This window comes from Halomonas lysinitropha (assembly GCF_902500215.1).
In the GTDB taxonomy this organism is placed as follows: Bacteria; Pseudomonadota; Gammaproteobacteria; order Pseudomonadales; family Halomonadaceae; genus Halomonas; species Halomonas lysinitropha.
In genome coordinates this window covers 1-55,115 of record NZ_CABVOU010000042.1, presented here as the reverse complement: position 1 = coordinate 55,115, position 55,115 = coordinate 1, and the positions used below count along the sequence as shown (strand labels likewise).

At 65.0% G+C, this 55,115-nt stretch carries 55 protein-coding genes and 1 pseudogene (1 of these 56 running past the window's edge); 27 read left to right on the top strand and 29 right to left on the bottom strand.

What is annotated here, in order from left to right; translation table 11 throughout:
- Positions 1 to 537, top strand: the 3' end of a protein-coding gene (locus tag HALO32_RS14920; RefSeq protein WP_151444693.1) for an aminotransferase class I/II-fold pyridoxal phosphate-dependent enzyme. The gene continues 639 nt to the left of window position 1, outside the view; the window shows 537 of its 1,176 coding nt (coding positions 640-1,176); the start codon falls outside the window, past its left edge; the stop codon is at positions 535 to 537.
- Between the two features lie 290 nt (positions 538 to 827).
- Here HALO32_RS14920 and HALO32_RS14915 read toward each other — a convergent pair whose 3' ends face one another.
- The 5 genes from HALO32_RS14915 to deoC form a co-directional block, all read right to left on the bottom strand.
- Positions 828 to 1,568 (bottom strand): dienelactone hydrolase family protein, encoded by a 741-nt coding sequence (locus tag HALO32_RS14915; RefSeq protein WP_151444692.1) that lies wholly within the window; start codon positions 1,566 to 1,568, stop codon positions 828 to 830.
- Positions 1,569 to 1,619: 51 nt separating this feature from the next.
- Positions 1,620 to 2,042, bottom strand: coding sequence for a cytidine deaminase (gene cdd, locus HALO32_RS14910; RefSeq protein ID WP_151444691.1), 423 nt, complete (start codon positions 2,040 to 2,042; stop codon positions 1,620 to 1,622).
- On the bottom strand, positions 2,039 to 2,773 hold the full coding sequence (deoD, locus tag HALO32_RS14905) for a purine-nucleoside phosphorylase (protein ID WP_151444690.1): 735 nt from the start codon (positions 2,771 to 2,773) through the stop codon (positions 2,039 to 2,041). Before deoD ends, cdd begins: the two co-directional genes overlap by 4 nt.
- Before the next feature lie 91 nt (positions 2,774 to 2,864).
- Positions 2,865 to 4,205 (bottom strand): thymidine phosphorylase, encoded by a 1,341-nt coding sequence (deoA, locus tag HALO32_RS14900; protein WP_151444689.1) that lies wholly within the window; start codon positions 4,203 to 4,205, stop codon positions 2,865 to 2,867.
- The gene (gene deoC / locus HALO32_RS14895; RefSeq protein ID WP_151444688.1) at positions 4,205 to 4,981 is read right to left on the bottom strand and encodes a deoxyribose-phosphate aldolase; all 777 of its coding nucleotides are present in this window, start codon (positions 4,979 to 4,981) and stop codon (positions 4,205 to 4,207) included. The genes deoA and deoC overlap by 1 nt, the downstream gene beginning before the upstream one ends.
- On the opposite strand from deoC, the gene HALO32_RS14890 reads away from it, so the two are divergent.
- Positions 4,980 to 5,186 (top strand): hypothetical protein, encoded by a 207-nt coding sequence (locus HALO32_RS14890; RefSeq protein WP_151444687.1) that lies wholly within the window; start codon positions 4,980 to 4,982, stop codon positions 5,184 to 5,186. The genes deoC and HALO32_RS14890 overlap by 2 nt on opposite strands.
- A 55-nt stretch (positions 5,187 to 5,241) precedes the next feature.
- Complete coding sequence (locus tag HALO32_RS14885) at positions 5,242 to 5,925, top strand: CBS domain-containing protein (RefSeq protein ID WP_151444686.1); 684 nt, start codon at positions 5,242 to 5,244, stop codon at positions 5,923 to 5,925.
- 115 nt (positions 5,926 to 6,040) lie between these two features.
- Here HALO32_RS14885 and HALO32_RS14880 read toward each other — a convergent pair whose 3' ends face one another.
- From HALO32_RS14880 to pta, 3 genes are all read right to left on the bottom strand, one after another.
- On the bottom strand, positions 6,041 to 7,177 hold the full coding sequence (locus HALO32_RS14880; RefSeq protein ID WP_151444685.1) for an aminotransferase class V-fold PLP-dependent enzyme: 1,137 nt from the start codon (positions 7,175 to 7,177) through the stop codon (positions 6,041 to 6,043).
- 95 nt (positions 7,178 to 7,272) lie between these two features.
- The gene (locus tag HALO32_RS14875) at positions 7,273 to 7,875 is read right to left on the bottom strand and encodes a class I SAM-dependent methyltransferase (RefSeq protein ID WP_151444684.1); all 603 of its coding nucleotides are present in this window, start codon (positions 7,873 to 7,875) and stop codon (positions 7,273 to 7,275) included.
- A 112-nt stretch (positions 7,876 to 7,987) separates the two neighbouring features.
- Positions 7,988 to 10,165, bottom strand: coding sequence for a phosphate acetyltransferase (pta, locus tag HALO32_RS14870; RefSeq protein WP_151444683.1), 2,178 nt, complete (start codon positions 10,163 to 10,165; stop codon positions 7,988 to 7,990).
- A 206-nt stretch (positions 10,166 to 10,371) separates the two neighbouring features.
- Between pta and HALO32_RS14865 the strand changes: the two genes are divergently transcribed.
- Positions 10,372 to 11,304: a DMT family transporter gene (locus tag HALO32_RS14865; RefSeq protein WP_151444682.1), complete on the top strand. Its 933-nt coding sequence runs from the start codon at positions 10,372 to 10,374 to the stop codon at positions 11,302 to 11,304.
- A 111-nt stretch (positions 11,305 to 11,415) separates the two neighbouring features.
- Positions 11,416 to 11,919, top strand: coding sequence for a porin family protein (locus HALO32_RS14860; protein ID WP_151444681.1), 504 nt, complete (start codon positions 11,416 to 11,418; stop codon positions 11,917 to 11,919).
- A 90-nt stretch (positions 11,920 to 12,009) separates the two neighbouring features.
- Here the strand turns inward: HALO32_RS14860 and tenA are convergent, their stop codons facing one another.
- Genes tenA through HALO32_RS14845 form a run of 3 tightly spaced genes read right to left on the bottom strand, consistent with a single transcriptional unit; the run spans position 12,010 to position 14,023 of the window.
- Positions 12,010 to 12,678 carry a thiaminase II gene (tenA, locus tag HALO32_RS14855; RefSeq protein WP_151444680.1) on the bottom strand — a complete coding sequence of 223 codons (669 nt, stop codon included), beginning with the start codon at positions 12,676 to 12,678 and terminating at the stop codon, positions 12,010 to 12,012.
- A 37-nt stretch (positions 12,679 to 12,715) separates the two neighbouring features.
- Positions 12,716 to 13,336, bottom strand: coding sequence for a YceI family protein (locus HALO32_RS14850; RefSeq protein WP_151444679.1), 621 nt, complete (start codon positions 13,334 to 13,336; stop codon positions 12,716 to 12,718).
- Positions 13,337 to 13,354: 18 nt separating this feature from the next.
- A complete protein-coding gene (locus HALO32_RS14845; protein ID WP_225810071.1) occupies positions 13,355 to 14,023 on the bottom strand; it encodes a CDP-alcohol phosphatidyltransferase family protein in 669 nt (222 codons plus the stop codon).
- Between the two features lie 244 nt (positions 14,024 to 14,267).
- Between HALO32_RS14845 and HALO32_RS14840 the strand changes: the two genes are divergently transcribed.
- The 5 genes and pseudogenes from HALO32_RS14840 to HALO32_RS14820 form a co-directional block, all read left to right on the top strand.
- Positions 14,268 to 15,254, top strand: a complete 987-nt coding sequence (locus HALO32_RS14840) for a zinc-dependent alcohol dehydrogenase (protein ID WP_151444677.1) — start codon at positions 14,268 to 14,270, stop codon at positions 15,252 to 15,254.
- Between the two features lie 17 nt (positions 15,255 to 15,271).
- A complete protein-coding gene (locus tag HALO32_RS14835; protein ID WP_151444676.1) occupies positions 15,272 to 15,670 on the top strand; it encodes a 6-pyruvoyl trahydropterin synthase family protein in 399 nt (132 codons plus the stop codon).
- A complete protein-coding gene (locus HALO32_RS14830) occupies positions 15,670 to 16,794 on the top strand; it encodes a glycosyltransferase family 4 protein (RefSeq protein WP_225810069.1) in 1,125 nt (374 codons plus the stop codon). The genes HALO32_RS14835 and HALO32_RS14830 overlap by 1 nt, the downstream gene beginning before the upstream one ends.
- Entirely contained in the window at positions 16,791 to 17,663 is an 873-nt protein-coding gene (locus HALO32_RS14825) for a class I SAM-dependent methyltransferase (RefSeq protein ID WP_151444675.1), read from the top strand. Before HALO32_RS14830 ends, HALO32_RS14825 begins: the two co-directional genes overlap by 4 nt.
- 2 nt (positions 17,664 to 17,665) lie before the next feature.
- Positions 17,666 to 18,535: pseudogene (locus HALO32_RS14820) on the top strand (lysylphosphatidylglycerol synthase transmembrane domain-containing protein); the annotation flags it as partial.
- Between the two features lie 78 nt (positions 18,536 to 18,613).
- Here HALO32_RS14820 and HALO32_RS14815 read toward each other — a convergent pair.
- Positions 18,614 to 19,261: a RibD family protein gene (locus HALO32_RS14815; protein WP_225810073.1), complete on the bottom strand. Its 648-nt coding sequence runs from the start codon at positions 19,259 to 19,261 to the stop codon at positions 18,614 to 18,616.
- A gap of 271 nt (positions 19,262 to 19,532) precedes the next feature.
- Here HALO32_RS14815 and HALO32_RS14810 point away from each other — a divergent pair, with 271 nt between their 5' ends.
- Positions 19,533 to 20,675, top strand: coding sequence for a GTP cyclohydrolase II (locus tag HALO32_RS14810; RefSeq protein ID WP_151444674.1), 1,143 nt, complete (start codon positions 19,533 to 19,535; stop codon positions 20,673 to 20,675).
- 9 nt (positions 20,676 to 20,684) lie between these two features.
- Here HALO32_RS14810 and HALO32_RS14805 read toward each other — a convergent pair whose 3' ends face one another.
- The 4 genes from HALO32_RS14805 to HALO32_RS14790 are packed head-to-tail and all read right to left on the bottom strand — an operon-like array spanning position 20,685 to position 25,837.
- Positions 20,685 to 21,491: a creatininase family protein gene (locus HALO32_RS14805; protein WP_151444673.1), complete on the bottom strand. Its 807-nt coding sequence runs from the start codon at positions 21,489 to 21,491 to the stop codon at positions 20,685 to 20,687.
- Complete coding sequence (locus tag HALO32_RS14800; protein ID WP_151444672.1) at positions 21,488 to 22,312, bottom strand: FkbM family methyltransferase; 825 nt, start codon at positions 22,310 to 22,312, stop codon at positions 21,488 to 21,490. The genes HALO32_RS14805 and HALO32_RS14800 overlap by 4 nt, the downstream gene beginning before the upstream one ends.
- Complete coding sequence (gene mdoH, locus HALO32_RS14795) at positions 22,309 to 24,276, bottom strand: glucans biosynthesis glucosyltransferase MdoH (RefSeq protein ID WP_225810067.1); 1,968 nt, start codon at positions 24,274 to 24,276, stop codon at positions 22,309 to 22,311. The genes HALO32_RS14800 and mdoH overlap by 4 nt, the downstream gene beginning before the upstream one ends.
- A complete protein-coding gene (locus tag HALO32_RS14790; RefSeq protein ID WP_225810065.1) occupies positions 24,263 to 25,837 on the bottom strand; it encodes a glucan biosynthesis protein in 1,575 nt (524 codons plus the stop codon). Before HALO32_RS14790 ends, mdoH begins: the two co-directional genes overlap by 14 nt.
- A gap of 128 nt (positions 25,838 to 25,965) precedes the next feature.
- On the opposite strand from HALO32_RS14790, the gene HALO32_RS14785 reads away from it, so the two are divergent.
- Together HALO32_RS14785 and HALO32_RS14780 are read left to right on the top strand one after the other, a co-directional pair.
- Entirely contained in the window at positions 25,966 to 27,618 is a 1,653-nt protein-coding gene (locus HALO32_RS14785; protein ID WP_151444670.1) for an alkaline phosphatase family protein, read from the top strand.
- 29 nt (positions 27,619 to 27,647) lie between these two features.
- Complete coding sequence (locus tag HALO32_RS14780) at positions 27,648 to 28,247, top strand: YceI family protein (RefSeq protein ID WP_151444669.1); 600 nt, start codon at positions 27,648 to 27,650, stop codon at positions 28,245 to 28,247.
- 55 nt (positions 28,248 to 28,302) lie between these two features.
- Here the strand turns inward: HALO32_RS14780 and HALO32_RS14775 are convergent, their stop codons facing one another.
- From HALO32_RS14775 to HALO32_RS14745, 7 genes are all read right to left on the bottom strand, one after another.
- Entirely contained in the window at positions 28,303 to 28,665 is a 363-nt protein-coding gene (locus tag HALO32_RS14775; protein ID WP_151444668.1) for a RidA family protein, read from the bottom strand.
- Positions 28,666 to 28,692: 27 nt separating this feature from the next.
- Entirely contained in the window at positions 28,693 to 30,096 is a 1,404-nt protein-coding gene (locus HALO32_RS14770) for an FAD/NAD(P)-dependent oxidoreductase (protein ID WP_151444667.1), read from the bottom strand.
- Positions 30,093 to 30,425, bottom strand: coding sequence for a (2Fe-2S)-binding protein (locus tag HALO32_RS14765; RefSeq protein WP_151444666.1), 333 nt, complete (start codon positions 30,423 to 30,425; stop codon positions 30,093 to 30,095). The genes HALO32_RS14770 and HALO32_RS14765 overlap by 4 nt, the downstream gene beginning before the upstream one ends.
- Positions 30,403 to 31,527, bottom strand: coding sequence for an NAD(P)/FAD-dependent oxidoreductase (locus HALO32_RS14760; protein WP_151444665.1), 1,125 nt, complete (start codon positions 31,525 to 31,527; stop codon positions 30,403 to 30,405). Before HALO32_RS14760 ends, HALO32_RS14765 begins: the two co-directional genes overlap by 23 nt.
- Before the next feature lie 66 nt (positions 31,528 to 31,593).
- Complete coding sequence (gene dctP, locus HALO32_RS14755; protein WP_225810064.1) at positions 31,594 to 32,592, bottom strand: TRAP transporter substrate-binding protein DctP; 999 nt, start codon at positions 32,590 to 32,592, stop codon at positions 31,594 to 31,596.
- A 53-nt stretch (positions 32,593 to 32,645) separates the two neighbouring features.
- Entirely contained in the window at positions 32,646 to 33,944 is a 1,299-nt protein-coding gene (locus tag HALO32_RS14750; protein WP_151444664.1) for a TRAP transporter large permease, read from the bottom strand.
- Complete coding sequence (locus HALO32_RS14745) at positions 33,937 to 34,575, bottom strand: TRAP transporter small permease (protein ID WP_225810062.1); 639 nt, start codon at positions 34,573 to 34,575, stop codon at positions 33,937 to 33,939. The genes HALO32_RS14750 and HALO32_RS14745 overlap by 8 nt, the downstream gene beginning before the upstream one ends.
- Positions 34,576 to 34,644: 69 nt before the next feature.
- Between HALO32_RS14745 and HALO32_RS14740 the strand changes: the two genes are divergently transcribed.
- Positions 34,645 to 35,586: a LysR substrate-binding domain-containing protein gene (locus tag HALO32_RS14740; protein ID WP_151444663.1), complete on the top strand. Its 942-nt coding sequence runs from the start codon at positions 34,645 to 34,647 to the stop codon at positions 35,584 to 35,586.
- 44 nt (positions 35,587 to 35,630) lie between these two features.
- Here HALO32_RS14740 and HALO32_RS14735 read toward each other — a convergent pair whose 3' ends face one another.
- The 3 genes from HALO32_RS14735 to HALO32_RS14725 all read right to left on the bottom strand — a co-directional run bounded on the left by HALO32_RS14735 (position 35,631) and on the right by HALO32_RS14725 (position 37,409).
- Entirely contained in the window at positions 35,631 to 36,560 is a 930-nt protein-coding gene (locus HALO32_RS14735; RefSeq protein ID WP_151444662.1) for a lysophospholipid acyltransferase family protein, read from the bottom strand.
- A 3-nt stretch (positions 36,561 to 36,563) separates the two neighbouring features.
- Positions 36,564 to 36,947, bottom strand: coding sequence for a DUF4870 family protein (locus HALO32_RS14730; protein ID WP_151444661.1), 384 nt, complete (start codon positions 36,945 to 36,947; stop codon positions 36,564 to 36,566).
- Between the two features lie 69 nt (positions 36,948 to 37,016).
- Positions 37,017 to 37,409 (bottom strand): VOC family protein, encoded by a 393-nt coding sequence (locus HALO32_RS14725; protein ID WP_151444660.1) that lies wholly within the window; start codon positions 37,407 to 37,409, stop codon positions 37,017 to 37,019.
- A 72-nt stretch (positions 37,410 to 37,481) separates the two neighbouring features.
- Here HALO32_RS14725 and HALO32_RS14720 point away from each other — a divergent pair, with 72 nt between their 5' ends.
- The 6 genes from HALO32_RS14720 (at position 37,482) to HALO32_RS14695 (ending at position 45,348) form a co-directional block, all read left to right on the top strand.
- Entirely contained in the window at positions 37,482 to 38,120 is a 639-nt protein-coding gene (locus HALO32_RS14720) for a class I SAM-dependent methyltransferase (RefSeq protein WP_151444659.1), read from the top strand.
- 135 nt (positions 38,121 to 38,255) lie between these two features.
- Positions 38,256 to 39,656, top strand: coding sequence for an MFS transporter (locus tag HALO32_RS14715; protein ID WP_151444709.1), 1,401 nt, complete (start codon positions 38,256 to 38,258; stop codon positions 39,654 to 39,656).
- Positions 39,657 to 39,801: 145 nt separating this feature from the next.
- Positions 39,802 to 41,592, top strand: a complete 1,791-nt coding sequence (locus tag HALO32_RS14710) for an acyl-CoA dehydrogenase (protein WP_151444658.1) — start codon at positions 39,802 to 39,804, stop codon at positions 41,590 to 41,592.
- A 68-nt stretch (positions 41,593 to 41,660) separates the two neighbouring features.
- Positions 41,661 to 43,292, top strand: a complete 1,632-nt coding sequence (locus HALO32_RS14705; RefSeq protein WP_151444657.1) for an acyl-CoA synthetase — start codon at positions 41,661 to 41,663, stop codon at positions 43,290 to 43,292.
- A gap of 169 nt (positions 43,293 to 43,461) precedes the next feature.
- Positions 43,462 to 44,310 (top strand): 3-hydroxybutyryl-CoA dehydrogenase, encoded by an 849-nt coding sequence (locus HALO32_RS14700; protein ID WP_151444656.1) that lies wholly within the window; start codon positions 43,462 to 43,464, stop codon positions 44,308 to 44,310.
- Between the two features lie 264 nt (positions 44,311 to 44,574).
- Positions 44,575 to 45,348 (top strand): enoyl-CoA hydratase-related protein, encoded by a 774-nt coding sequence (locus HALO32_RS14695; protein WP_151444655.1) that lies wholly within the window; start codon positions 44,575 to 44,577, stop codon positions 45,346 to 45,348.
- 85 nt (positions 45,349 to 45,433) lie between these two features.
- Here HALO32_RS14695 and thpD read toward each other — a convergent pair whose 3' ends face one another.
- Together thpD and HALO32_RS14685 are read right to left on the bottom strand one after the other, a co-directional pair.
- Positions 45,434 to 46,384 carry an ectoine hydroxylase gene (thpD, locus tag HALO32_RS14690; RefSeq protein WP_151444654.1) on the bottom strand — a complete coding sequence of 317 codons (951 nt, stop codon included), beginning with the start codon at positions 46,382 to 46,384 and terminating at the stop codon, positions 45,434 to 45,436.
- Positions 46,385 to 46,596: 212 nt separating this feature from the next.
- Positions 46,597 to 47,337: a Mut7-C RNAse domain-containing protein gene (locus tag HALO32_RS14685; protein ID WP_151444653.1), complete on the bottom strand. Its 741-nt coding sequence runs from the start codon at positions 47,335 to 47,337 to the stop codon at positions 46,597 to 46,599.
- 240 nt (positions 47,338 to 47,577) lie between these two features.
- Here HALO32_RS14685 and HALO32_RS14680 point away from each other — a divergent pair, with 240 nt between their 5' ends.
- Entirely contained in the window at positions 47,578 to 49,008 is a 1,431-nt protein-coding gene (locus HALO32_RS14680) for an esterase/lipase family protein (protein WP_151444652.1), read from the top strand.
- Here the strand turns inward: HALO32_RS14680 and HALO32_RS14675 are convergent.
- A complete protein-coding gene (locus HALO32_RS14675; protein ID WP_151444651.1) occupies positions 49,005 to 49,898 on the bottom strand; it encodes a DMT family transporter in 894 nt (297 codons plus the stop codon). The genes HALO32_RS14680 and HALO32_RS14675 overlap by 4 nt on opposite strands.
- Positions 49,899 to 50,092: 194 nt before the next feature.
- Here HALO32_RS14675 and HALO32_RS14670 point away from each other — a divergent pair, with 194 nt between their 5' ends.
- The 6 genes from HALO32_RS14670 to HALO32_RS14645 all read left to right on the top strand — a co-directional run bounded on the left by HALO32_RS14670 (position 50,093) and on the right by HALO32_RS14645 (position 54,553).
- The gene (locus tag HALO32_RS14670) at positions 50,093 to 51,172 is read left to right on the top strand and encodes an NAD(P)-dependent alcohol dehydrogenase (protein ID WP_151444650.1); all 1,080 of its coding nucleotides are present in this window, start codon (positions 50,093 to 50,095) and stop codon (positions 51,170 to 51,172) included.
- A 148-nt stretch (positions 51,173 to 51,320) separates the two neighbouring features.
- Complete coding sequence (locus HALO32_RS14665; protein ID WP_151444649.1) at positions 51,321 to 51,707, top strand: hypothetical protein; 387 nt, start codon at positions 51,321 to 51,323, stop codon at positions 51,705 to 51,707.
- 224 nt (positions 51,708 to 51,931) lie between these two features.
- Positions 51,932 to 52,288 (top strand): hypothetical protein, encoded by a 357-nt coding sequence (locus tag HALO32_RS14660; protein ID WP_151444648.1) that lies wholly within the window; start codon positions 51,932 to 51,934, stop codon positions 52,286 to 52,288.
- Between the two features lie 74 nt (positions 52,289 to 52,362).
- On the top strand, positions 52,363 to 52,572 hold the full coding sequence (locus tag HALO32_RS14655) for a GDCCVxC domain-containing (seleno)protein (protein WP_151444647.1): 210 nt from the start codon (positions 52,363 to 52,365) through the stop codon (positions 52,570 to 52,572).
- A gap of 30 nt (positions 52,573 to 52,602) precedes the next feature.
- The gene (locus HALO32_RS14650; protein ID WP_151444646.1) at positions 52,603 to 53,484 is read left to right on the top strand and encodes an MOSC domain-containing protein; all 882 of its coding nucleotides are present in this window, start codon (positions 52,603 to 52,605) and stop codon (positions 53,482 to 53,484) included.
- Positions 53,485 to 53,905: 421 nt separating this feature from the next.
- A complete protein-coding gene (locus HALO32_RS14645; protein ID WP_151444645.1) occupies positions 53,906 to 54,553 on the top strand; it encodes a DUF4760 domain-containing protein in 648 nt (215 codons plus the stop codon).
- Positions 54,554 to 55,115 lie beyond the last annotated feature (562 nt).

The window sequence follows — 55,115 nt, the reverse complement described above, 5'->3', positions numbered from 1 at the left end:
CCCTACCGACGCATCCGTTTCAACCACACGCCCTTCGTGAGCCCGGCTGCGCTCTACCCATGGACGCTGATTGACTACAGCTACGGCAAGGTGCTCCTTGCTCCCGGCCAGCGGCTCGGATACCTGGCGATCTCACCCCGTCTCCCGGCAGAGCAGCGTGCGGAACTGCAGGGTGCGACTTTCTCTGTCCAGATGTCGATGGGTTGGACCTTCCCTAGCGCACTCATGCAGTACTCGGTAGCTTCCTTGGAGAATGTGTCGATCGATCTTGATGCCCTCGCCACGAAGCGGGATCTAATGCTCCACTCGCTCGAGCAGTGGGGCTATCAAATGGTTCACCCGGAAGGGACATTCTACCTGTGGGGAGAGGCTCCGGGGGGCGACGCGCTGCGCTTTATAGAAACCCTGGCCGCGCGATCCGTGTTCGTTTTGCCCGGTACTCTCTTCGAGCGGCGACGCCATTTTCGGATCAGCCTGACGGCCAACATCGAGATGATTGAGCGGGCTTTGCCGATATTTCGGGACGCCATAGGATAATAATCATGCCTGCCAAGCTTGCTGGAATACGAAACGGAGCCTGTCAATATAGCTGGCACATGAAATGACTCGGGCTCTTTCAAGCCTAGCCACCTTTTCACCCCGCCTCCCCCAGATACCCTGCGCCTCCGGCCAAGGGCCGCTTCCTTGTCGGGGACAAAGTCTGCTCCTGGCTGAAATGCGGCATTCACCTGATTGAAAAATGCCCCCCAGCTCCTCCTTCAGGGGTGTTTCCTGCCGTCCATTGCGGCGCGCCTTGATTGATTGCTGACGGCTCTGCAAGCGTCGTGCTACAGCGTCTCCTCAAGGAGCATGGCGAGTCGCTTGTGGTGCAGGGCATCGGCGGCCGCATCGTAGGAGGGGGCGTCCTTGGCGGTGAAGCCGTGGGCTGCACCCTTGAAGAGTTCCGTGGTGAAGTGCACGCCGGCCTGGGCCAGTGCCTCGTCCATGCGGGCGATCTGCTCGGGGGGCAGCAGCGCATCCTGGTCGGCATGGCCGAAATAGACCCGTGCCTCGATGGTATCGACCCCATGCACGGGACTGTCTGGATCGTCGGCCTCTGCCAGGCGAGCCGAGTGGAAGCCGGCCGCGGCGGCCACGCGGCCGGGGTGCTGTGCCGCCATGCGCAGTGCGAAGGCGCCGGTCATGCAGTAGCCGACCACGCCCACCTTGCCGGGCGCGAACTCGGCTTCGCTATCGAGGCAGCTCAGCAGGGCGGTGAAGTCTCGGGCCTGTGCCTCGGGGGTCAGGCGGGCGGCATACTCGAGCAGGGTCGGTCGCACGTCCGGGTCGCGAAAGGACTTGCCCTCCGGCACCACGGTCCCTGCCGCGTCGCGGTAGTAGAGGTTGGGCATCAGCAGGGCGTAGCCGTGGTCCGCGACCTGCTGGGCCTTCTCGTGATAGCAGGGGCGCAGGCCGCCGATATCGGTGAACAGCACCACGGCCGGCAGCGGGCCGGCGGCGTTATCGGGCGTGACGATATGGGCGTCGATGGTGCCGTCGGCGGCGGGAATGTCGATTGAACGAGACATGAACAGGCTCCGACGTTTCCAGAGTGAGTGACGAAAGTATAGCGACAGCCACTAGTCTTGCAGGGCCTCGGGGCTTAGGTTCTCGGGCCCGAAGGAGTCCGGCAGCAGTGCCTCCATGTCGTACGCCTTGAGCAGTCGGCCCTCGGTGTCCACCACCCGGATGCGGGTCTCGGGGGTGGCGAACTCGCGGATGCGCTGGCGGCAGTCGCCGCAGGGCGTGCAGAGGTGCCGGCCGGGACCGATCACCCAGACCTCCTGCAGCTGGCGTTCGCCGGCGCTGGCCATGGCGGCGATCGCCGAGGCCTCGGCGCAGATCCCCTTGTAGTGGGCGACCTCCACGTTGGCGCCGGCATAGCGGGCGCCGCTCTCGCTGACCACCAGGGCCCCCACCGGGTGATGGGAGTAGGGCGCATAGGCGCGGTCGCGCACCGCCAGCAGTGCCGCGACGATGGCAGGGTCGATGGAATCGTTCATGGCGTCGCCTCCCGGGCGGCATCATCGCGCAGCACACTCTCCAGGGCGATCTCCATCATCTCGGCGAAGGTACTCTGTCGCTCGGCGCTGGAAAGGGATTCCCCCCTGAGGATATGGTCCGAGACGGTGCAGACCGTGGCCGCGCGGGCGCCGAACTCGGCGGCCACCCCATAGAGGCCGGCGGCCTCCATCTCCACCCCGACGATGCCGTAGCGCCTCAGCAATTCGGCGGTCTCGGGACGCGGGTCGTAGAACAGATCCGCCGAGAAGAGGTTGCCGATCCTCGTCGTCACGCCGAGGTCAAGGGCGGCGTCGGCCAGGGCACGGGTCAGGGCGAAGTCGGCGATGGCAGAGAAGTCCATGCCGCCGAACCGCGTCCGATTGACCCCGGAGTCGGTGCAGGCGCCCAGGCCGATCACCAGGTCCCGCACCGCCACGTCGTCGCGAACCGCACCGCAGGAGCCGACGCGGATCAGCGTGCTGACATCGTATTCGGTGATCAGCTCCTTGGCATAGATGGAAACCGAGGGGATGCCCATGCCGTGCCCCATTACCGAGATCTCGCGGCCCTTGTAGGTGCCGGTATAGCCGGCCATGCTGCGCACCGTGTTGACCTGGCGGACCTCGTCGAGAAAGGTCTCGGCGATATACGTTGCGCGAAGCGGGTCGCCGGGCATCAGCACGGTATCGGCGAAGTCGCCGCACTCGGCATTGATATGAGGCGTTCCCATCAGTGGCCTCCCGTAGGGTTGGATAGCGGGGTGGAAGACAAGGCGGACGGAAGGAAACGGGGGCCGTCGTCCATGGTGGCGAAGCCCGGAGTCACGGGGCCTCCCGACGGATGATGTCGTGGATGAGGGGTGGCGCGGTGCCGGCACTTTCGCCCACCTTGATGGCGTCGCGTACCTGGCAGGCGGCCCGATCGGCGTCCGCGGTACTGGCGGCGTGGACCAGCGCTAGCGGGCGCTCGGCGTCCACCGCCTCGCCCAGGGAGGCGATGTGCGACAGCCCGACGGCGGGGTCGATGGCCGCCCCGGGCGTGCGACGGCCGCCGCCCAGGGCCACCACAGACAGGCCCAGGGCACGGGTGTCCATGGCCTGGACCCGGCCCGGGTACACGGCATGCACCGCGCGGGTCACCGGCGCCTCGGGCAGGTGGTGGCCGGGGCGTTCGAGCAGATCATTGGGGCCCCCGAGGCCCGCCACCATGCGGGAGAAGCGTTCGGCCACCTCGCCCGAGGCCAGTGTCTCGTCAAGACGTGCCTCTGCGGCCTCCCGGGAGTCGACCAGGCGCCCGGCCAGCAGCAGCTCGGCGGACAGCTCCCGGGTTACCCTCAGCAGGCGGCCATGGCGCTTCTCGCCGGTGAGGAGGCGGAGTGCCTCACGCACCTCTAGGGCATTGCCGGCGCAGGGGGCCAGCGGCTGGCTCATGTCGGTGACCAGGGCGGTGGTCGGCGTGCCGGCCTGGGTGGCGACGCTGGCGATCGAGTGAGCCAGTTCCAGAGAGGCGTCATGGGTGGGCATAAAGGCCCCGCTGCCGGTCTTGACGTCCATCACCAGGGCCTCCAGGCCACAGGCCAGCTTCTTGCCGAGGATCGAGCTGACGATCAGCGGAAGCGACTCCACGGTGGCGGTGACGTCGCGCACCGCATAGAGGCGCTTGTCGGCGGGAGCGAGGTCGGCGGTCTGACCGATGATCGCGACGCCTACCTCCTGGACCAGCCGGCGGAAGGTGGCGATGTCCGGGGTGACCGAGTAGCCGGGAATCGCCTCGAGCTTGTCCAGGGTGCCGCCGCTATGGCCCAGGCCGCGGCCGGAGACCATCGGCACGTGCCCGCCGCAGGCGGCAATCCTGGGGCCGAGCACCAGCGAGACGAGGTCACCCACGCCCCCGGTGGAATGCTTGTCGAGCACGGGGCCGGGCAGGTCGAGACCGGACCAATCGAGCACCTCGCCGGAGTCACGGATCGCCTCGGTCAGTGCCACCGTCTCCGTGGCGTCCATGCCTTGCAGGAAGACCGCCATGGCCAGGGCCCCCATCTGGGCATCCGAGAGGCTGCCATCACTGATGCCGGCGACCAGCTGCTGTATCGCGTCGCGGCCAAGCGCGCGCCCGTCGCGTTTGGCGCGGATCAGCTCCTGGGGAAGTGCCTGGGTGCCCATCAGTATCCCCCGGATGTCACGTTGCCTCCGTCCTCGGCACGCAGGGTTTCCAGCAGGTTGCCGAGCAGCCCCGAGGCACCGAAGCGGACATGGGCCGGTGTGATCCACGCCACGCCCATCAGGCGTTCGGCGAGTTGCAGGTAGGCCAGGGCGTCCTCGACGGTGCGCACGCCGCCGGCGGCCTTGAAGCCCACGTCGCGGCCGCTGTCACGGATGGCGGTCAACAGGATCTCGGACGCTTCCAGGGTGGCATTGATCGCCACCTTGCCGGTGGAGGTCTTGAGAAAATCGGCGCCACCCTCCAGGGCCAGCTCGCTGGCACGACGGATCAGGGCCGGATCCTTCAGTTCGCCGGTTTCCAGGATCACCTTGAGCAGGGCATCGCCGGCGGCCTGTTTACACGCCGCGACCAGTTCGCGGCCGGTATCCTCGTCACCGGCCATCAGGGCGCGCCAGGGGAAGACCACGTCCACCTCATCGGCGCCAGAGGCCGCTGCCGCTCGGGTCTCCCGGGCGGCCGCCATGATGTCGTCGCCGCCGTGGGGGAAGTTGGTCACCGTGGCCACCTTGACGATGCCCTCGAGGCCATGGGCCTTCAGCGCGCGGCATGCGGTGACCACGAAGGCCGGGTAGATGCACACCGCTGCCGGTGTGCCGGCAGGCGTCCTTGCCTGCTGGCAGAGGGCCTCGATGGTGGCATCGCTGTCGTCGTCGTTGAGGCTGGTGAGGTCCATCAGCGCCAGAGCCTGGCGCGCGGCCTGTTGCAGTTCGGTCATGGAATCGTCCCGTAACGGTATTGTCGGAGCCACGGTAGCCACCGTGGCGCGTGCCGGCCTCGAGGAGGTCGACGACGTCATCACCGGCGGCAACGTCGAGGCACTGCCCAGGGCGCGGACAGGGCCGCGCCGGATGCCCGGCCGGCCTGACGCGAGCTTCAGAAAGCTGTCCGGAATCAAGGCAGAGCGGGCAAAGAGTTGCTAACTTATAGGGCAAGAAAGACACCATATTGCCAGTTTATTGTCCGGAGACGCATCCCATGCAAGCTGCAGACGTCATGACCACCAACGTGATCACCGTTACCTCTGACGCTGAAGTCAGCGAGATCGCCAGCCTGTTGGTAGAACACGGTATCAGTGCCGTGCCGGTGATCGATGCCGACGACCAGGTACTGGGTATCGTCAGCGAGGGAGACCTGATGCGCCGGGTCGAGAATGACACGGACCAGCACAAGTCCTGGTGGCTGAAGCTCTTCGGCGGTGGCAGCAACGCCGTGGATTACGTCAAGAGCCATGGCCGCAAGGCCAGCGAGATCATGACGCCGACCCCGCTCACCGTTACCGAGGATGAGCCGTTACACCGTATTGCCTCGTTGCTCGAGAAGCGTCGGATCAAGCGTGTGCCGGTGGTGCGGAATGGCAAGCTGGTGGGCATCGTCAGCCGTTCCAACTTGCTTCGCGGCTTCTCGGTGAATCGCCAGCCGGCTGCTGGCGGTGATGACCGCGATATCCGCGATGCCATCCTCAAGGAGGTGGATGATAACACCGGGGTGATGGTCGACCGGCTCAACGTCATCGTGGCCGATGGCAAGGTACAGCTGTGGGGGCTGGTGGACAGCAAGGAGCAGCGACAGGCCGTGCAGGTCGCGGCGGAGAACATTGCCGGTGTCACGGAAGTGGAGAACAACCTGGGGTTCATGCCAAGGGGTATGGGCGGTTACTGAGGCCGCTCGGCCTTGACGCATCCCGACGCCTACCACAGCAAGCGGGGCGGCCATCTGGCCGCCCCGCTGTCATGAGAGGCACGATCTCCCGCCTTGAGGAAGGCGTCTCGACGTCCTATTCGTCGGCGCCCTGCACCTTGGCCAGGGCCGTTTCCAGGCTCTCGAGGGTCCGCTCCGGGTGGTGGAGCTTGTCGAGGCCGAACAGGCCGATGCGAAAGGCGCGATAGTCCTCGCCCTCGTCACACATCAAGGGGACTCCCGCCGCCACCTGGACACCGGCGGCGAGAAACTTGCCGACGATGCCTTCGTCCTCGGTGTAACAGACCACCACGCCAGGCGCCTGGAATCCCGGTGCTGCCACGCTGTGGAAACCGTGCTCGGCCAGCATGCCGCGCACCCGTTGCCCGACCTCCCACTGCTCGTCGCGCACCTTGTCGAAGCCGTACTGCCGCGTCTCGCGCATCACGTCGCGCAGTTGTCGCAGGCCGTCGGTGGGCAGGGTGGCGTGATAGGCGTGGCCACCGGCCTCGTAGGTTTCCATGATCGACAGCCACTTCTTCAGGTCGCAGGCGAAGCTGGTGCTGGTGGTCTCCTCGATGATCTCGCGCGCCTGGCGAGAGAGCATCACCATGCCGCAGCAGGGGCTGGCGCTCCAGCCCTTCTGCGGAGCACTGACCAGCACGTCGACGCCGATGTCCTGCATGTCGACCCAGAGAGTGCCGGAGGCAATACAGTCGAGCACGAAGAGCCCGCCCTGCTCATGGATGGCGTCGGCGATCTGGCGCAGATAGTCGTCTGGCAGCAGCATGCCCGAGGCGGTTTCCACATGGGGGGCGAAGACGATATCGGGCTGCTGGTCATGGATCGACTCGACCACCTCCTCGATGGAGGGCGGAGCGAAGGGCGAGGTCGGGTCATCCTCGTCGAGTCGACGCGCCTTGAGCAAGTGGACCTCGGCGGGGATCTTGCCCATCTCGAGGATCTGGCTCCAGCGATAGCTGAACCAGCCGTTGCGGATCACCAGGCAGTTGCGATCCTTGGCGAACTGGCGCGCCACGGCTTCCATGCCGAAGGTCCCGCTGCCGGGGACGATCACCGTCGAATGCGCGTTGTACACCTCCTTCAGGGTAGAGGAGACGTCGCGCATCACGCCTTGAAAGCTCTTCGACATGTGGTTCAGTGCGCGATCGGTGTAGACCACCGAATACTCGAGCAGCCCATCGGGGTCGACATCGGGTAGCAAGCCGGCCATTTCGTTCTCCGTGTTGGTGTTCAGGGCCTGTTGCGTTCAGGCCGTTTGTATCCAGAGGATATTCCGATTCCCTTCGTCGGGCCAGCCTGGGCGCTTCAGGGGTGGCAGTAGTAAAGTCGCGCCGGGAGCACGTTGAATGGCTCGAAATCGCACTCCACCCTGGAAAAGATGCGACGCAGGTCGGGTAATACTTTGGAGGAGAACTGGTAGATCAGCATGGCACCCCGTGGCGAGAGTGCCTCGAGGCTACGCATGAGGATGGACTCGCGGGTCATGGCGGGCATGGTGCTGAACGGGATGCCGGCCAGCACATAGTCGGCCGCGGGCAGGCCCAAGCGGTCCAGTTCGGCCTGGATCGTCTCGGCGGAACCCTTGACGACTTGCAGTCGAGGGTCGGGGAGCGACTGCTCGAGACAATCGACGAAGTCCTGGTTGGTCTCGAGCACTACCAGGGTCGATTCCGGCGGCATGCGCTGCAGGAGTTCCCGCGTGATGGTTCCGACCCCGGGCCCGTACTCGACGACGACCCGCGCTTGCTGCCAATCGACCCCGTCGAGCAGTCGCTTGACCAGAAACGAGGAGCTGGGAATGATCGAACCCAGCATCTGGGGGTGCTTGAAGAAATTTCTCGCGAACAGCGACAGCTGTGAATGTTGCGCGGGGCCAGCAGCGCCTTTCGGTCGATCATGTGCCGTCATCGGTTAGTCTCCTGTAGTTGGACGGAATATGCCTCGACTCTAGGCCAGTGGAGGCGAGCAGGAAAGCCAGTGTGCCGATTCCGCCCTCGATAAGGTCGATTCACGGCAGTACTCAACCACGCTGGGCGGCCTGGATCGCGGTCAGGGCGATGGTATAGACGATGTCATCGACCAGGGCGCCGCGGGACAGGTCGTTCACCGGCTTGTTGAGGCCCTGCAGCATGGGGCCGACGCTGACCACGCCAGCGCTGCGCTGGACCGCCTTGTAGGTGGTGTTGCCGGTGTTGAGATCGGGGAAGACGAAGACCGTGGCGCGGCCCGCCACCGGTGAATCGGGCGCCTTCTGACGACCAACGCTCTCGATGGCGGCGGCGTCGTACTGCAGCGGGCCGTCGATGCACAGCGAGGGCTCGCGCTCTCGGGCGATGCGCGTGGCCTGGCGTACCTTGTCCACGTCGGCGCCGCTGCCGGACTCTCCGGTGGAGTAGCTGATCATGGCCACTCGGGGTTCGATGCCGAAGGCCGCGGCGGAGCGAGCGCTCTGGATGGCGATCTCGGCCAGGGCCTCGGCGTCCGGATCCGGGTTCACGGCACAATCGCCATAGACCACCACTTGCTCGGGCAGCAGCATGAAGAAGATCGACGATACCAGTCGATAGCCTGGTGCCGTCTTGATCAGCTGGAAGGCCGGGCGCACGGTATTGGCGGTGGTGTGAATCGCTCCGGAGACGAGACCGTCCACCTCGTCCTCGGCCAGCATCATGGTGCCGAGCACCACGTTATCCTGTAGCTGGTCCTTGGCGGTCAGTGTGTTGAGCTTGTCGGGGCGACGCTCGACCATCGGTTGCACATAGTCCCGACGGATGTCGGCGGGGTCGAGGATCTCGAGGTCCTCGGGCAGCTCGATGCCGCGCTGGCGGGCGACCTCCTCGACTTCCTCGCGCCTTGCCAACAGCACGCAGCGGGCGATCCCGCGCTGCTGGCAGATCACCGCGGCCTCCACGGTGCGTGGCTCGCTCCCCTCGGGCAGCACGATGCGCATGCTCGCCTGCTGGGCCAGCTTGACCAGTTGATGGCGGAAGGCAGCCGGGGACAGCCGGCTCGGATAGCCGCGGCTGAGGCTCTCCTTGAGCCACTGCAGATCCAGGTGGCTGGCGACGAAGCGGGTTACCTGCTCGGCCCGCTCCGGATCATCGATGGGAATGTCGTTGGCCATGCGATCGAGATGCTGGGCCGTTGTGAAGCTGTCCGAGTCTACCGCCATCACCGGCAGTCCGCTGCGCAACGCAGGCCGGCAGAAGTCGATCATGGCGTCATCCGGCAATTCGCCGTGGGACAGCAGGATACCCGCCAGCGGCACGCCGTTCATGGTCGCGAGCGCCGCGGCCAGCAGGATGTCGTCGCGATCTCCGGGGGTGACCAGCAGGCGCCCGGGACGGAACACGTGCAGGGCATGGGAGGCGCTGCGCGCGCACAGGCTGGTGCCCAGCACACGGCGGCTGGCGGCCTCGCCTTCGTGCAGGAAGCGAGCCTCCAGGGCGCGGGCGACGTCCAGCACGCGTGGCGCGGAGAGTGTCGCATGCCAGGGCACAGCACCGATCAGATGGAAGCGCTCACTGCCCAGGGCGGGCAAGTAGCGGCGCAGGCTGGCGACCAGTTGCTCGTCACGCTGGGCGGTGACCTCGGGGGCCGCCAGGGAGCTGGAAGCCTCGCCGTCCGGCAGCGGACGCAGCCGCATCAGGATACAGCCCAGGGTGCGCGACGAACCGGTGCCATCGAATGCCTGGGCATGCATGTCGAGCCGTTCCGCCAGGTCCTGGGGGTCGCTCAGGTCGCCGTCGGCGACCAGGATGGTGCGCGCATTGAGGGCATGAGCCAGCTGGGCATTGAGCTGGGTCGCATAGCTGCTGTGCTGGCTGGGTGCCAACCCTTCGATCACCACCAGCTCGGGGACCTTGCCAGCGTCCGGTGAGGCGACCCGGGCATGGCGCTCCACGGCCTCCTCCATCAGCTCGTCGGTGCGATCTTCACGCAGCAAGCGCTCAAGCCGTGCCTGGTTGAGCGGTGCCGGGGTTGCCAGGCCCAGGGTGCTGCTCGCCAGGGCACAGGAGCGATCCGGCCCGTTGCCATTGAGTTCATCCTGTCGGAACGGCTTGAGAAAGCCGGCCTTGAGCCCGAGGGTGTCCAGTGCCCGGATAAGGCCGAGGCAGGCCGACGTCAGACCGATGCCACTGTCGGTGGGTACCAGCAGCAGGTTGCGGGGCTCGGAACGATGGTCAAGCGGGGTCATGGTGGCTCTCTTGCAGCAGCTGGCGGGGTTGCTCGGCGATACGCCCCCCTTCTACCGGGTCGTACATCGACATCCCTGGATGGTTTGACATTGACTTTAGTCTAACATGGCGATGCAGCCGTTGGTTACATACTCGAGCGGCACCCATGATGGTCGGCCGCATCCTTGCTGGGCCGATCCGCCACACCCTCCACGGAAGCCGTGATATGTCGAACCCCGATACCGCCTCAGCGGCCCACGCTCCCTTTCCCAGGCCTCTGGCGCTGCTGCTGATGTGCGGCATGGCGACACTGTTCGCCTCCAACCATGTGGCCGCCCGGGTCGCCTTCGACGCGGGTACCGGACTGCTGCTGGCGATCCTGGTGCGCTCCGGCGTGGCACTGACGATCCTGGCTTGCCTGATGGTGGTACAGCAAAAGCGCTTGTCGCTGCCGGCGGGCACACGCTCATGGCAGCTGCTGGTTGGCCTGCTGGTGACGGTGCAGAGCCTTTGCCTCTATTCGGCGGTGGCGCGCATCCCCGTGGTGGTGGCGCTGCTGCTGATGAACACCCTGCCGGTCCAGCTGGCGCTGCTCAGCTGGGCACTGGGCGGCTCCCGGCCTACTGCACGAGCCGCCCTGATCATGGGCGTCATCCTGGTCGGCCTGGTGGTGGTGCTGGACGTGCCGGCCTGGCTTGGCGAGCCAGAGGCCATGGGGCCCGAGTGGCTTGCCGGGGTAGGATTCGGCCTGGCTGCTGCCTCGGCCTTCGCCTGCGCACTGTGGATCACCGAGCATCGTCTCGCCGAGGTGGGCAGCACGCTGCGCACCCTGCTGACCATGCTCACGGTTCTGGTAGCCATGCTGGCGGCCGGGGCCCTGGAGCTGGTACCGGGCGGCTTGACGCTGCCGCTCTCGCTGCACGGTTGGATGGGGCTCGCGGCCCTGGGGCTGTTCTATGGGGTAGCGTTCTCGACGCTGTTCATCTTTGTTCCCCGCCTGGACATGGCCCGCAATGGGCCGGCCATGAACATGGAGCCGGTGGCGGCTCTGGTGCTGGGCTATGTGGTGCTGGGACAGGCCCTCTCGCCGGTGCAACTGGTGGGCGGCGGCATCGTGGTGGCGGGGATCCTGGTGCTGGGGTTCTCGAAACGAGCGTAAGGGGGTGCCAGTGGAAGGGGGCTGGCGGGAACATCTTGCACTTTCGTCTAGGCTATACCAGAATGGTCTGTGTAAAAGGAAACACTGTTTCCTAACCAGGAGGTTACCCCCATGAAGACTCTCACGATTTCTGCCGTTTCCGCTGCGCTGCTGCTGGCCGGAGCTGCGGCCCACGCCCAGGGCAGCCCGATGAACTACCAGCCGAGCCCCTATCTGGGTGGTGACGTGCTGTTCTGGGAGCTCGATCAGGACAGCGGCCGTGACTTCGACAGCACCGGCCTGCGCCTGCGCGGCGGCGTGGCGTTCAACGACTACTTCGCCCTGGAGGGCCATCTCGGTACCGGCGGTTCGGATGGCAACGTTGAACTGGATTATCTGGCCGGCGCCTATGCCAAGGGCATCGTGCCGATCGCCCCGGAATTCCGCCTCTATGGGCTGGCGGGTTTCACGGAGGTGGACATGGACGTGGGCGATGAGAGCGGCTTCTCCTACGGTGCCGGTGCCGAGTTCGACGTGGCGCCGAACCTCGCCGTGGGCGCCGACTACATGCGCTATCTGGACGAGTCGAACTACACCTTCGATGCCGCCAGTGTCGGGGTGACGTTCCGCTTCTGATGTTTCTGCAATGACCAGCACCGTGGCACGAAACGCGCCCCGTCGGAAAACCGGCGGGGCGCGCTGCATTTGTGACGTTCCGATCGATCTCTAGTCGGTGCGGTCCAGCCCCATCTGCCAGAAATCGACCTCCAGGCGCGTGGCGTCGCGGAACACCGTGCAGAGCTCGGCAAAGCGCGCCGGGGTGACGTCGGCCAGGCGGGCGTCGATCCATTCGAGTTCGGCATGCATGGCCGACTGGAAATCCTCGCTCTCGTACATGGCGATCCAGGCGTCGTAGGGGTTGGCCTCGCCACGCAGGGTGGAGGGTTGAGCATTCAGCCAGTTGGCGATCTCGCCGTAGCCCACCACACAGGGAGCGAGGGCCACGTGCAGGTCGAGCAAGTCGCCGCGGCTGCCGGCATCCAGCACGTAACGGGTATAGGCGAGGGTAGCGCGTGCCTCGGGCAGATCGGCCAGGTCGGCCTCGGAGATGCCCCATTCCTGGCAGTAGCCCACGTGGAGGCCGAGCTCGAGATCGACGATGGCCTTGAGCCCCTCATGGGCCTGGCGCAGATCGGCCAGGGTGCGGCTCTTGTAGGCGGCCAGCGCATAGGCGCGGGCGAAGTGGATCAGGAACAGATAGTCCTGCTTCAGGTAGTGACGAAAGGCGTTCTCGTCGAGGGTGCCGTCGCCCAGGTCGCGCACGAAGTCGTGCTCGATATAGGCACGCCAGTCGTCCTGGCAGGCGGCAGTGAGATTGCTGAAACGATAGCCCATCTTGTCTCCGTTAGGGGGTGTCGATTCGGTGGTTCGGCTACTGCCTGATCGCTTCCAGTTCGAGGATCAGTTCTACCTCGTCGCCGACCATGCCATTGTCGACCCCGTAGGTCATCCCCCAGTCGCTGCGGGCGATGGTGGTGCGTGCCGATAGCCCCAGGGTGTGCTGTCCGTGGCCAAAGGGGTAGACGTCGGCCTTATTGAGCGTGACGTCCAGCGTTACCGGGCGGGTCTCGCCAAGCAGGGTCAGTTCACCCTCCAGGGTGCCCTCGCTGTCGCTGTGCGCCTCGAAGCCGGTCACCTCGAAGACGATCGTCGAGTAGCGACCAGCGTCAAGGAAGTCATTGCTGCGCAGGTGATTATCGCGCTCCTCATGGTTGGTGAAGACGCTGTCGGTACGGATCTCGACGGTCCCCGAGTGCAGCTGTCGCGTCTGCTCGTCGTAGACGAATTCGCCCCGGCCTTCCAGAAACATGCCGAGCGTGTCCGCGTAACCGACGTGTTCGGTCATGAAGCCGATGGAAAAGTGCTCGGGATCGATTTCATAGGTACGTGGTTCGGCAACGGCCGATGCTATCGAGAGGGCACCCAGGGTCAGGACGAGCCCAGCAACGATCGGCAAGGAGGGGTGTCGGGTATGAGGGAGAAGCGAGGGCATGAGGGTATCCTTTTCGATTCATGAGTGGCTGCCGGTCCGACAGCCCTCCGGCCGTCTTGTCGAGGCATGCCGGTAAAGCCAGCAGATATCGACCATGAAAGACCCGGCCAGGCCGACCAGGGCGCTGCCCGCCAGCCAGTTCGTGGCCGTGGCGCCGGCAAGGGGCTGCAGGGCGATCATCAAGGCGGCCACTTGCCAGACGCAGATGGCCTTGCGTCGACGGCTCTCGGGCAGGGCGGCGGTCAGCCAGGTCAGCTTGAGGCCGGCCATGACAAAAGCGTAGCGCATGGCACCGATGGCCAACACCCAGGGGCCTGCCTTGCCGAGCAGCAGCAGGGCCAGGCACAGCACCAGAATCAGCCAGGCATCGAGCTCCATGTCGAAACGTGCCCCGAAATCGCTCTGCGTGGACGTGCGGCGTGCCACCCAACCATCGACGCCATCCAGCATCAGGGCCAACAGGGCCAGGGCGCCAAGGGGCGTCGCGTACCGGGCCAGCAGCTCGGGGTCGGCCAGGGCACCCGTCAGCAAGGCAATCAGTAGCCCCCGCCCCAGGGTGAGGCGATTGGCCCAGCCGAGATGTCGCCAATGGAAAGGGACGAAGGCCAGGATGAGGCCGGCCATCGCCAGGTAAGTGATCATTGCCAGCAGGGGTACCCAAGGGCTCGCCTCTGTCCATGACCACATCAGGGCCGTCGAGGCCAGCAGGCAGAGGGCCCCCAGGAGCAGGTCGCGGAAAATCGGTATGGCTTGCCTCCTGGTAGGCTTGGTGTCTGATTGACAGTATTGCATTGTGCACCCCAATATTGTTGTATCAATATTGTAGAAGAATGAGCACGCAGCCAATAGCCTCGCGCGAACGTGTGCCCAGCATTGATGTCGCTTATCACGTCTCTCTGTGCCCACTGACGTTTCTACCACGGATCATGCCATGCCCTATGCAAGTGCGACTGCCTTCTGGACCCTGGCACCGGGTCAGGGCGCCCTGCGAGAGCAGCCGGTGCCCACCCCTGGCCCCGGCGAGGTGGCCATCAGGACCCTGTTCAGTGGCATCAGCCGCGGCACGGAATCGCTGGTATTCGAGGGTCGGGTACCGGAAAGCGAGTGGCAACGCATGCGGGCCCCCTTTCAGGAGGGTGACTTCCCCGGTCCGGTCAAGTATGGCTACGTCAGCGTCGGCATCGTCGAGGCCGGGGAGTCTTCGTTGCTGGGACGCGAGGTGTTCAGCCTGTTTCCTCACCAGGACCGCTACGTGCTGCCAATCGATGCCGTGACGCCGTTACCCGAAGGTCTGCCTGCGGCCCGTGCCGTGTTGGCCGCCAACATGGAAACGGCCATCAACGGGGTCTGGGATGCCGCCCCCGGGGTGGGCGACCGTATCACCGTGATCGGCGCCGGGGTGGTGGGCACCCTGGTCGCCTGGCTCTGCGCGGCGATTCCCGGCACCCGAGTGTGCCTGGTGGACGTGTCGCCGGGCCGAGCCGAACTCGCCGATGCGCTGGGTATCGATTTCTGCCTGGCCGAGCAGGCGCCCGCCGACAATGACCTGGTGGTCCACGCCAGCGGCAATCCCGACGGGTTGCGTCTGAGTCTGACCCTGGCCGGCGACGAGGCCCGAGTGGTCGAGATGAGCTGGTACGGTGACCGCGGCGTGAGCCTGCCGCTGGGAGAAGCCTTTCACTCCCGGCGGTTGCGCCTGGTCGGCAGCCAGGTCGGCCGCCTGCCCGTCGAACGGACTCCGCGCTGGGATCATCGCCGCCGTCTGGCGCTGGCGCTGGATCTGCTGCGGGACCCGTGTCTCGATTTGCTGATCAGCGGCGAGAGCGATTTCCAGGAGCTGCCCGCCCTGATGCCTCGGCTTGCCGCCGCCTCGGGCGACGTGCTCTGCCATCGAATACGCTATCCGACCCTTTCCTGACACGAGTCTCTTGCCTTATGTACCGTCTGAACGTTCGTGACCATTTCATGATCGCCCACAGCTTCCGCGGCGACGTCTTCGGGCCCGCTCAGCGCATGCACGGTGCGACCTATGTGGTCGACGTGACCTTCCAGCGCCGCGAACTCGATGACGATGGCCTGGTCGTGGATATCGGCATGGCTGGCGAGGCCCTCAAGACCGTGCTCGCCGAGTTCAATTTCCAGAACCTGGATGAGGTGGAGGAGTTCCAGGGCCGCAATACCACCACCGAGTTCATGGCGCGGGTGATCTTCGAGCGACTCGCCACGGCCATCCAGCTCGGTCACCTCGGTGAGGCCGCCATGGGGCTCGATTCCCTTTGCGTGGCGCTGCATGAATCGCATGTCGCCTGGGCCAGCTACGAGGGCGAGCTTTGATGTCTCGGGAGGCAATGCCGGAACTGACCCTGATCGTCGCCGGGGATCCCGATCAGCGGACCGGCGGCTATGTGTACGACGCCCGCATGGTGGCGGAACTGCGCAGGCAGGGGTGGCGGGTCGAGGTGATGGGGCTCGCGGGGTGTTTTCCGCTGGCGGATCAGACGGCCCGCCATAGCCTTTCAAAGGCCCTGGCGACGTTGCCCGACAACGCCCGGGTGGTCATTGATGGCCTGGCCATGGGTGGCCTGCCGGATGAAGTCGAGCGACATGCCGAGCTTCTGCGGATCATCGCGCTCGTCCATCACCCCCTGGCCGACGAGACCGGCCTCGACGTCGCCCAGCAGAAAGGTTTTCGCGACAGCGAGACCCGGGCGCTGGCCGCGGCCCGACGGGTGGTCGTCACCAGCCACCACACCGCACGCGCCCTGCGAGATTACGGCGTACCCGAGGATCGGCTCCGCGTGGCCGAACCCGGTGTCGACAAGGCCGCGTTGGCCGGCGGTGCCCTGGATCATGTGGATAGGAGTCGCCCCTGGCGGCTGCTCTGTGTCGCGACCCTGACGCCCCGCAAGGGGCTTGGTGTGCTGGTCGAGGCACTGGCGGGTCTCACCGACCGGCCCTGGGTATGCAAGGTTGTCGGCAGTCATGAGCGTGATGCCGAGCATGCGGCCGCCCTGATGGCCGAGACACGTCGCCTGGACATGGCCGAGCGACTGGATTTCGTGGGCGAGCGGAATGCCGATGAGCTGGCCGAGGCCTACCGTCAGGCCGATCTCTTCGTGTTGCCCTCCTTCTACGAGGGCTACGGCATGGTGGTGACCGAGGCGCTGTCCCGGGGGCTGCCGGTGATCACCACCACCGGCGGGGCACTGGCCGACACTCTGCCGCCCGAGGCGGGCATCGCCGTGCCCCCCGGCGATGCCGACGCTCTCCGCCAGGCGCTGTCGAGCTGGATGGACGATGCCGATGTCAGAGACCGCCTGCGCCACGGTGCCGTTCGGGTCAGGCAGGGACTGGCCGATTGGCAGCAGGCGGGGCAACGCTTCGCGGTCGCCCTGGAGGACATTCCCGAGGCGACGATAGGCGCCGCGGCGCAACCTGAACGGAGGCAGCCGTCATGAGTGCCTCCACCGCCCACGACATCTTCTCGGCCGAGTGGCTGGCGTTGCGGGAAGAGCTGGATGCCCGGTCGCGCAGCCATCGCCTGACCGGGCTGGCTGCGGACTGGCTCAACCAGCACCCCACGCCCCATGGCATCGTCGATCTGGGCAGCGGCAGTGGCAGCAACCTGGGGTTTCTGGCTCCGCGCCTACCGGGTCTCCAGCGCTGGCGACTGGTCGATCATGATGCCCGATTGCTGGTTCATGCCCGACGGCGAGGCGCCCTGCTGCGTGACAGCGCAGGGGCTCGTATCGAGCTGGAAACCCATTGTCGCAGCCTGAGCCCCATGGATCGGGCGCTTCTCGCCGATGCCGATCTGGTGGTGGCCTCCGCGCTCTTCGACCTGATGTCTCGCGCCTGGGTGGAATCGCTGGTGGCCGCCTGCGCTGGCCATGGTCAGGCTCTGCTGCTGAGCCTCAGCGTGGACGGCGACTGGGCCTTTCTGGATCACCAGGGCGCGCGCGTCGAGGAGAGCGAAGATATCGCGGTGCGCACGCTCTTCCAGACCCATCAGCACCGCGACAAGGGCCTGGGGCCAGCGCTGGGCGGTGAGGCGCCCGCGGTGCTGGCCAGCACCCTGCTCGCCGCCGGTTTTCGGGTCGAGAGTGATGCCGCGCCCTGGCACCTGGCGGCCGGGGACGCCGCCCAGCGAGGCCTGGCCGAAGCCCTGGTCACCGGCTGGCACGACGCCGCCATTGAACAGACGCCGACGCAGGCGGCTCGCCTCGGCGCCTGGCGCGACCGGCGCCTGGCTGACATCGATGCCGGGGAGCTGGGCGTGACGGTGGGCCATCGTGACCTCTTCGCCTGGCCGGCGGCGCGGGGATAACCATGTTACAGGCTCGATCCTCTCGTCTGTGGCGGCCCCTGGCCAGTCTGCTGCTGCTGGGCGGACTCTGGGTCTGGCTCGAGCCGGGGGAAGTGATCGACGCGGTCGGTCCCCTGGCCCCGGGCTGGATACTGCTGGCCCTGGCCTTGACGCTGCCACAGATGCTGCTTTCCGCCTGGCGCTGGCGGCTGACGGCGTCTCGGCTCGAGCTGCCGATGAGCTGGGGGCGTGCGCTGCGGGAATACTACCTGGCCATGTTCCTCAACCAGGTGCTGCCGGGTGGGGTGGCCGGGGATGCCGCCCGGGCCTGGCGCCACTCCCGGGTCAGCGGTCGGCGCGGTAGTGCCTGGCGGGCGGTGATCATCGAACGCGCCTCCGGACAGTTCGCCCTGCTGTTGCTGACGTTAGTCGTCATCGCCCTGTCACCGTTGTGGCAGGGGCTGATCGCTGGGGCACTGGCGAGTCTGTCCTCGCCGGGCTGGCTGATCGGCGCAACGCTGATGCTGGTCATTGGTGTGCCGGTCGCGCGTCATCTAGTGGGCCAGCCGCCAGCGGTACTCGCCGGGCTGGGAGAAGACCTGCGGCGTAGCCTGCTGGCGTCCTCGGTCTGGCCACGACAGCTCCTCGGGTCCCTGCTGGTGGTCTTGAGCTATGCCCTGGTGTTCGTCTGTGCGGCGCGGGCGATCGGTGTCACGCTTCCCCTGGCCACCCTGCTGTCGCTGGTGCCGCCGGTCCTGATCGCGATGTTGATTCCCCTGTCATTGGCGGGCTGGGGGCTGCGCGAAGGCGCGGCGGCGCTGGTCTGGGGGCTGGCCGGGCTGGCGCCGGCCGAGGGGGTGGCGGTGTCGATGGCTTACGGGTTGCTGGTGCTGCTGGCGAGCCTGCCCGGGGCGCTGTTCATGCCGGGTCTGGTCCGCCGCGTCGCTACGTCACCGTCGGGCCCCGAGGGATCAGGTCCGGGTGAGGTCCAGGTCGAAGAGGGTGTCGTCGCCGCAGCGGAAGGTTCGTGCGACGGGACGACGCGCCTGATCCAGGGTAGCAATGGGCGTCATGGCAAGCCCCGGCCGGCCGGATCCGATCAGCAGCGGTGCCACCAGCAGGTGCAGGCGATCGAGTACGCCGGCCTCCAGGAATCTCGACACCGTGATGCCGCCGCCCTCGATCAGGACGCGCTGCAGTCCCCGGGCGGCAAGCGCATCCAGCACGGCCGCGGGGGCGAAGCCGCCAGTTCCCGCCGGCAGCCGCAGGCGGATGACATGGTCGGCGGCAGGCTGGGCGGTATCGACCTGCTCGCCGACGAGGTGCAGGCAGGGCGCCTGAGCCTCGCTCAGCAGACGGATCGTCGTCGGCACCCGGCCCCGCGGGTCCAGGATCACCCGTACCGGCTGGCGCCCGCTGACATGGCGCACCGTGAGCAGGGGATCGTCCTCGCTGGCGGTGCCGGCGCCGACCACCACGGCGTCCACCAGCGCCCTCAGCCGGTGCAGGTGCGTCCGGCTCTCGAGGCCGTTGATGTAGTGGGAATGTCCGCTCTCGGTGGCAATGCGGCCATCCAGGCTCTGGCCAAGCTGGGCCAGGGCCAGTCGGCCGGGATGCATCGCCAGCGGGGCCAGGTTGTCGAGCAGTTCCCGGGCATCATCACTGGCAGGAATGTCCGACGTCCATCCGCTGGCCGTCAGGCGCAGCGGGCCCTCCCTGTATACCGATGCCTGGCTGCGGGTCAGGCTCTCACGGGCTCCACAGAGGGCCCGCCAGGCGATCGTCTGGTCAAGGGTATCGAGGGTCGGGGGCATGAGGGCTCCAGGCCTGGGCAAAGCAAACATCATGCGCAGTCCGCCTCGGCGGAGCAAGGCGTGCCAGGAGGGCACCATGCATCAGGTTGAACGGGCCATCTTCGATCTTCGACGCGGGCTACCGGTGGTGATCATCGACGGGGACACTCGCGTGCTGGTCCAGGCCATCGAGGGGGCGGGTGAGGACACGGTGTCATGCTTGGCCGGACTCGCGGGTAACACGCCTTCGCTGGTCCTGAGCCGCCACCGCCTGGCGGCGCTGGGTGAGCCGGACGTCCGCCGCCTGGCCCGACTCCCCTTGACGGAGGGCGCCGGTCGCCAGCGGCTCGTCGATCTGGCCTTCGGTTTCACGCCGGAGGTGACGGCAGGGCGAGGTGAACTGGCCAAATGGCGTCGTTCGCTGGAGCCAGCCCAGCCGGCCGATCGGGCGGCCCTGGCGCTGATGCGCCGGTCGCTGCTGATTCCGGCGGCGCTGGTGGCCCGCGTCAGCGAGGCGCAGCGGCCCGCCGTTGACGCCCGTCTGGAGGAGGGTTCCTGGCTTGCGGTCCGAGCGGATCAGGCCGAGCAGTGCCTGGAGGGGGGAATGGGCATGCTCAAGCGCGTCAGCGAGGCGCGGATACCCCTGGCGGATGCCTTCGACTGTCGCTTTATCCTGTTTCGCGAACCCGACGGACTGCGCGAGCACGTGGCCGTGGTGATCGGCGAGCCCGGTAATGGCGACGCGGCGGTGCCACTGCGCCTGCACTCGGCCTGCCTGACCGGCGACCTCTTCGCCAGCCTGCGCTGCGACTGTGGCGAGCAGCTACGCAATGCCGTGGCCGATATCCAGGCGCTGGGCGGCGGCGTGCTGCTCTACCTGGCCCAGGAGGGGCGAGGCATCGGGCTGGCCAACAAGCTGCGCGCCTATACCCTCCAGGACAGCGGCCTGGATACCCTGGATGCCGACCAGGTCCTGGGGTTCGGTGAGGATGAGCGACACTATGGCGTGGCAGTGGACATCCTGGATGCCCTGGACATTCGTCGCGTGCAACTCCTCACCAACAATCCGGGCAAGGTCTCGGCCCTGGCCGAGGGCGGTATCGAGGTGGTCGAACGCCAGGCGCTCTACGGCAGCCTCAACGATCAAAACCGCCGCTATCTGAGCGCCAAATCGGAACGCGCCGGCCACCTGCTCGATGCGGTGTTCAACGGCGAACAGGACTCGAGCGCCGGGCCTTGAGTGGGGCCGCTAGCGGCCGAGGGTGTCGCCGATCTCCCTGCGCTGGGTCTCCTGCAGGATGCGGGCGATGCGCTTGCCGCAGTGCGTGACCAGGCGCTTGCCCAGCTCGACAGTGCCAAGGTGAGCGTTGCCCACGACGCCCGCCGGGTGCAGATCCTCGGCCAGCCAGGCGAAGGCGGCTTCCCCCTCCGGGCCCAGCAGCAGTCCTTCCTCGGCCATGGCTTCCCCCCGCGAGCACGGGTGATCCAGCTGGTCGAGGCGGACCCTGTGCGGGGCCAGATGGCGCATCATGGCGGTTTCCAGAGCGCCCCCGTGCAGCCCATGGCGCAACTCCTCGGCGGGCAGACCGTCGTCGGGCAGGGGGAGCATCCGGGTGTAGTGAACCTTGACCACCAGCATGCCGTGCCGGCGGCGCAGTCGCAGAGCGGCCAGGTCCATCACCGCCTTGTTGCCGCCGTGGCTGTTGATCAGCACCAGCCGTTCCAGGCCGGCCCGTGCCACGGCGTCGCCATGTGCCTCCAGGGTCGCAATGGCCAGTTCCGGCGGCAGGCTGAGGGTGCCGGGAAAGCTCAGGTGTTCATCGCTGGCGCCCACCGCCATGGGCGGCAGGATCACCAGGGGGAGGGTCTTGGGCAGGTGGGTCAGTGCCTCTTCCAGCAGCCCCTCGCCGATATCGAGATCGGTGGAAAGTGGCAGATGGGCGCCGTGCTGCTCGATGGCACCGACGACCATCACCGCCACGGTCTCGCTCGGCAGGGACGACAGCTCTCGGCTGGTGAGATCCTGCCAACGGGGACAAGCGGTCGGCTCACTCATGGGGTAGCGTGCTCCATGTCGCGTTCATCATCGATATGACGTGCGTAGAGATCGCCCGAGGCCAGGCCGTCCGCGCCTGCGGCCAGCCAGTCGCGCGTGGCCGACGGTGGGCGCCACGTTGTCCAGGCGAACCGCCGACCCTCGCCGGCGATGACGTTGAAGCGATATTCGCCCAGCTCGGCCAGTCGCACCACGCAGCGGTCGGCCACCTCCAGGGCGCCGGCGACGAACTCCACCGAGATGCCGGCGATGGGCCGGCTCAGCCCGGCCAGCACCTCGGCCTCGAAGCCCTCCACGTCGATCTTGCAGAAGCGCGGCAGCCCATGGTCGCTGATCAGCGCATCCAGGGTGGTGACGGGAACGCGCAGGCGGCCCTCCCAGCGCACCTTGCGAAAACCGGGGTTGCGCTCGCCGATCTCCTGGCGCCACTCACGGGCCAGGGTGGACACCGTGGGTGTCGCCTCGCTCACTGCCAGTTCGGCCTCGCCGGGCGCCGCTCCCGCGGCGCAGGGGAGCAGGGTAATGCCCTGGCGTGCTCCTACCAGGCGCTCGAGCCAGTTGAAGAGGACCGGCTGGGGCTCCAGCGCGACCACCCGGGCGCCCAGCCCGTGGAAGGCCGCGGTGCGATCACCGAGGTGGGCGCCGATGTCGAAGGTCAGGTCGCCGGGCCCGATGAAGTCGGCATAGAGCCGTTGCAGTCCTCGCTGGCGGCCCGGGCGCCAGTAGATCACCAGCGATCGCGCCAGCCCCAGGCCGCGTGACAATCGGCGGGTCGCGGCGACCAGCCGGGTGGACGCGATGGGGGCTCTGGTATGCTTCATTCGGGGTTCGCCTTGAGGGGGTGGCCGGTCCGCGCAGAGGGTGACGTGGAGGTCGTTCGCTTCGCGGGCGCTGCATCATTCGACGCCGGGGATTGCCGGGGTGGCCAGCGGGAAAACGATTGCACCGGCATCTCGCCGGGGTCTTCCGGCGGCGGGGGCATCGGGTGAGCCTCGGGCGCGCTCGGTGAGGCCGTGGACAGCCGTTGCAGCACGGTGCTGGGCATCATCTCGGCCGGAACCCTCAGCAAGCCCGCACGATAGAGTCTGCGGCCAAGGGTGAGGCTGCTGGTCACCTTGATGAGTGGTGCCGCCATCAGCAGGCCCATCCAGACCGGTGAAAGCCACCAGAAGAACAGGGGGGCGAACAGGTAGGTCGTTGTGGCCCACGCCGCGCCGATGAGGGTCGCAAGCCAGGTGTATCGCACGGCCGTTCCCCAGGGCACCGACCGTCCCTCGCGGACCTGGGCATCCCAGCTCACCGGCCGGCCACCGAGCACACTCAGGATGAACCCGCTGTGGAGCAGCATCATGACCGGGGCGATCAGGATGGCGATACCGATCTCCAGCAGGGTGCTCGCCAGCAAGGGAGCCCTGCCTCCGAAGGCGGCAGGGCGCTGAATGAACGCCAGCAGGAATCCCAGCACCTTCGGCAGCAGCAGTACCCCCGCCGTGCTGATGAGCAGCGGCATGATCAGCTCGGGCGTGGCAACGGGCCAGTCGGGGAAGAGCTGGTAGCCGGCACGGAAGAAGTCATGCTGGCCCTGGGCCCGGCCGATGGCATCCACGGTGCTGATCACCAGCATCAGCCCCCACAGCAGCGAAGTCAGGTAGGCCAGCGCGCCAAACAGGAAATGCAGGCGGTTCATGGGGTGCAGGCCCGCCGCCGCGAGCAGCCGCAGATGCTGCAGGTTACCCTGGATCCAGCGCCGGTCGCGCTTGGCGAATTCGAGGATATTGCTGGGCACTTCCTCGTAGCTTTCGCCGAGACGGGTATCCAGCTGGACCTTCCAGCCCGCCCGGCGCATCAGCGCCGCCTCGACGAAGTCGTGGCTGAGGATGTCGCCGCCCAGCGGCGGCTTGCCGGGAAGCGCCGGCAGGCCGCAACTGGCCATGAAGGCCCGGGTGCGCAGGATGGCGTTGTGTCCCCAGAAGTTCGCGGCATGGCCTTGCCAGAAGCACTGCCCGGTGGCGAGCAGGGGGCTGTGAAGCGCGGCGGCGAACTGCGTGAAGCGTCCGAACACGCTGGCCGAGCGAACCGGGATGGGGACCGTCTGGATCAGGCCGATGTCGGGGTCGGCCTGCATGGCATCGACCAGCGACACCAGGGTCCTGCCTCCCATGAGGCTGTCCGCGTCCAGCACGACCAGGTAGTCATAGCGATGGCCCCAGCGGCGACAGAAGTCCGCCAGGTTGCCGGCCTTGCGACCCTGGTTGTCCTCGCGGCGACGGTAGTGGACCACCAGCCGAGGCGCCAGCCGCTGCTGCAGGCCGGCGATGGCGGCCGCCTCGCGGCGCGCGATCTCGTCGTCCCGGGTATCGCTGAGCACGAACGCCTCGAATCCCCGGGCATGGGACTGTTCGAGAAGCGAGAGACAGGTGCTTTCCAGGCCCGCCGCGACACGCGCGGGGTCCTCGTTGCAGATGGGCATCACCAGTGCCGTGCGATGCTCGCCCGGCTCGGGAGTCGACGGCGGGGGAGCCAGGCGGGTCAGACTCAGGGGATCGCGGCGTGTCAGCTGCAGCACGAAGCCGATGATGGCCGTCCAGAAGGCGATGGTGATCCAGCCGAAGGTGATCACGAACAGGCACAGCACGATGCCCTGTAGGGCCGTGATGCCGTTGACGCGCAGGATCTCGAGCATGGCCCAGCTGCCCAGCAGGGTCGTGGCCAGCACCAGCAGGGCGACGCCTGCCTGCCGTGCGGCCAGCCATGGCATCCGAGTCGAACGATCAGCGGAGTTCATCGGGGTTCCAGACATAGTTCCAGGTTTCACTCATGGGGGCGTCACGCAGCATCAGCCGAAGACGCATGTCCATGGGTATCCTTCCCTCGGGCTGTATCCTGAAGGAGGCGCGCCAGGTCTGGCCATCAGGAAGGCGTCGTACCTGGAGCTCTCGAGCCTCGCCGCTAGAGACCACAAGCTCGGCGTCGACCGGGTGACTGGCGTCCAGGCTGGAGAGCTCACCCCCTCGGAAGTCGACCACGAACTGCCGACGGCTGCGCGGCGGCGGGTCATTCTGGCCCGGCACCGCCCCCCATCCCTGTCGGGTGCGCACTGTACTGGCCAGCCTCTGCTCGGGACGCTCGGCATCGAAGGTGGAAAGCCGGTAGCGATACGTCCGTGACCCACCGGCCTCGAGCATTTGCTCGGGCAGCCAGTAGGCGGCGATGTTGTCGTTGGTCTCCGACTCGCTGGGTATCTCGACCAGCTCCACGCTGCCCGGCCCCCAGTCGCCGAGCGGCGCGATCCAGTAGCTGGGGCGCCGCTCGTAGCGAGATTCCATGTCCAGGTAGCGGTCGAAGTCCCGGTCGCGCTGGGCCAGGCCGAAGCCACTCGGGTTCGCGTCCTGAAGCCGGGTAATGCGCAGCTCGCCCGGGTTGTTCAGGGGGCGCCAGATCCACTCGCCGGCATGGGTCTGCATCAGCAGACCCTGGGAATCATGGACCTGGGGCCGGAAATCGTCGGCCGGGTAGGGGCTGACGTCGCCGTGCATGAACATGCTGGTCAGCGGGGCGATGCCCAGCTTCGCCACATCGCGGCGGGCGAACAGCCGGGCTTCCGTCTCGATGTCGATCTGCTCGCCGGTATGCACCCGGAAATGGTAGGCCCCGGCCAGCGATGGGCTGTCCAGCAGTGCGACAATGTCGATACGGGTGGCGTCCGGGTCGGGCTTCATCAGCCAGAACGCCGTGAATGCCGGGAACTCCTCGCCCCGGGAGGCCGCCGTATCGATGGCCAGGCCACGAGCCGAGAGGCCATAGCCCTGATCACGGCCCACCACGCGAAAGTAGCTGGCGCCCTGGAAGAGCAGGAACTCGTCGTGATAGTCCTCGCGGTTGAGGGGGAAATGCAGGCGAAAACCCGCGTAACCGGCGCCACTCAGGTCTTCGTTCTTGAGCGGGGCGGCTGAGCCATCATAGTGAAAGAAGGACGACTGGAAGGGCAGGTCCCGCTGCTCGCCGTTCTCGACCAGATGCAGGCGGACCGGCCGCTCGAACAGGAAGCCGGTGTGGAAGAGCTGCACCGAGAACAGCGTCTCGTCCTTCCAAAGGGCGGCTTCAGGGCGAAAGCGGATTGCGCGGTAGGCGTCGTAGTCGATATCACGCAAGGCCTGGGGCAGATCGCCGCCGCTTTCCTCGTAGGGTGAGGCCGCAAGCTGTCGCGCGCGCTCCGTGACCTCCTCGAAGACGTCGGGCAGGCCCTGCGCAGGGGCGGCCCAGGTCGCAGGCGTGATCAGCGCGATGAACAGGCTGATGGCCAGCCACCGTAATGGAGGCAAGGGTAGTGACACGAGTGGGTGCACGGGTTGATCCTCCTTGAACGATGTCTCCCGACGAGATGATTACAAGGTCGACAGCCGGTTGCCAGGACGCAACTGTACAAACATTATACACTGATTGGCTGCTGGTCCATTCAACCCGGTGATTGTTCATGTCGTTACCCCCGCATCTCCGCTGGTTCCTGGGCCTGCTGCTGCTCAACAGCGTGTTGCTGTCACCGCGATGGCTGTTGTACGGCGATCCCGCACAGCGCTGGATTGCCCTGGAGGCCTTCCTGCTGGCGGGAGTGCTGGCATTGCTGCCCTCTGCCGGGCGGGTTGCCGGGCTGCGTTGGCTGCTGGCGGCGCTGATCATGGGGTTTCTGCTGGTCGGCCTGGGAGAGGTGGCCACCCATCTGGCGTTCGGGCGCTCCCTGAACCTCTATCTCGACCTTCCCCTGCTGCTTTCCGTCTTTCATCTGCTGGAGGGCAATCTGGGCGTCATGCTGGCCATCCTGGTCGCCCTAGGTGCGACGGCTCTGCTGGCCTTCATGGTCTGGCTGCTGGCAAAGCTGTTCGGGAGCCTGCAGGGCAGGGCGCGCCGTGCTCCGTCCGTCACCGTCGCCCTGGTGATGCTGGTAGCCAGCGGCGTGTTGATCGCGGCCGAGCTCCAGAAGGCCCGGCTGCTGCCGGTGGCGCGTACGCCCTTGCTGGACACCCTGCTGTTCCAGGGGCAACAGCTGGTCGAGACGCGCCGCGCCCACCGTGACTTTGCCGAGCGTATGGCAGCCGCTCCTGTCGAGGTCACTCCCTTGCCGGGGCTTGCCGGCCGCGATGTGGTGCTGGTCTTCGTGGAGTCCTATGGCATATCGGCGCTGTTCGATGACCGCTACGCCGAGGTGCTGGGCCCGCGCCTCGATGACATGGCCGAGCGGTTCGATGCCGCCGGCCTGTCGGTGGCGTCCGGTCTGCTCGACTCGCCGATCCGGGGCGGTCAGTCCTGGCTGGCTCATGCCTCGACCCTGAGCGGCCTGCGGATCGACAATTCGCTCTGGTACCGGTTGCTGCTGGACAGCGAGCGCACCACGCTGGTGGATGACTTCCGCGCCACCGGTCACCGCACCCTCACCGTGATGCCGGCCATCACCATGGCCTGGCCGGAGGGTCGCGCCTACGGGTTCGACGAGATCCATGCCGCTGCGGACCTGGAGTATGCCGGTCCGCCCCTGAACTGGGTCACCATGCCGGACCAATACACCCTGCATCATTTCGAGACCCGGATCCGGCAAAGGGCAGCATCGAGTCGGGCAGCCGAGACGCCGCTTTTCGCCCAGATCGCGCTGATCAGCAGTCACGCCCCCTGGACGCCGATTCTGCCGGTGCTCGACGACTGGAATGCGATAGCTGACGGCAGTGTCTTTGCGCGCTGGGAAAACGCCGGCGCGACACCCGAGCAACTCTGGCAGGACCTGGAACGCGTGCGCGATCACTATGCCAGGTCACTGGACTATGCGCTGGGCGCCAGCATCCGCTGGGCCGAGGACTTCGTGGACGACCAGACCCTGGTGATTCTGCTGGGCGATCATCAGCCGGCGCCCCTGATCACCGGCAATAACGCCAGCGGTGCGGTTCCGGTCCATGTGATCAGCGGCGACGCCAGCCTGCTCGAGCCGTTCCTGGCGCGGGGATTCGTCTCCGGCCCCCGTCCGCCCCGGCCCGACGGCTATCCTGATGGCGAGGTGGCCGGTCAGGAGGCGCTGCGCGGCTGGCTTCACGAGGCGTTCGGCGCAGACGATGCAACGGGCGCTTCCCTTTCGAACCCCTGAATGTCGGGCCGGATGGCCCGGGAGGCAAGATGTCACGAGAGACTACGATGATGGCGCGGTTTGCATCGACAGCCACGGCCATCCTGCTGTCCAGCCTGTTTGGCCTGATGGGTATCTCTACCGCCGAGGCCTGGGAGCTGGATCGGGACGCAAGCCGTATCGAACTGATCGCCACCGCCGACGGCCGCGAGGCGGTGACCCGGGTCGAGGAGTTCGCGATCGCGCTCGAGGGTGACCTGGACCAGCCGGGGGATGGGCGCCTGGTGCTGACCCTCGAATCCGCGAGCATCACCGGAGGCAACGATATCGTCGATGGCATGCTGCAGGGCCACAACTGGTTCGACGTCGAGAATTACCCCGAAATCGTCTTTCGCAGTACCGACATCCAGGCGCCGGCCGAAGGCGAGCTGCGAATCGAGGGCGAGCTCGAGCTGCGGGGCGACACCTACCCGCTGATGGTGCCGGCGAGCTGGACGCAGGAGGGCGAGCGGGTCAACGTCAGCGGCAGGCTGACCCTGGACCGTACCGATTACGACATGGGACGCGGTGCCTGGCGCACAGAGGGCACCGTGCTGCATGAGGTCCACGTCGACTTCAACATCGAGCTGCTGGCGCCATCGCGTTCCTGATTCTCAAGGCGGTTCTTCTTCTTCACCCCTATGATCCTGCCCGCTGGAAGTCTCTTCAGGAGGAGGTGGCGGGTAGGGCAGCCACCACTGAGATTTCTACCAACAGCTCCGGGCTGGCCATCCGAGCCTCCACACAGGCACGTGCGGGAGCCTTGCCTTCAGGTACCCAGGCATCCCACACACGGTTCATCGCCTCGAAAAGCGTCATGTCCTTCAGGTAGAGGGTGGCGGAGAGCAAGTGGTGGCGATCGCTTCCCGCGGCTTCAAGCAGAGCATCAACCTTGGCCAGCATGGTTTCGGTCTGGTCCGTGATGTCGGCTTTCCTGTCTTCCGCGACTTGACCGCAGAGGTAGATGGTGTCGTTGTGGATGACGGCTCGGCTCATTCGAGCCCCGACCTCATGGCGTTCAATACGCATTGAAAATCTCCGATGATGGATGTTGGGTCAGTCAGCGATATCCGCGAGTTCGCCCAGCGTGAGCGGTTTGATCGGTGGGCGGATGTGGTAATACCCGACAGCAGTGACGGGCTGGTTGTTATGGTCGGCCAGCACTTGAGACACAGTCAGACCGCAAAGGCGTCCCTGACACGGGCCCATGCCGGCCCTGCAGAAGGCCTTCGCCTGGTTGGGTCCCCGGCAGCCCGCATCGGCGATGTGGCGAAGCTCTCCCGCCGTGACCTCCTCGCATCGGCACACGATGGTGTCGTCGTCGGGGACCAGGAAGGACCGGGCAGGCTGGTACAGTACATCCAGGAAGGGGCGGATGGCCTGTTGCAGGCGCAGGCGCCGGCGAATCGCTGCGGACCTCGTATCGCGTCCTGCGTCTTCACGTCGGTCGAGCTGGCTGGCGATCTGCAACACTGACAGTCGCCCGGCTTCCTCCGCTGCCTGGGCGCCGGCAATGCCGCTGGAGTCTCCTGCCACGAAGATACCTGCTCTGGAGGTTTCGCCCCAGTCATCGACACGGGGTGCCCAGCACTGCTGGTGCTCATGCCAGCAATGTTCGATCTCCAGCGCTCGGGTGAGCTGCACATTGGGCACGACGCCCTGGTGGACCAGAAGGGTGCGACAGTCTAGCGCGTGATCGATCCCTTTCCGGCGATAGCGCACCTTGTCGAGCTGGCCATCGGGGCTCGATTCGGCGCACAACGCCTCCACACCGGTGATGTGCGGAACCCCCGACCGCTTGAGGGCCCGAAGCAGGCCCAGGCCCTTGAATAGCAGCCTGGCGTTGCGCAGAGCACCGATGCTGTGACGTGCCGCACGACGATAGTTGTCCCGAGGCGTGGTATCCAGCACGGCTTCGATGGGCACGCCTGCATGAGTCAGCTGGCTGGCGACCAGCAGCAGAAGCGGGCCGCTACCGGCCAGCACCAGCGGTGCCGGCGGCACAAGGGCGCTCGTCTTGAGCAGCACCTGGGCGGCGCCGCAGGTCATGACGCCGGGCAGTGTCCAGCCCGGGAAGGGCACGGGCCTTTCCTGGGCGCCGGTCGCCACCAGCAGTCTGCGAGCATGGACCTGCCGGCTGCGACCGCGATGTGAGACATTGAGCGTCAGGTCGTCATCGACACCCCACACCGTGGTGCCGGGCAGGTAGTCGATGCGTGCGGCCTGCATGGCATCGAGGAGCAGGCGACCCTGGTAGTAGTCGTCGCCCAGCACGCCCTCGTCGGCTAACGGCGTTCGTCCGATGGCTCGATAGATCTGCCCACCTGCCTCTTCCTGGTCATCAAGAAGCGCAGTGTTCAGTCCCAGTCTTCCCGCTTCAGCGGCGGCGGCCATACCGGCGGGACCTGCGCCGATAATGGCGAGGTCATAAGTGTGCCTGGTCTTGTCCTGGTCGCTCATGTCGTTGCCTCCCTTGGAGGCTCATGGATATCGCGGGCGCCAACCTGGCGGTGAATCTGCATCCTGTCCTGGACCTTCACCATGCAGCCCTGCTGGTTGGCCACACCGTCGATGACAAGGAGGCATTCGAAGCACGCGCCCATCAGGCAGTAGGGTGCTCGCTTGCTTCCGCTGGCCGGCGTAGTACGGGACGGCATCAGGCCGGATGCCAGCACGGCTGCGGCTGCTGTATCGTGGCTGTCGACCTCGATGGCATGCCCCTCCACGAAGACCGTCACCGGGTCAAATGACCGGGTGGGCAAGCGTTCAAAGCATGAAGCGTTCGGCATGAAAAACCTCCATTGAAGGGTCGTGTCGATCGCCGCTAATCCAGTCGGCCAGCGGTCCTTCATGGAAAGCCGCCAGGGTCACCCCGCTATGGCAGGTGACCAGGTATGCACCGGGACACTGGGTCGATGCCTGGTAGATCGGGTAGCCATCCGGTGTCATGACACGCAATGCCCCCCAGGCGCGGACCAGCTTCACATCGCGCAGCAAGGGGAAAAGCCTGACAGCCCGTTGGGCGATCTTGGCCATGACCTCGGTGGTAGTCCCACTGTCGAACCCTACGTCCTCTTTGGAGTCGCCGACTTGGACGGTGCCCTCGCCGGTCTGACGCACATGCCCGGTGGGATATTCCAGGAAGGGGCGAACTCTTTCCCCTATGAGCACCTGCCCCCGGTTAGGGGACAACGGCGCCGTCAGGCCAACCTGTGGGGCCAGTTCACGGTTGCCGAGGCCGGCGGAAAGCACGACCTTTCCGCAGGTCCAATCGCCATTCGGTGCGTGCAATCGGAATCCCTCTGACAGGGGCTCGATGCTCTTGACCCTGCCGGCATTCTCGATGGTCCCGCCGAGCGCCTTGAAGCGTTCCGTCAAGGCACGCAGCAACAATAGTGGATTCACGTGACCATCCTCGGGACACCAGGTGGCACCGGCCACTGTGTCTCCTACTTCGGGAATCTTCTCCCTCACCTGTTTCAGGTCGAGCGACTCATAGGGGTAATCGCCTCCTGCCGCCTCACGCATACCAGCCAGCATGCGGTCACGGGCCTTGAGTTCCTGCGCGGTCAGGCAGAGGTACAGGCCGCCACGTTGTTGCAGTTGCACATCGATGCCCGTGGCGTCCTGAAGCTGGGCAGCGAAGCCAGGCCACAGCCGTGCAGAGAGTCGCGAGAGGTCGGCATATTCCGGAAGGGTATCGCCTTTCCCCTGTACCCAAACCAGGCCAAAATTGCCCCTGGAGGCACGCAACGCCACATCGCCTTCATCGAGCACGGCGACACGAAGCCCATTGCGTTGAAGCCCGAGTGCCACCGCCAGTCCGACCAGGCCACCGCCTATGAGGCAGACGTCCGCGGTATGCGCCCCTTGCGTTGCGGATTGCGTCATGGTGAGTCCTTGCGTTGTTCCGGTGGGAGCAATAGGCCCGGCCGTGTGGCCGGACCATGAAGCGGATCAGCGAAGGACGCGGTCCAGCACATCGTTGGCCCAGTCGGCGCCGATATCGTCGAGAATGACGGGCCATACTGTCTCGCGGACGATTGTCGCGTGCTCGGCGATCTGTTCATCGGAGACCGAAATGATGGTGGCACCCGACTCCTCGAGAAGCCCCTCATTGCGCGCCTGATCGGCCTCGGCACTCTCCCAGCGGCTTTCCTCGAAGCGTTTTGCGGCTTCCGACAAGGCCGTCTGCTGCGCGTCAGTCAAGCTCTCGTACCTGGGTTGATTGATGAGCAGGTACCACATCTCGAAGTGGGTGTTGAGCGGCAGATAATATTCCGTCACATCGCGGAAGGAGGCATAGTATCCTTCTGCACCCGACCCCATGATGCCATCAACAACCCCGGTCTGAATGGCAGTAAAGGCATCCGAGAACGGCAGAGGTGAGCCGATATAACCGATATTGTCCGCCATCAACTGGAAAGATTTCATCGGAGGAACCCGCAGTCGGGCACCCTTATCCACCGTGGGGTCTGCAGGATTCTCTACGTCAGTATTCAATGCGACGCCGCCGAAGTATACCGGCCAGGCTCCCAGTACATGGATATCCTGTTCCGCATAGAGATCCTCGACCGTCTCACGCATTGGTGCACCATCTGTGAATGTTTTTTCTGCGTGTTCCCAGGTCTGAACGAGGTAGGGGAGGTAGGCTAGCTGGAAGCGACGGTCGACCTCGGATGAGGGCGGCTGGACAGCCATATCCACCGAGCCGATGCTGAGTCCTTCCTGAACCGTGGTGTAGTCTCCAAGGGCACTTGCAGGGAAGAGGCGAACATTCACGGCCCCATCGGTCGCACTTTTCACCTCTTCGGCAAAGGCGCGAGCGTCCTTGTCGATTGCAGTGCCCTCGGGGCGGACATGCGACAGTTGCAGTGTGGCAGCTTCGGCCATGGTGGTGATGGAAGCCGACATGGCAACAGCAGCAGTCAGGATTTTCATTGGTGGCATTTTCATTGTTTTCTCCATTCTTGCATTGCGGGTGTATTGATCGCAGGAATTGCGATCGATCAGTAGCCGAACATTCCGGGCAAGAACTCGGAAAGGTCGGGCCAGGCTGAAACGAGTATCACGACCGGGACGTAGCCGAAGAAAATCAGGGTCATGGCAGGTTTGACCACCTCGGTGAACTTGACCTTGCCGATTCGCGCACCGAGGTAGAGGATGCTGGCGTATGGCGGTGTCACACCACCCATGGCGGTATTGACGCCCATGATGGCGGCGAACTGTACCGGGCTGACACCTAGAGCTTCCATCAAGGGAAGCAGCAAGGGACCGGTGAGGATGATGGCGGTGATATCGTTGACCACCATGCCGATACCGAACAGCATCAGGTTGATCATCAGCAGCAGGAGGAACTTGTTATCGGTGATCTGGAAGATCATCTCGACCAGGGCCTGAGGAATGCCTTCGCGCACGAAGAGCTGGCTCAGGATCAGGCTGAACAGGATCATGATCAGGATCGCACCTACGGAGGTGGCGGACTCCTTGCCCGATTCGAGCAGGGTCTTCCAGGTTAATCCCCGGTAGATCATGAAGCCGACGGGCAGGGCGTAGATGACGGCAACCGCTGCTGCTTCAGTTGGCGTCATGATGCCACCGTAAATCCCTCCGAGGATGATCACGGGCATCAGCAGGGCAGGTAGTGCATGAACGGTGCGACGCCCGGCATCGCGGATTCGCTGGTCCAGGTCCATCGGTTCGTCGAGGATCAGATCGAACTTGCGCGACATGACCATGTTGACGATGCAGAAATTGATCATGATCAGCAGTCCCGGTCCCAGAGTGGCCAGAAAACTTGCCAGGATAGAGGTGTCGGTTACCCAGCCATAGACGATCATCGTGACGCTGGGAGGGATCAACAGGCCGAGGATCGAGGAGTTCGCAATCAGTGCTGTGGAGTAGGCACGGGGATACCCCTTGCGTTCCATCTCGGGAATGAGGATGGGGCCGATGGCGGCAATTCCGGTCAGACCACTGCCGGAAATGGCGCCAATGATGGCGCAGCTGATCGATGCCATCACGCCGAGACCACCACGGATACGTCCTACGAACACATTGACGAACTTGAGGAGGCTCGAGGCGATGCCACTGACACTCATCAACGTGCCTGCAAAGACGAAGAGAGGAATCGCCAGCAGGATCGGGTTGGTGAGTTGGCTGAAGCCCCACATCATCATGCCACGCATGGTGGATTCACCGATCATGGTCATGACCATGAGCGCCGCACCGAAACAGTAGGGAAGGGGGACGCCGAGCGTCAGCATCAGGACCAATACGGCAAATGCCAGAAGCGCTATCTCAATCATTGTTCCTGTCCTTCTTGTTATCGGTCAGCACCTTGAATTCCTGAACTTCTGCGGTTTCGGGATAATCGGGATCGCCACTCGGGTGATCTGGGGCCTGACGCATGCCGAACAGGTAGGCGAGGTTGCGCAGCAAGTGCCACAGGGTAAAGATGATCATCAGGGACATGCCGACCATCAGGGCGGACTCGTAGATGATGGTGGGTATGTAGAGCGTGGGAGTGCTCTTGCCGATACGTGAGGCGTAGCTGAAGTAGTCCCAGGCCCACGTAGCTAGCCAGATCGAGACCACCACACTGATGGTGTCGGCGAGTGCCTGCAGATAGGCTCTTGCCCGATCTGTCTTCAAGAAGATGTCCAGCACATTGGCTCTGATCTGGGTGTCCTCACGCGAGGCGTTGACACTTCCCAGCATGTAGAGCCACAGGGTGGGGATCAGCGTGGCCTCTTCGAGGCCCATGACAGGCATCTCGAGGAGGTAGCGGGTTATGACCTGGATGAATTGGCTGCCCGCCACCAGGACGATCAGCAAGGTCAGGGTATAGCGAAAGAAACGTTCCATAAGGCCTTCTCGCGTGTTGTGTTTGTCTGCCAGGGCCGTTGTGTACTTCATCGACATCTTGGAAGTCGCCATGTATAACATCAAATCGTTTATATGCATCTGTTGATAACATAGTGTTTTCAAGTTGCCGGGAGACCACGCATGGCTAAGTTGACTTATCGACAGATCGAAGCCTTCCGGGCCGTCATGATCAGTGGCACCACCAGCGGGGCGGCGGAGATCCTCTATGTCTCGCAGCCAGCCATCAGTCGCTTGCTGGCGGACTTCGAGGAGACGATCGGCGTCAAGATGTTCGAGCGACAACGGCGCCGATTGAGCCCCACCCCAGAGGCGCGCTTTTTCTATGAAGAAGTGGAGCGGGCCTTCGTCTCGCTGGAGAAGCTCTCTCGCGCGGCGGAGGAGCTCAGGGAATTTCACCTGGGAACACTGCGTATCGCTTCCATGCCGGCCGTATCGGTAGAGTTCCTCCCGGCCTTGACCGATCAGTTCTGTCAAGCACATCCCGGTGTGTCAGTCACCCTTCAGGTACGCAGCACGCAGCAGGTGGCCGACCTGGTGGCCAGTCAGCACTTCGATCTGGGGGTGATTTCGGGAATTGAGCTCAACGATCCGGCTATCGAGGCCAGGAGCCTCGCTGACAGCCGCCTGGTCTGCGTGCTGCCGCCTGGACATCGGCTGGCTGATCGCGACGTCATCCAGCCGCGAGATCTGGAGGGAGAGATATTCGTGTCACTGGGCTCGGAGCAGAGTATCCGCCATAAGATTGACAGCGTCTTCGAGCGTGAGGGTGTGAGCCGCCAGTTGATGATCGAGACTCAGCTACACTACGCCGCCTGCGCTTTCGTGCTCGCTGGCAGTGGTGTCTCCTTGGTCGATCCCATCACGGCCTGGCACTATCGGCGACTCGGGCTTGTCGTGGCGCGTTTCGAACCGAGAGTGCCTTACCGGTACAGCATGATCTTTCCCAAGCAGCGGGGGCAGTCGGGTCTGACCAGGTCGTTCCTGGAACTGCTGGACAATTCGTTGGTGGAACTCGAGCAAGCGTCGGCCGGCCTGTTCGAGAGGCAGGTGTCGCCAGGATAGCCAGGAGTGTCAGAGGGCAGTGATGGGCAGTGGCTGCGGGGATTTCAATAGATCCGGAAACGCTTGAAGTCGGGGTGCCCTTCGGCCTCCTCCGGGGTCTTGCGGTAGCGCTTGTACTCCCACTGGTACTGGGCTGGGTCCAGCGCAATGGCGGATTCCACGCTGGCATTGACGCCGCTGGCCGAGGTGGTCTCGTCGGGGTCGTAGACCCGTGCGTCGGCGGCCAGGAAATGGATGGCGTAGCCCCTGCCGGGCAGGCGTAGCGCTACGCCGGTGACGACCCTTGCCTGGGTGCGGGCCACTAGCTTGGGCAGCAGGGTGGCGGTGTAGGCGAGCCGGCCAAAGAAGGGCGCGAAGACGCCACTGCCCCAGTCGGGTTCCTGGTCGGGCAGGATGCCCACGGCCTCGGAGCGCTTGAGCGCCTTGAGCAGGGCGGCCACGCCACGCGGATTGGTGGGCACCAGGTTGCCTCCCCGGCGCTCGCGACCCTGGCGGATGATCGGATCGAGCGGGGCGAGCTTGGGAGGCTCGTACATGGCGGTAAAGGGGAAGTGGCCGGAGAGCCAGAAGTTGAGCACTTCCCAGTTGCCGAAGTGGGGGGCCAGCACGATGACGCCACGCCTCTCGGCCCGGGCGTCGTCGAGGAGCTCGCGACCGTGGACCTCGAGGATCGAGGACTCGACGCGCTCCGGATCGCCCATCCAGGCGAAGCCCAGCTCGAGCATGGTGGCGGCGGAGTGGGTCAGGCTCTGCCGGACTAGCTGGCTGCACTCGGACGGGCTGCGGGAAGGGTAGACCTCGACCAGGTTGGCCCGGGTGATATGGCGTTCCCGGCGGCTCAGCCGCTCCACCAGCGGGCCGATCAGGCGGGCCAGCCGCCACAGGGTTGAGAGGCGGCGGCCGGCGAGGCTGCGCCACAGGAGAGCGATGGCACGGGCCTGAAAGGCGTTCGAGCGGGGCTCACTTTTGGCCATGAATCAGACCCACCAGGTATCCACGTTCTCCGGTGCGCGGTGCTCGTTCAGTGTCTTGAGCCCCTTCACGCAGCGAATCACCAGCCAGACCACTGCGGCCAGCCAGGTGATAAAGCCGATGAGCACCAGGGTCAGCAGGCCGGAAATGCCGAAGTAGAGCAGGGCGATCCAGAACGTGCGGATCTGGTAGCGATAGTGCTCGTCGAGCCATGCCGGCCCGTTGCCACGGTAGACATAGGCGATCACCACGCCGACCAGGGACGTGAGGCCGCCGGTGACCATCCCCGCGAGGTGCAGCACGTAGACCACGATGGGGATGGTCGTGTCGGGGGTGGTGCCCCGTTCGGTGATGGCTCGGTCGTCGTCTTGCGGCAGCTGGTCGTTCATGGCGTCTCCCTGAAGATCGATTGACTGGCGGCAATCATACCGGTCGAGGCCGACAATGCCACCGGGGGCTCAATGGGGTTGGGTTTTCACGGGACGGCTGATTTCCAGCAGATTGCCGTCCGGGTCGCGCAGATAGAGCGAGGTGATCTCGCCGGTGGCCCCCTGCCGGGTCACCGGGCCGAGCTCTACCTCGACGTCCAGCGCCTCCAGGTGGCGCTGGACCTCATCGAGCGGCAGCAGGCTTCGCAGACAGAGGTCTAGGCTGCCGGGCGTGGGCGTGGCGGCCCGGGGTGTCACGTCGGTGGCGGTCCAGTGCAGGCGCAGGGCGATATCGCCCAGCATCAGATCGACGCGCTCCCGGTCGCGGTAGCGCACTTCCAGTCCCAGCACCCGTGAGTAGAAGTCCACGGCTCGGGAAATGTCGGTCACGGTGATGACCAGGTGGTCCAGACCTGACAGCATTCGGGGCTCCTTGCGGGGTTCTGGAGATAGCAGGGCAATCCTGGGGGAAATTGTTCAGGCACAGAGGATACGATGATGCTGACCTGTCCGCTATGCGCGTCCAGCGACACCGAGCACTTTCACCGTGACGTCCGACGCGACTACCACCGCTGCCGGCACTGCTCGCTGGTGTTCGTGCCTCCCGCCCAGCGGCTCGGGCCGGCGGAAGAGCGGGCGGTCTACGACCAGCACGAAAACTCCCCGGACGATCCCGGCTATCGCCGCTTTCTGTCACGGCTCTTCGACCCCTTGCGCGAGCGACTTCGGCCCGGTGCACGAGGGCTCGACTTCGGATCCGGCCCCGGGCCGACCCTGTCGGTGATGTTCGAGGAGGCGGGCCATCCCATGGCGATCTATGATCCATTCTACGCACTCGACACGCGTGTGCTGGAGCGCAGCTATGATTTCATCACCGCCACCGAAGTAGTCGAGCACCTCTTCGCTCCCGGCCGGGAGTTGGCACGGCTGGTCGACAGGCTTCCGTCCGGTGGCTGGCTGGGGCTGATGACCAAGCGCGTCACCGATCCGTCGGCCTTCGCGCGTTGGCACTACCTCCTCGACCCCACCCACGTGGTCTTCTTCAGCGAGGCGACCTTTGTGTGGCTGGCCGACCACCTGGACATGCGGGTCGAGTTCCCCGCGGCGGACGTGGCACTGCTGCAGCGACGATAAAACGATTGACTCGCCTTCGGCCGGGCGTATGATTCGCGCGCCCGGAGTCGCTCCCCGGCCCGCCATGCAGGCGTTCTCCGGTACATTTTGGCATCACTTTTCTTGTTTCCATCTGCCGTTGTGAGGCTCTCCATGATGTCGCGGCAACTGCTGGCCATGGCCCTGGCCCCTCTGCTGGGGCTCTTCATCCTGGGGATCGGCAACGGCTTTCTGGCCACGGTGATCACCCTGCGCCTGGACGCCGCCGGTGAATCGGCCGTGGTGATCGGCTGGGTCTCCTCGGCCTACTTCATCGGCCTGGCGCTGGGCGCCATGCTCAACGATCGCCTGCTGCTGCGCATCGGCCATATTCGCGCCTATGGCAGCTTCGCCTCGCTGGTGGCGGTGACCGTGCTGCTGCAGGGGCTGGTGGCCGAGCCCTGGGCCTGGTTCACGCTGCGCCTGATCGGCGGCTGGGCCACGGTGGGCGTCTACCTGGTGATCGAGAGCTGGCTGCTGGCCTCCGGCGATGCCAGGGTGCGTGGCCGCCTGCTGGCGCTCTACATGATCTCGCTCTACGCCGCCGGCGTGCTTGGCCAACTGCTGCTGGGCGTCACCGAGGCCATGGGGGGTGCGGCGTCGTTCATGGTGATCGCCATGCTGGCCTCGCTCTCGGTGCTGCCCATGGCGATGATTCCGCGGGTTTCGCCGCTGATCGAGAAGGCCGAGCCGCTGTCGCCGCTGCGTCTTATCACCCTGACCCCCACCGGGGTGGTGGGAAGTTTCGGCTCGGGACTGATGGTGGCCGCCGTCTACTCCCTCCTGCCGCTCTATCTCCAGCGCACCGGCCTCACGGTTGACCGGATCGGCCAGATGATGGCGGTGGTGGTCCTCGGTGCCATGTTGCTGCAATACCCGGTGGGTCGCTGGTCGGACCGCCACGACAGGCAGCTGGTGCTGATATTGATCGGGGGCTTCTGCACGGTGATCTCTGCGGCGGTGCTGTGGCTGCCGATGAATGCCTGGACCCTGGCCGGGCTGCTGTTCCTGCTGGGGGGTGGCGTCTTCTCGTTCTACCCGGTAGCGGTGGGCCATGCCGCCGACCGTGCGCCGGCGGGCGCCCTGGTGCGCATGAGTCAGGGCCTGCTGTTGATCAATGCCATCGGCTCGGCGCTCAGCCCGCCGCTGGTCTCGCCGGTGATGAGCCTGTTGGGCGATGCGGGCCTGTTCTGGGCCTTCGGTGCCATGGGAATCATTCTGGTGGCCTTCTTCGGTTGGCGGCGCAGCGTGCGTCCGGCGCCGGTGCCAGTGGCGCCGTTCTCGGCTTCCACGCCGATGTCCTCGGTGGGGGCTGAGCTGGCGGTCACCGAGGAGCATGTACAGGGTGCCATCGAGCACGAGCACGTCGAGGACCTTTCCGGGGCCGTTCCCGAGGTGGAGGTGGCCGAGCCGCTGGTCGGCCCGCCGCCGCCCAACGAGCCGCATATCGCCTACTTCCATGAGCCTGACATCGAAGACGACAAGCGAGACGCCGATAGCAGCGTCTCCCGGAGCTGATCCGTCAGCGGGCCTGGGCACTCCTGGTGGCGGAGTTCTGCAGGGCGTATTGCGCTTGCTGCATATCGGCTAAGACCTTGAGATAATGGTTGGCGATAAGTAGTGAATCTACTATCGCCGTTATCATTTTTCCCGAGGTGTGCCCATGCCCCCCTATGTCGCCCCTGTCCGTGACGTCCGCTTCGTGCTGGAGGAGATGCTCGAGCACGGCTCGCTTGCCCTGCCCGCCTTCGAGGAGGCCAGCCCCGACCTGGTCGAGGCCGTGCTGGAAGAGGCCGCCAGGCTGGCCGGCGAGGTCTGGGCGCTGCTCAATGCCAGCGGTGACCACCAGGGCTGTCGGCTCGAGGAGGGTCGGGTAACGCTTCCCGCCGGGTTTGTCGATGCCTACCAGGCCTATGCCGAGGGCGGCTGGAACGGCATTGGCGTTTCCGAGTCGATGGGCGGCCAGGGCTTGCCTGAAGTGGTGGCCAGCGCCGTCCAGGAAATGCTCCACGGCGCCAACATGGCGCTGGCGCTGTGCCCGATGCTCACCGCCGGGGCCATCGAGGCCCTGGCTCACCACGGTAGCGAAGAACAGCAGGCCGTCTACCTGCCGAAGCTGGTGGAAGGCACCTGGACTGGTACCATGAACCTCACCGAGCCCCAGGCCGGTTCCGATCTCTCCAAGGTGCGCACCCGCGCCGTGCCCCAGGAGGATGGCAGCTACCGGCTCTTCGGTCAGAAGATCTACATCACCTGGGGGGAACACGACGCCGCCGAGAACATCATCCACCTGGTGCTGGCGCGCAAGCCCGACGCCCCGGAGGGTAACAAGGGGATCTCGTTGTTCCTGGTGCCGAAGTTCCTCGTTCATGAGGACGGCTCGCTGGGCGAGCGCAATGATGTCACCTGTGCTTCCCTCGAGCACAAGCTGGGCATCCATGGCTCGCCCACCTGCACCCTGAGCTTCGGCGAAGGGGAAGGTGCCATCGGCTATCTGGTGGGCGAGGAGGGACGCGGCCTCAACCACATGTTCACCATGATGAACGAGGCGCGCCACAAGGTAGGGATCCAGGGCATCGGCGTGGCCGAGCGCGCCTGCCAGCAGGCCTTCGCCTTCGCCCTGGACCGCACCCAGGGGCGCAGCCCGCGCTCAGGTCGCAATGACTGCACCATCAGCGACCACCTGGATGTGCGTCGCATGCTGCTCTCCATGCGCGCCCGTACCGATGCCCTGCGCGCGCTGGCCCTCTACTGCGCCGCCCAGCTCGATATTGCCCGACATGGCGACAGCGAGGACTTCCGCAAGACGGCTCAGGCACGCGTCGACGTGCTGATTCCGGTGATCAAGGCCTTCTCCACCGATCAGGCCGTGGAGATCGCCTCGCTGGGCATCCAGGTCCACGGCGGCATGGGGTTCATCGAGGAGGCCGGCGCCGCTCAGCTGCTGCGTGACGCCCGCATTGCCCCTATCTACGAGGGTACCAACGGCATCCAGGCGCTGGATCTGGCCGGCCGCAAGCTGCAGCGCGACGGCGGTGCGGCGCTCGAGAGTCTGATCGAGGAGGTGGAAACCACCGCCGCGGCGCTCAAGGAGAGCGTTGAGCTCGCCGAGCTCGGTGAGAGCCTGGCCGATGGTGCCGTCGATCTGCGTGCCGCCATGGCAAGAGTGCTCGAGGCGGGCGCGGACCCCGAGCGCGGCGCCGATGCCGTCCAGGCCTACGCTACCCCCTTCCTGAGCCTCGCCGGGCACGTGCTGTGCGCCTGGCAGATGGGGCGGGCCGCGCTGGCGGCCAGCGCGGCCCAGGCCAGCGGCAGCGATGAGCCTTTCTATCAGGCCAAGCGCCAGAGCGCCGACTTCGCCATCCGACAGTGGCTGCCGGTGGGCCGCGCCCAGCGCGCGGTGATCGAGGCCGGGATGGAGAGCCTCGCCGGCTTCGACGCCGCCGTCCCGTAAGCACATCGGTCCGCCGCCGGCGGACGTTTGGCACAACAAGTATGTAACGCCACTTCACGGAGCCCACCATGAGCCAGAGCATCTTCGAACAGGGCCTGCCCAAGACCCCCGCCAACCATGTGGCGCTCTCGCCGCTGACCTTCATCGAGCGCACCGCCTCCGTCTATCCGGACTATCCGGCGGTGGTCCACGGCGAGATCCGTCGCGACTGGGGCACCACCTGGGAGCGCTGCCGGCGGCTCGCCTCGGCGCTCGAGAAGCGCGGCATCCAGTCCGGCGAGACGGTGGCGGCGATGCTGCCCAACGTGCCGGCGATGTTCGAGGCTCACTTCGGCGTTCCGCTCGCTGGCTGCGTGCTCAACACCCTGAATATCCGCCTGGATGCCGAGGCCATCGCCTACATGCTCGAGCACGGTGAGGCAAAGGCGATCCTGGTCGACCCGGAGTTCGCGGACGTGATCGAGGAGGCGGTGAGCAAGCTTGCGAACAAGCCGCTGATCATCGACGTGGCGGACGAGCAGTTCATGCCCGATGGCCGCACCATCGGCGAACTGGCGTACGAGGCGCTGCTCGCCGAGGGCGATCCGAGCTATCCCTACCGCCTGCCCGAGGACGAGTGGCAGGCGATCTCGCTCAACTATACCTCCGGCACCACCGGCAAGCCCAAGGGCGTGGTCTACCATCACCGCGGCGCCTACCTGAATGCCGTCAGCAACATCCTGGTGTGGGCGATGCCCCACCACCCGGTCTATCTGTGGACCCTGCCGATGTTCCACTGCAACGGCTGGTGCTTCCCGTGGACCATTGCCGCCGCCGCCGGCACCAATATCTGCCTGCGCAAGGTCGAGGCGAAGAAGGTCATGGACCTGATCGCCGACGAACAGGTGAGCCACTTCAGCGGTGCGCCCATCGTGCTCAATGGCCTGGTCAACCTGCCAGCCGAGGACAAGCGCACCTTCGACCATCCGGTGAAGGTCACCACCGCCGGTGCGGCACCGCCCGCCTCGGTGATCGCCGGCGTGGAAAAACTCGGCATCGACGTGACTCACGTCTACGGCCTTACCGAGGTCTATGGCCCGGTGACCTCCTGCGCCTGGCGCGACGCCTGGGACGAGCTGCCCATCGAGGAGCGGGCGAAGATCAAGTCCCGCCAGGGGGTGCGCTATCACATGCTGGAAGCGCTCTGCGTCGCCGATCCCAATACCCTGGAACCGGTGCCGAAGGACGGCGAGACCATCGGCGAGATCCTGATGCGCGGCAACAACGTGATGAAGGGCTACCTGAAGAACGAGGCGGCCACCGAACAGGCTCTGGAAGGCGGCTGGTACCATACCGGGGACCTCGCCGTGTGGCACTCGGACGGTTACATCGAGATCAAGGACCGCTCCAAGGACATCATCATCTCCGGCGGCGAGAACATCTCCACCATCGAGGTGGAGGATGCCATCTACAGCCATCCCGCCGTGGAGGAGGCCGCGGTAGTGGCCAAGCCCGACGAGAAGTGGGGGGAGGTCCCCTGTGCCTTCGTCAAGCTCAAGGTGGGTTATGACGAGGTCACCGAGCAGCAGATCATCGACCACTGCCGGGCGCATCTCGCGCGCTTCAAGGCGCCGAAGGCGGTGATCTTCACCGAGCTGCCCAAGACCTCCACCGGCAAGATCCAGAAGTTCGTGCTGCGCGAAGAAGCCCGCAATCAGTAGCAGCGGTGCCCTCATCGCGATGCCTTCGGTCGGCAAAGCCTGGGTTGAGGCACAAGGGGGTGTTGTGGGAGCGATGCTTGCATCGCGATGGCTGGCGGAGAACGGCTTGACCCCCTAGAGGCTCCGGCTACAACGGACCCTGGACAATACATCTATGAAGGAGAGTGCAATGAGCCAACAACCGATCGGCGTGGTCGGCGCCGGCACCATGGGCCAGGGCATCGCCCAGGTCCTGGTCACCAGCGGCTTCGACATCAAGCTTTACGACGTCGCCGACGAGCAGCTCGAGCGCGCCCGGGCGGCCATCGACAAGGGCCTGGGCAAGCTGGTTACCAAGGAGAAGCTCAGCGATGCCGACCGGGAAGCTGCCCTGGCGCGCCTGGATACCACGACCGCGCTGGACGCCCTGCGTGACTGCGAGGTGATCATCGAGGCCGCCCCCGAGCAGCCGGCGCTCAAGGAGAAGCTGTTCCGCGACCTGAGCCGCCTGAGCCACGAGGCCATTCTCGCCTCCAATACCTCGTCGCTGTCGCTGACCCGGCTCGCCGCCGTCTGCGAGCGCCCCGAGCGGGTAGTGGGCATGCACTTCTTCAACCCGGTGCCGGTGCTCAAGCTGGTCGAGGTGATTCGCGCCGAGCAGACTTCCGACGCTACCGTGTCGCGCATCGAGAAGCTGGCCGCCGACCTCGGCAAGACGGCGGTACCGGTGGGCGACTCGCCCGGTTTCGCGGTCAATCGCCTGCTGGTGCCGATGATCAACGAGGCGGCCTTCCTGGTGCAGGAGGGCGCCGCCACCCCGGAAGCGGTGGATGAGGCCATGAAGCTGGGCGCCGCTCACCCCATGGGCCCGCTGGCGCTGGGTGACCTGATCGGGCTGGACGTCTGCCTGGCGATCATGGAGGTGCTGCAGGATGGCTTCGGCGATCCCAAGTATCGCCCCTGCCCGCTGCTCAAGCGCATGGTCGATGCCGGCTACCTTGGCCGCAAGAGTGGCCGAGGCTTCCACGTCTATAGCTGATTTACTCGAGAACAGGGTTATCGCAGATAGCAAGGCCGCTCGGAGCTATACCGACGACAAGCCTCTGGGGAGGCGCTGTGAATACCTCCCTGTACGCTACCGACGCCATCCCTGGCGTAGGACCTCCCCTACGGCTTGTCCCCGGCGCGCCTCGCTATGAATAACTGCGATAATCTTGACCCGACAAAAGAGGGGATTGCTGCCCAACCAAGCGTTCGCTAGGGTTGGGCGGTCTTCCTTCAAGAACACCATCAGGAGCCCCCAATGAGCGAATCCCCGATCGAGGTTGTAGAAAACGCCGGCTTCGTGCGCCTGACCATCAGCCGTCCCAAGGCGCTCAATGCCCTGAACAGCGATGTGCTGGTCGAACTGGAGCGCGTGCTGGCTGAGCTCGAGACCCGCGATGACCTGCGGGCCGTGCTGATCACCGGCGCCGGCGAAAAGTCCTTTGTGGCCGGTGCCGACATCGCCGAGATGCGCGACAAGACGCCCGAGGAAGCCCGCGACTTCGCCAGACAGGCGCTCGATACCTTCAAGCGTCTGGAGACCCTGCCGGTGCCCACCGTGGCGCTGGTCAATGGCTTCTGCCTGGGCGGCGGCTGCGAGCTGGCGCTGGCCTGCGACTGGGCGGTGGCCAGCGACAACGCCGTCTTCGGCCAGCCGGAAGTGCTGCTCGGCGTGATTCCCGGCTTCGGCGGCACCCAGCGCCTGCCGCGTCGCATCGGCCCGGCCATGGCCATCGACCTCTGCACCACCGGCCGCAAGATCGATGCCAACGAGGCCCTGCGCATCGGCCTGGTCAACCGCGTGATGCCCCAGGCCGAGCTCGAGGCCTATGCGGATGAACTCACCAAGCAGATCGGCGGCAATGGGCCGCGGTCGGTGCGTGCCGCCAAGCAGGCAATCCACGACGGCATGGACCAGGACCTGGACAGCGCCCTGGCGCTGGAGAACGCCCTGTTCGCGTTCTGCTTCGCCGGCGGCGAACAGACCGAGGGCATGAGCGCCTTCGTCGAGAAGCGCAACCCCAACTTCTGATTCTGGTTTGTCTAACGACAACGGCCGTGGCGGAAACGCCACGGCCGTTGTCATGGGCAGCAGTCAGGTGTTTTTCCGGTGCGGATCAGCCTAGCGGTCTGACACCCTGCCCGGAGAGTTCCGGGAAGTCGTCATGCATCGTCAGCGGCTCGATATTGCCGCGGGTGGCCAGGAATTCCGGGCGCCGTGACGGGGCTGCATAGGGCTCGTCCAGGGTATTGTCCACGCTGTTGTAGACGAAGAACAGGTTGGAGCGCGGCCAGGGTGACATGTTCTCGTTCGAGGCGTGCAGGGTGTTGCACTCGAACAGCATCAGCGAGCCTGCCGGTCCTTTCGGCGCCTGGATGCCACCGCGCTCGGCCAGCCTGGCCAGCGCCTGCTGGTCGGGCACGCCCAGCTTCTGGGCCTTGAGAGACTCCTGCCAGTTCGCCTCGGGCGTCTCGCCCATGCAGGGCACGAACTCGCGGTGGGAGCCGGGAATCAGCATCAGCGGCCCGTTGAACTCGCTGTTGTCGGTCAGCATCAGCGAGGCGCTCACCGCCCGCATGCGTGGCATGCCATCCTCGGCGTGCCAGGTTTCGAAATCCGAATGCCAGTCGAAGCCGCTGCCCTGGAAGCCGAACTTGTCGTTGATGCGCGACTGGTGGATATAGACCTCACTGCCCAGCAGCTGCCGCACCATGCCCAGGATGCGCGGGTCGCGGGTCAGGCGGTCGAAGTGTTCCGAGAGCTGGTGCATGCCGAACACCGAACGGATGGCGCCGCTGTTCGGGTCTCGGATGACCTGCTCCGAACGCATCAACGCCTCGTCGTTGGCCATCTCCTTGAGTTCCTCGAAGAACGGCTCGATGCGATCGCGCGAGAAGAAACCGTCGAACCACAGGAATCCGTCTCGCTCGTAACGCGAGAGGGCCACCTCATCCAGCGGGCCCTCCCAGCGACGCTGGTTGCGGGCGTGTACCACCGGGTCCTTGCGGGGGATCGGTGCGCGGTATTCGGTCAGGCGACTAGGATAGGGATCGAAACGATCGGCCATGGGAAAACCTCCTGATGGTGTCAGTAATCGTGTATTCCGGATCTCCTTGAAAATCAGGGCCTGTAGTAACGGCTTTACTTGCTGAGTAGTCAGCGAGGAAGGCGTCCGGTATCGGCTTTACTCATCATCACATTTGGTCGGGGCCGCGCAAGTTCAACCCTTGCCGTCGCCCCACGGCAGCATGATGGGGCAGGAAGGGGTCATTCCGCTGGCTACGCCAGCGTTTGACGAAGCTGCTCCACCCGCGCCTCCATGGGGGAAACATGGCTGCCGCGCCAGTAGAGCTGGCCGCAGCCCTCGCACTGCAGGAAGTCGTCCACGTAGCGCCGCGTCAGGGGCTCGAGCCGGTCGACGATGTCCGCCTTGTCGACGGGTATGAGTCTCCCGTTGCACTGTGTGCAGCGAGTGAAGGGAGCGAAGGCCGGGGCAAGGTCGAACTCGCGGCACACTTCCTCGACCTGCTGCCAAGGCGCGTCGGCGCGCACGTAGTGGGCGAGACGGATGCGCTTGCGCTTCAGCAGGTTGCGGTCGCGGGTGAGCAGGATGAGTCCTTGCTCCTCGGCCTGGGCGACCAGCTCGGCGTCGCCGATGTCGTTGTGGTAGCGGCAATCGAAACCCAGCAGTCGCAGATAGCGGGCGAGGCGTCCCAGCTGGGCATCCAGCAGGAAGCGCGGGCACGATGGCGGGCGAGGGCGCAGATGGCGGGCCACCGATGGGGCAGTGGTCCAGGGGTAGACCTCCACGTGCTCACCGCCGGCCAAAATGTGGCCGAAGTCCACCGAGGCGCCATCGACCAGGATGACGTCCACCTCGGTATGCGGTACGCCCAGCGACTCGATGACGTCCTTGATGGCCGCCCGGCGCGACACATCACGGGGAATGTTCCCGTCGCGTGACGCCGGCGGCAGGAAGTCGATCAAGCGGTCATGGAATCGAAAATCGGCGCTGGCCATGGCGTGTCTCGAAGACCCTCTGTTGCGCTTTCCCTGTTTGATTCTACGCTATCCGTTGATCGCGCCGAACCGATAGGCCGGCCTCTTGTGCCGGACCACTGTCGACGAGAAGCATGACAATCTGGCCTGCACCGCTTGCTGGCCGAGCGACTACGCTATTCAGTAGTGATTGGCGCGAAGCGCCGTTGGATGGGCCGAGACGCCCCGGCGGGGGCGGCGCTGAAAGCGGGAGGCTATCCCATGAGTGAACGTCCCCTGATTCTGCTGCACGGCTGGAACGACGAAGGCAGCTCCTTCGAACGGCTGGCCGGACACCTCCACCGTCGCCTGGGTGCGGAGCGAATCCAGCGCATTGCCATCGGTGATTACCTCTCCAAGGACGACGCCCTGCGTTTCGATGACCTGGTGGCCGCCCTGGATCGCGCCTGGACGGAACATGGCCTGCCGCGCGACGCCGCCAGTGTGGACGTTATCGTCCACTCCACCGGCGGCCTGGTGATCCGTGACTGGCTGGCGCGCCACTTTTCCCCCGACGCCGCCCCGGTCAAGCACCTGGTGATGCTGGCCCCGGCCAACTTCGGTTCGCCGCTGGCCCATCTCGGTCGTTCGATGCTGGGGCGTGTCGCCAACGGCTTCTTCAGCCGCCAGGCCGGCCAGGCGGCGTTGGAGACCGGGGCCGGCATCCTGCGTGGCCTTGAGCTTGCCAGCCCCTACAGCTGGGAGCTGGCCATGCGTGACCGCTTCGGCGAGGACGATGGCATGTACGCCCCGGGGCGCGTGCTGTGCACCGTGCTGTGCGGCAACACTGGCTATGGCGGCATCCGGGCGGTGGCCAACGAGGAGGGCGGCGACGGCACGGTGCGTCTCTCCACTGCCAACCTGAACTGTGCACGGGTGCGCATCGCCTTCCGCGAGGCGCTCCGGCAGGAAGGCCACGAGGAAATCCGGGTCACCGTGCCGGAGGTGGTCGAGTACCGGCCCTCCATCGGGCGCACCGCCTTTCGCATTCTCGACGGCCTGCATCATTCGGCGATCAAGCTCGACGACGCCTTCAGCCAGTTGAGCCAGGCAAGGCGTGGGGCGCTGGATCTGATCGAGCGTGCTCTGGGCATCCAGGACGCCGACTTCGACGCCTTCTGCGACGAGTGCGAGCAGGCCAATCGGCAGCTGACCCGTCAACCCGGAGAGCGCCGCGGCAAACCCGGCTTCCAGAATACCGTGGTGCGGGTGCACGACCAGTTCGACGTGCCCGTCGAGGACTACCTGATCGAGTTCTATGATCCCCGCGCCAACCGGTCGGACGGCGGCGGCCTGGCCCGCACCATCCATGAGGAGGCGATCCGCAAGGTGCATGCCTACCAGGCGGATCCCTCGCTGCGCAGCCTGTATATCGACACTGCACGGCTGTATGACGCTGTCGCCCGGGCCGGCACCCAGTTGGGCATGTCGATCACCGCCGAGCCCATGCTCGAGGAGGACGAACAGGCGGCCCGCCATACCCCGGTAGGCTTTCGCACCCTGGCCGACGAGGACATCGACGACCTCCAACTGGACGACACCCAGCTGACGGAGTTCTTCCAGCCCCATCGCACCCTGCTGGTGGATATCTGCCTGCACCGCTCCCAGGCCGCCAATGTCTTCCGGCTGAATGAGCGGCGGGCAGGCGCCTAGGCGCTGTCGGCCCTGGATGCCGCGCGCTTGAGGCGCAGCATGCGGGTGGCGATGGCGGTGCCGACCAGGGTGATCGCCATGCCGATCAGTATCTGCAGGCTGAGACGCTCGCCCAGCAGCAGGTAGCCCCACACCAGGGCGCTGACCGGCACCAGGAAGGTCACCGTGGAGGTGGCCGTGGCGCCGGCGCTGGCGATCAGCCCGAAGTAGAGCAGGAAGGCCACCGTGGTGCTGAGCACCGCCAGCGCCAGGCCGTTGGCCCACGCCAGGCCGCTGATCGGCTCCGCGGGCCATAGCAGCAGCCCGGGAACGAGCAGGATCAGCGCCGACATGCTGGTACTGCCGGCGGCCAGTACCCGCACCGGCAGGTGAGCGAGGCGGGTCTTCGAGTAGTTGCCGGCTACCCCGTAGCAGAAGGTCGCCCCCAGTACGGCCAGGATGAACCAGCCGTCGCCGCCCAGGGCGAAGTCCAGCCGATCGGCCGAGAGCACATAGACGCCGAACAGGGCCATGGCCAGTCCCAGGTACTGCTGACGCTGAATGGGTGTGGCGAAGAACAGCGCCCCGAGCAGTGCCGTGAAGATCGGCGTGGTGGCGTTGATCAGCGAGGTGAAGCCTGCTTCCAGGCGGGTGGTGGCCAGCGCCAGCAGCGAGAAGGGCAGCACATGGTTGATCAAGCCCAGCACGAAGAGCCTGCCGGCATTCTCCCGAACCAGCCTGAGGTAACGAACGCTGAGCAGCAATGGCACTAGCAACGCCGCGCCCACCCCCATGCGCACCAGGACCAGCGGCACCGGGCCGAACTCGGGGGACGCCACCCGCATGAAGATGAACGACAGACCCCACAGCGAGGAGAGCAGCATCAGGCGCAGGGTATCGGCGGGTGACATTCCGGTTCCTTGAATAGCGAGGGCGCGATCGGGTGAACCCGAAGGTTACGGTGGCTAAGGGGCCATGGGAAGCCGAGACGTCACGGAGGGCGAATACGGCACCGCAGCAGAATATTGACGCGTATCAAGGGCAGGAGTGCTGAACGCCTGCTATAGCTGAAGGGCACCTTTTCCCCACGTACCAGGAGTCCACCATGCCCGCCATGATGAAAGCCGCCGTTTTCGTCGAGCCCAACCGCATCGAGATCGACGACCGCCCGATTCCCGATATCGGCCCCAACGACGCCCTGGTCCGGGTGACCACGACCACCATCTGCGGCACCGACGTGCATATCCTCAAGGGCGAGTACCCAGTGGAGAAGGGCCTGATCGTGGGGCACGAGCCGGTGGGGGTGATCGAGAAGCTCGGCGCCAACGTGCAGGGTTATCAGGAAGGGCAGCGGGTTATCGCCGGCGCCATCTGCCCGAGCTTCACCTCCTACGCATGCCAGGATGGCTGCAGTTCCCAGGATGGCGGCCACCATGCCCACGGCTACAAGCCCATGGGCGGCTGGCGCTTCGGCAACACCATCGACGGCGCCCAGGCCGAGTACCTGTGCGTGCCCGATGCCCAGGCCAACCTCTCGCCGGTACCCGATGGCCTCACCGACGACCAGGTGCTGATGTGCCCGGACATCATGTCCACCGGTTTCGCTGGCGCCGAATCCGCCAGTATCAAGATCGGCGACAGCGTGGCGATCTTCGCCCAGGGGCCCATCGGGCTTTGCGCCACCGCCGGCGCCCGGCTGCGCGGCGCGGGGCTGATCATCGCCGTGGATGGCGTTGACGAGCGCCTCGACATGGCCCGCAAGATGGGCGCCGACGTCACGCTCAACTTCCGCGAGGTGGACGTGGTCTCCGAGATCTTCAAGCTCACCGGCGGGCGCGGGGTGGATGCCTCCATCGAGGCGCTGGGGTTGCAGCAGACCTTCGAACAGGCGCTGCGCGTCATCAAGCCCGGCGGTACCCTGTCGAGCCTCGGCGTCTATTCCGAGAACCTCACCATCCCGCTCGACGCTTTCTGCGCGGGCCTGGGCGACCACCGCATCGTCACCTCGCTGTGCCCCGGCGGCAAGGAGCGCATGCGCCGGCTGATGCAGATCATCGATAGCGGACGCGTCGACCTCGGCCCCATGGTCACCCATCGCTACCCGCTGGAGAAGATCGTCGACGCCTATGATCTCTTCTCTCATCAGCGCGATGGCGTGCTCAAGGTAGCGCTCGAGGTATTGTGACCGCCAGAATTATCTTCCAACGTCGCGATGGGCCTCCGGTTCCGCTATTGCGGTAGTGATTGCCGTTATCGGCGGTCTTTTCTGGTTTGCCGTGGTGGTGTGAACGAGCAACCACGCGGAACCCGACAAGTAGAAAGCGGCCATAACCATGATAAATGAATTGAATCTAAAGACAGTATCAACGCTGGTGGCTGTCTTGGCGCTGGCTTTTGGCATTGTCAAGTTTGTGCGTGTACAGGAGATCGAAGCGGCAAAACCCTATCTGGAGAGAAAGTTGGCATGGTGTGAGGAGGCAGTTGAAACGGCTTCCAGGATTGCCAATAGCGGAAATGGCCCTGAAGCCGACGCAAGACGGTTCTGGGAGCTCTACTGGGGGGTCATGGGAATGGTGGAGAAGGATGAGATTACCAGCGCCATGATTGCTTTCGGGGAAGAGCTCGAGTCGGGGGAACAATTGAAAAGCAAGGCGCTCGGGATAGCGCATGCCTGCAGATCGGAACTTGCAAATGATTGGTCCTCGAGTTGGGCGCGCTAGATTGCCAGCATCAGGGCTCAGGAGTGCGAGGTGGAGCCGCTTCATCAGCTTGGCTTGATTCTTTCCTTATATAAGAAAGCACTTGATATCCGCTCTTTGCGGAACCCCGTTCGTCGCCGCGGCGAGGACTCACTGACCAGCGCTATGCAGGTTGTGGTCGAAGGGGATGGCAACCGCGCGAGTTCTGATACAATCCCTTCATTACTGCAGTAGACGGAGACACGATGGAATCGGAATTGAACGAATTCGAGCAACAGATGCGTCGCGAGATCAACAGCTTCATGGATAACGAGGAGGAGACACGACGCAAGGCGGCTTCCTCAACCACACCCCCCGAATGGCCGGGAGACGCCGGAGGCCAGGCGAAGCCCAGGGAACAGCGCAGTAAGCCGGGCGGCGCGCCGAAGACGGGCCACCTGGTAAAGCTGGCCGTGCGTACCAAGCAGCTCGAGATGGATAGCGTCTTCGAACACGTATCCTCCAGCATCTCGAAGATCGAAGCCCAGCTCGAAGCCGAGAAGGCCGCCCGCGAGGCAGGCTTTCCGATCATCGGCTATGTCATCGAGACCCAGCGACTGTAAGCACCTGCCGGCAGGCCGCAGGACAAGCCTTTGTCACATAGCTGCCAGTGGCGGCTGGCATGGAGGAATCGCCAATGAGCAAGGTCATCCGGGAATCGACCCTCACCTGCCCCGAATGCGGGCACACCAGGACCGAGACGATGCCCACCGACGCCTGCCAGCACTTCTACGAATGCGAGGCGTGTCATCGCCTGCTCAAGCCCAGGCCCGGTGACTGCTGCGTGTTCTGCTCCTATGGCAGCGTGCCCTGCCCGCCCATCCAGCAGGGGCAGGGGTGTGGCTGAGGCCACCCGCGCCGGCGACAGGAGACTCCCTTGAAGATCACTCGGCTCAATATCTACCCGGTAAAGTCGCTGGGCGGCATCACGCTCGACCAGGCCGAGCTGGGCGTTTGCGGCTTGCCCTACGACCGCCAATGGATGGTAGTCGACGATATCGGTCGCTTCGTCACCCAGCGCCAGCTGCCCCAGATGGCGCGGATCGTCGTGCACCTCGACGACGAGGCGCTGATGCTGTCGCATCCCGGGGCGGCGCCCCTGCGTATCCCGCTTCAACGCGACGACCAGCCCCGGCTGCCCGTCTATGTCTGGGACGACCAGTGCCAGGCACTGGACGAGGGAGCAGAGGCCTCTGCCTGGCTCGGCGCCGTGCTGGGCGACTACAAGGGCAGCGGCCTGCGGCTGGTGCGCTTCGCCTCGGACCAGCGTCGCAACGTCGAGCCCCACTTCCTGGCGCCCGGCGAACAGGCCCACACGGCCTTCGCCGATGGTTATCCCTTCCTGGTGGTCTCCGAGGCCTCGCTGGCCGAGGTCAACCGGGTGCTCGAGACCAAGGGGCTCGCCCCGGTGCCCATGGAGCGCTTCCGGCCCAGCATCGTGGTGGACGCCGCCGAGCCCTTCGCCGAGAACGGCTGGGGCGAGCTTTCCCTCCACGAGGGCGCGGTCCGGCTGGGCCTGCGCAAGCCCTGCCAGCGCTGCAAGATCACCACCGTCGACCAGGCGACCGGCGCGATCACCGTGCCCGGCGAGCCGCTTGGCACCCTGGTGCAGATGAACACCCGCCTGGCGCCCGGCGGCTACTTCGGGCAGAACGCCATCCTGCTGGCGGGCGAGGGCCGGACGATCGCCGTCGGCGAGACGCTGGCGCCAAGGTCACCCACGACCACCCCGAGGGCAGACGCGCACGACCTGCCGTAAAGCAGGCTATCTCCTCATGACAGCCGCGCCTTGGTTTCGAGACCTCTCGACCACTTGAGGCCTGCCAGCCATTGGCACCAGAACCCTACGACCTTTTTATAAGGCTCCAGTGATACAACCCGAAGGAATCCTTGCTAACGTGAAGTGATTCGATGTTCGCAGGGATGGCGACGCTGATATCCCGCAACGGCCAGGATGGCAGCCCCTTGCGCGCCTTCCTGGCGGTAGCGTGCCTCGTGATCGGGAATATAGGCCCACACCCGTCATTTTCGGGGCCGATGGGATGTTTTCGTCTATATATTGGTCGGAGGGCAGCTTACGACCCAAAGCGGCCATACTGGCAAAGGCAGCAAGCACTTTCTTTGGGGATATGCAGCTAGCGTTATAATTGGTGTTAGGCAACGAAATCAAGGATATCTCAATGCAGCAGACAGTAATAGCGATAAGCAGCGCAATAGGTGCTATGGGTGTTCTAGGGGTTTTCTGGCAATGTTTTTGGTCAAAATCCTCTTTCAGACTCGCCCTAAAATCACTGGAATCGGATCATGAGCGATCCCGCCGCGAAAAAGCAATAGATCTACTGTGCCATTGGGATTCAACACTTACGGATAATAGCGCTGCTGCGAGAAAGTTTGCAGAATCACTAACATTTGAACAATCAAAATGCCTTTACGCCCAGGAGCCATTTAGCGTCGACTCAAAGCATTATGGTCTTTTCTTGGGTGCTCTACCACCGGCGTTAGCCAAAGTAAGGAAAGCTGAACAGAAGTACGATGGCGAGAAAATAGATGTGTCAGAAAGAGAGTCATCTGAGATCAGGTGGTCTGTGATCACATATCTAAACAGCCTCGAAACGATACTTTCAGCAGCGAGGCATAATGTTGCTGATAAAGACATGATATACGAGCAATTCGTTTATCTAATTTCTCCCGAAAAGGGCCACTATTTGCTTGCTGACTTTCGGAAAGCAGCTGGGGGAGCAAGGACTTACCCCTCTACCGAAGAGTTTGCAACCGAATTAAAAGAGAAAGCTGAAGAGACGGTGCCAGGAAAGGGGCCGGTAGCCTAACGATGCATTAAATTCGGACGCCGGCAAAGCCAGCGACGGTTAATGTAAACGTTATACGTCAGGAAAATCTCAATGACCGTTCCTGGCCGAACGCAGAATGTTAGTATATGTTGATGAGTATAGTTAGAATCTGACAGAAAGCGGCCTTAATAGGTTAAATTCAGAAAAATGAAAAACAATAATAAAGGGAAATACTATTGCATTTTCTTCAGGTAGTATGATAATAATCTATCTTCTTTTATCCAATCTTGGATCATTTAGTCCTATTGTTATTATTTGTCAGATTAATGGTTTCTATGGAGGCGAAGGCGTGATTATCTCGGCCCAGACAGTCTTTTATTTCGTTAGTCCGTTAGTCACGCTGATGGCTGTGTCCGTGGCGTACCTTGCCCTGCTTAAGCAATCCCAGCCGCACATTCTTGTACAATACCGACCCAACCCAGATATCCAGACATTTATCGATTTAAGTGACTAGGCAGATATTTTCATGCATAGTGCCGATAGGATTTCAGCTTAGGACGGCAGCATGGCAAGTCGCTTCATCTCTCCCCTGGCAGAGGAC

Coding starts and splice junctions, on each gene's coding strand:
- cdd (WP_151444691.1), bottom strand. CDS start 2,042: ATGAACGATTCCATCGACCCTGCCATCGTCGCGGCACTGCTGGCGGTG.
- HALO32_RS14745 (WP_225810062.1), bottom strand. CDS start 34,575: ATGGCGACTTCCAAGATGTCGATGAAGTACACAACGGCCCTGGCAGAC.
- HALO32_RS14725 (WP_151444660.1), bottom strand. CDS start 37,409: ATGCTGTCAGGTCTGGACCACCTGGTCATCACCGTGACCGACATTTCC.
- HALO32_RS14700 (WP_151444656.1), top strand. CDS start 43,462: ATGAGCCAACAACCGATCGGCGTGGTCGGCGCCGGCACCATGGGCCAG.
- HALO32_RS14810 (WP_151444674.1), top strand. CDS start 19,533: ATGCATCAGGTTGAACGGGCCATCTTCGATCTTCGACGCGGGCTACCG.
- HALO32_RS14660 (WP_151444648.1), top strand. CDS start 51,932: ATGGAATCGGAATTGAACGAATTCGAGCAACAGATGCGTCGCGAGATC.
- HALO32_RS14710 (WP_151444658.1), top strand. CDS start 39,802: ATGCCCCCCTATGTCGCCCCTGTCCGTGACGTCCGCTTCGTGCTGGAG.
- HALO32_RS14655 (WP_151444647.1), top strand. CDS start 52,363: ATGAGCAAGGTCATCCGGGAATCGACCCTCACCTGCCCCGAATGCGGG.
- deoA (WP_151444689.1), bottom strand. CDS start 4,205: ATGGGCACCCAGGCACTTCCCCAGGAGCTGATCCGCGCCAAACGCGAC.
- deoC (WP_151444688.1), bottom strand. CDS start 4,981: ATGACCGAACTGCAACAGGCCGCGCGCCAGGCTCTGGCGCTGATGGAC.
- HALO32_RS14835 (WP_151444676.1), top strand. CDS start 15,272: ATGTACCGTCTGAACGTTCGTGACCATTTCATGATCGCCCACAGCTTC.
- deoD (WP_151444690.1), bottom strand. CDS start 2,773: ATGGGAACGCCTCATATCAATGCCGAGTGCGGCGACTTCGCCGATACC.
- HALO32_RS14815 (WP_225810073.1), bottom strand. CDS start 19,261: ATGCATCCCGGCCGACTGGCCCTGGCCCAGCTTGGCCAGAGCCTGGAT.
- HALO32_RS14850 (WP_151444679.1), bottom strand. CDS start 13,336: ATGCCCTCGCTTCTCCCTCATACCCGACACCCCTCCTTGCCGATCGTT.
- HALO32_RS14715 (WP_151444709.1), top strand. CDS start 38,256: ATGTCGCGGCAACTGCTGGCCATGGCCCTGGCCCCTCTGCTGGGGCTC.
- HALO32_RS14775 (WP_151444668.1), bottom strand. CDS start 28,665: ATGCGTATTGAACGCCATGAGGTCGGGGCTCGAATGAGCCGAGCCGTC.
- HALO32_RS14665 (WP_151444649.1), top strand. CDS start 51,321: ATGATAAATGAATTGAATCTAAAGACAGTATCAACGCTGGTGGCTGTC.
- HALO32_RS14675 (WP_151444651.1), bottom strand. CDS start 49,898: ATGTCACCCGCCGATACCCTGCGCCTGATGCTGCTCTCCTCGCTGTGG.
- pta (WP_151444683.1), bottom strand. CDS start 10,165: ATGACCCCGCTTGACCATCGTTCCGAGCCCCGCAACCTGCTGCTGGTA.
- HALO32_RS14770 (WP_151444667.1), bottom strand. CDS start 30,096: ATGAGCGACCAGGACAAGACCAGGCACACTTATGACCTCGCCATTATC.
- HALO32_RS14765 (WP_151444666.1), bottom strand. CDS start 30,425: ATGCCGAACGCTTCATGCTTTGAACGCTTGCCCACCCGGTCATTTGAC.
- HALO32_RS14830 (WP_225810069.1), top strand. CDS start 15,670: ATGTCTCGGGAGGCAATGCCGGAACTGACCCTGATCGTCGCCGGGGAT.
- HALO32_RS14865 (WP_151444682.1), top strand. CDS start 10,372: ATGTCGAACCCCGATACCGCCTCAGCGGCCCACGCTCCCTTTCCCAGG.
- thpD (WP_151444654.1), bottom strand. CDS start 46,384: ATGGCCGATCGTTTCGATCCCTATCCTAGTCGCCTGACCGAATACCGC.
- HALO32_RS14670 (WP_151444650.1), top strand. CDS start 50,093: ATGCCCGCCATGATGAAAGCCGCCGTTTTCGTCGAGCCCAACCGCATC.
- HALO32_RS14805 (WP_151444673.1), bottom strand. CDS start 21,491: ATGAGTGAGCCGACCGCTTGTCCCCGTTGGCAGGATCTCACCAGCCGA.
- HALO32_RS14915 (WP_151444692.1), bottom strand. CDS start 1,568: ATGTCTCGTTCAATCGACATTCCCGCCGCCGACGGCACCATCGACGCC.
- HALO32_RS14845 (WP_225810071.1), bottom strand. CDS start 14,023: ATGTGGTCATGGACAGAGGCGAGCCCTTGGGTACCCCTGCTGGCAATG.
- mdoH (WP_225810067.1), bottom strand. CDS start 24,276: ATGAACTCCGCTGATCGTTCGACTCGGATGCCATGGCTGGCCGCACGG.
- HALO32_RS14840 (WP_151444677.1), top strand. CDS start 14,268: ATGCCCTATGCAAGTGCGACTGCCTTCTGGACCCTGGCACCGGGTCAG.
- HALO32_RS14890 (WP_151444687.1), top strand. CDS start 4,980: ATGGAATCGTCCCGTAACGGTATTGTCGGAGCCACGGTAGCCACCGTG.
- HALO32_RS14760 (WP_151444665.1), bottom strand. CDS start 31,527: ATGACGCAATCCGCAACGCAAGGGGCGCATACCGCGGACGTCTGCCTC.
- HALO32_RS14750 (WP_151444664.1), bottom strand. CDS start 33,944: ATGATTGAGATAGCGCTTCTGGCATTTGCCGTATTGGTCCTGATGCTG.
- HALO32_RS14730 (WP_151444661.1), bottom strand. CDS start 36,947: ATGAACGACCAGCTGCCGCAAGACGACGACCGAGCCATCACCGAACGG.
- HALO32_RS14695 (WP_151444655.1), top strand. CDS start 44,575: ATGAGCGAATCCCCGATCGAGGTTGTAGAAAACGCCGGCTTCGTGCGC.
- HALO32_RS14705 (WP_151444657.1), top strand. CDS start 41,661: ATGAGCCAGAGCATCTTCGAACAGGGCCTGCCCAAGACCCCCGCCAAC.
- HALO32_RS14800 (WP_151444672.1), bottom strand. CDS start 22,312: ATGAAGCATACCAGAGCCCCCATCGCGTCCACCCGGCTGGTCGCCGCG.
- HALO32_RS14685 (WP_151444653.1), bottom strand. CDS start 47,337: ATGGCCAGCGCCGATTTTCGATTCCATGACCGCTTGATCGACTTCCTG.
- HALO32_RS14825 (WP_151444675.1), top strand. CDS start 16,791: ATGAGTGCCTCCACCGCCCACGACATCTTCTCGGCCGAGTGGCTGGCG.
- HALO32_RS14680 (WP_151444652.1), top strand. CDS start 47,578: ATGAGTGAACGTCCCCTGATTCTGCTGCACGGCTGGAACGACGAAGGC.
- HALO32_RS14740 (WP_151444663.1), top strand. CDS start 34,645: ATGGCTAAGTTGACTTATCGACAGATCGAAGCCTTCCGGGCCGTCATG.
- HALO32_RS14885 (WP_151444686.1), top strand. CDS start 5,242: ATGCAAGCTGCAGACGTCATGACCACCAACGTGATCACCGTTACCTCT.
- HALO32_RS14880 (WP_151444685.1), bottom strand. CDS start 7,177: ATGGCCGGCTTGCTACCCGATGTCGACCCCGATGGGCTGCTCGAGTAT.
- HALO32_RS14735 (WP_151444662.1), bottom strand. CDS start 36,560: ATGGCCAAAAGTGAGCCCCGCTCGAACGCCTTTCAGGCCCGTGCCATC.
- HALO32_RS14780 (WP_151444669.1), top strand. CDS start 27,648: ATGTCACGAGAGACTACGATGATGGCGCGGTTTGCATCGACAGCCACG.
- HALO32_RS14785 (WP_151444670.1), top strand. CDS start 25,966: ATGTCGTTACCCCCGCATCTCCGCTGGTTCCTGGGCCTGCTGCTGCTC.
- HALO32_RS14875 (WP_151444684.1), bottom strand. CDS start 7,875: ATGACGGCACATGATCGACCGAAAGGCGCTGCTGGCCCCGCGCAACAT.
- HALO32_RS14860 (WP_151444681.1), top strand. CDS start 11,416: ATGAAGACTCTCACGATTTCTGCCGTTTCCGCTGCGCTGCTGCTGGCC.
- tenA (WP_151444680.1), bottom strand. CDS start 12,678: ATGGGCTATCGTTTCAGCAATCTCACTGCCGCCTGCCAGGACGACTGG.
- HALO32_RS14645 (WP_151444645.1), top strand. CDS start 53,906: ATGCAGCAGACAGTAATAGCGATAAGCAGCGCAATAGGTGCTATGGGT.
- dctP (WP_225810064.1), bottom strand. CDS start 32,592: ATGAAAATGCCACCAATGAAAATCCTGACTGCTGCTGTTGCCATGTCG.
- HALO32_RS14720 (WP_151444659.1), top strand. CDS start 37,482: ATGATGCTGACCTGTCCGCTATGCGCGTCCAGCGACACCGAGCACTTT.